At 49.4% G+C, this 57,671-nt stretch carries 48 protein-coding genes and 1 riboswitch (2 of these 49 only partly in view); of the genes, 7 read left to right on the top strand and 41 right to left on the bottom strand.

Annotation, left to right across the window (positions count from 1 at the left end; all coding sequences use genetic code 11):
* The 18 genes from L3D05_RS05185 to liaF all read right to left on the bottom strand — a co-directional run.
* Positions 1–130, bottom strand: partial view of a carbohydrate ABC transporter permease gene (locus L3D05_RS05185; RefSeq protein ID WP_239614949.1) — the beginning only. The gene continues 767 nt to the left of window position 1, outside the view; the window shows 130 of its 897 coding nt (coding positions 1–130); its start codon is at positions 128–130; its stop codon lies off the left edge, out of view.
* Between the two features lie 34 nt (positions 131–164).
* Positions 165–1,121: an ABC transporter permease gene (locus L3D05_RS05180; RefSeq protein ID WP_239614948.1), complete on the bottom strand. Its 957-nt coding sequence runs from the start codon at positions 1,119–1,121 to the stop codon at positions 165–167.
* 183 nt (positions 1,122–1,304) lie between these two features.
* Positions 1,305–2,729: a type I glutamate--ammonia ligase gene (glnA, locus tag L3D05_RS05175; protein ID WP_239614947.1), complete on the bottom strand. Its 1,425-nt coding sequence runs from the start codon at positions 2,727–2,729 to the stop codon at positions 1,305–1,307.
* Between the two features lie 448 nt (positions 2,730–3,177).
* Complete coding sequence (aroF, locus tag L3D05_RS05170) at positions 3,178–4,239, bottom strand: 3-deoxy-7-phosphoheptulonate synthase (protein WP_239614946.1); 1,062 nt, start codon at positions 4,237–4,239, stop codon at positions 3,178–3,180.
* A gap of 164 nt (positions 4,240–4,403) precedes the next feature.
* A complete protein-coding gene (locus L3D05_RS05165; RefSeq protein WP_239614945.1) occupies positions 4,404–5,267 on the bottom strand; it encodes a hypothetical protein in 864 nt (287 codons plus the stop codon).
* A gap of 36 nt (positions 5,268–5,303) precedes the next feature.
* Positions 5,304–6,215, bottom strand: a complete 912-nt coding sequence (locus tag L3D05_RS05160) for a TIGR03943 family putative permease subunit (RefSeq protein WP_239614944.1) — start codon at positions 6,213–6,215, stop codon at positions 5,304–5,306.
* 13 nt (positions 6,216–6,228) lie between these two features.
* The gene (locus tag L3D05_RS05155; protein WP_239614943.1) at positions 6,229–7,242 is read right to left on the bottom strand and encodes a permease; all 1,014 of its coding nucleotides are present in this window, start codon (positions 7,240–7,242) and stop codon (positions 6,229–6,231) included.
* Positions 7,243–7,258: 16 nt separating this feature from the next.
* Positions 7,259–8,476, bottom strand: coding sequence for a HupE/UreJ family protein (locus L3D05_RS05150; protein ID WP_239614942.1), 1,218 nt, complete (start codon positions 8,474–8,476; stop codon positions 7,259–7,261).
* Between the two features lie 88 nt (positions 8,477–8,564).
* Complete coding sequence (locus tag L3D05_RS05145; RefSeq protein WP_239614941.1) at positions 8,565–15,209, bottom strand: CehA/McbA family metallohydrolase; 6,645 nt, start codon at positions 15,207–15,209, stop codon at positions 8,565–8,567.
* 376 nt (positions 15,210–15,585) lie between these two features.
* On the bottom strand, positions 15,586–16,089 hold the full coding sequence (locus L3D05_RS05140) for a DUF2062 domain-containing protein (protein WP_239614940.1): 504 nt from the start codon (positions 16,087–16,089) through the stop codon (positions 15,586–15,588).
* 68 nt (positions 16,090–16,157) lie between these two features.
* Positions 16,158–17,117, bottom strand: a complete 960-nt coding sequence (locus L3D05_RS05135) for a 4-hydroxy-3-methylbut-2-enyl diphosphate reductase (protein ID WP_239614939.1) — start codon at positions 17,115–17,117, stop codon at positions 16,158–16,160.
* 171 nt (positions 17,118–17,288) lie between these two features.
* The gene (locus L3D05_RS05130) at positions 17,289–18,806 is read right to left on the bottom strand and encodes a sensor histidine kinase (protein ID WP_239614938.1); all 1,518 of its coding nucleotides are present in this window, start codon (positions 18,804–18,806) and stop codon (positions 17,289–17,291) included.
* Positions 18,807–18,808: 2 nt separating this feature from the next.
* Complete coding sequence (locus tag L3D05_RS05125) at positions 18,809–19,495, bottom strand: response regulator transcription factor (protein ID WP_239614937.1); 687 nt, start codon at positions 19,493–19,495, stop codon at positions 18,809–18,811.
* 93 nt (positions 19,496–19,588) lie between these two features.
* Entirely contained in the window at positions 19,589–21,094 is a 1,506-nt protein-coding gene (locus L3D05_RS05120) for a S1C family serine protease (RefSeq protein ID WP_239614936.1), read from the bottom strand.
* A gap of 176 nt (positions 21,095–21,270) precedes the next feature.
* Positions 21,271–21,684 carry a YugN family protein gene (locus L3D05_RS05115; RefSeq protein ID WP_239614935.1) on the bottom strand — a complete coding sequence of 138 codons (414 nt, stop codon included), beginning with the start codon at positions 21,682–21,684 and terminating at the stop codon, positions 21,271–21,273.
* 48 nt (positions 21,685–21,732) lie between these two features.
* Positions 21,733–22,407, bottom strand: coding sequence for a response regulator (locus tag L3D05_RS05110; protein ID WP_239614934.1), 675 nt, complete (start codon positions 22,405–22,407; stop codon positions 21,733–21,735).
* Between the two features lie 12 nt (positions 22,408–22,419).
* Positions 22,420–23,403 (bottom strand): sensor histidine kinase, encoded by a 984-nt coding sequence (locus L3D05_RS05105; RefSeq protein WP_239614933.1) that lies wholly within the window; start codon positions 23,401–23,403, stop codon positions 22,420–22,422.
* A gap of 34 nt (positions 23,404–23,437) precedes the next feature.
* Positions 23,438–24,451, bottom strand: a complete 1,014-nt coding sequence (gene liaF / locus L3D05_RS05100) for a cell wall-active antibiotics response protein LiaF (protein WP_239614932.1) — start codon at positions 24,449–24,451, stop codon at positions 23,438–23,440.
* A 247-nt stretch (positions 24,452–24,698) separates the two neighbouring features.
* Here liaF and L3D05_RS05095 point away from each other — a divergent pair, with 247 nt between their 5' ends.
* The gene (locus tag L3D05_RS05095; protein ID WP_239614931.1) at positions 24,699–25,976 is read left to right on the top strand and encodes an ammonium transporter; all 1,278 of its coding nucleotides are present in this window, start codon (positions 24,699–24,701) and stop codon (positions 25,974–25,976) included.
* 96 nt (positions 25,977–26,072) lie between these two features.
* Here the strand turns inward: L3D05_RS05095 and L3D05_RS05090 are convergent, their stop codons facing one another.
* From L3D05_RS05090 to L3D05_RS05070, 6 genes are all read right to left on the bottom strand, one after another.
* Complete coding sequence (locus L3D05_RS05090) at positions 26,073–26,414, bottom strand: hypothetical protein (protein WP_239614930.1); 342 nt, start codon at positions 26,412–26,414, stop codon at positions 26,073–26,075.
* Between the two features lie 112 nt (positions 26,415–26,526).
* Positions 26,527–27,972 carry a methyl-accepting chemotaxis protein gene (locus L3D05_RS05085; protein WP_239614929.1) on the bottom strand — a complete coding sequence of 482 codons (1,446 nt, stop codon included), beginning with the start codon at positions 27,970–27,972 and terminating at the stop codon, positions 26,527–26,529.
* Positions 27,973–28,143: 171 nt separating this feature from the next.
* Positions 28,144–28,275: a hypothetical protein gene (locus tag L3D05_RS26390; RefSeq protein ID WP_255807330.1), complete on the bottom strand. Its 132-nt coding sequence runs from the start codon at positions 28,273–28,275 to the stop codon at positions 28,144–28,146.
* Between the two features lie 45 nt (positions 28,276–28,320).
* Positions 28,321–28,842, bottom strand: a complete 522-nt coding sequence (locus L3D05_RS05080) for an RNA polymerase sigma factor (RefSeq protein WP_239614928.1) — start codon at positions 28,840–28,842, stop codon at positions 28,321–28,323.
* Between the two features lie 186 nt (positions 28,843–29,028).
* Entirely contained in the window at positions 29,029–30,969 is a 1,941-nt protein-coding gene (thrS, locus tag L3D05_RS05075; RefSeq protein WP_239614927.1) for a threonine--tRNA ligase, read from the bottom strand.
* A gap of 387 nt (positions 30,970–31,356) precedes the next feature.
* Complete coding sequence (locus L3D05_RS05070; RefSeq protein ID WP_239614926.1) at positions 31,357–32,250, bottom strand: putative sporulation protein YtxC; 894 nt, start codon at positions 32,248–32,250, stop codon at positions 31,357–31,359.
* Between the two features lie 219 nt (positions 32,251–32,469).
* On the opposite strand from L3D05_RS05070, the gene L3D05_RS05065 reads away from it, so the two are divergent.
* Entirely contained in the window at positions 32,470–33,471 is a 1,002-nt protein-coding gene (locus tag L3D05_RS05065; RefSeq protein WP_239614925.1) for a GGDEF domain-containing protein, read from the top strand.
* 61 nt (positions 33,472–33,532) lie between these two features.
* On the opposite strand, the gene mqnC is transcribed toward L3D05_RS05065, so the two are convergent.
* The 5 genes from mqnC to metA all read right to left on the bottom strand — a co-directional run bounded on the left by mqnC (position 33,533) and on the right by metA (position 39,569).
* Complete coding sequence (mqnC, locus tag L3D05_RS05060) at positions 33,533–34,669, bottom strand: cyclic dehypoxanthinyl futalosine synthase (protein ID WP_239614924.1); 1,137 nt, start codon at positions 34,667–34,669, stop codon at positions 33,533–33,535.
* Between the two features lie 81 nt (positions 34,670–34,750).
* The gene (locus L3D05_RS26670; protein ID WP_239614923.1) at positions 34,751–36,130 is read right to left on the bottom strand and encodes an EAL domain-containing protein; all 1,380 of its coding nucleotides are present in this window, start codon (positions 36,128–36,130) and stop codon (positions 34,751–34,753) included.
* Between the two features lie 137 nt (positions 36,131–36,267).
* A complete protein-coding gene (locus tag L3D05_RS05050) occupies positions 36,268–37,443 on the bottom strand; it encodes a MalY/PatB family protein (protein ID WP_239614922.1) in 1,176 nt (391 codons plus the stop codon).
* A gap of 24 nt (positions 37,444–37,467) precedes the next feature.
* Positions 37,468–38,625 (bottom strand): PLP-dependent transferase, encoded by a 1,158-nt coding sequence (locus tag L3D05_RS05045; protein WP_239614921.1) that lies wholly within the window; start codon positions 38,623–38,625, stop codon positions 37,468–37,470.
* 17 nt (positions 38,626–38,642) lie between these two features.
* Complete coding sequence (gene metA, locus L3D05_RS05040; RefSeq protein ID WP_239614920.1) at positions 38,643–39,569, bottom strand: homoserine O-acetyltransferase MetA; 927 nt, start codon at positions 39,567–39,569, stop codon at positions 38,643–38,645.
* Positions 39,570–39,657: 88 nt separating this feature from the next.
* A riboswitch (SAM riboswitch) is annotated at positions 39,658–39,771 on the bottom strand.
* Positions 39,772–40,126: 355 nt separating this feature from the next.
* Here metA and corA point away from each other — a divergent pair.
* The gene (corA, locus tag L3D05_RS05035; RefSeq protein ID WP_239614919.1) at positions 40,127–41,062 is read left to right on the top strand and encodes a magnesium/cobalt transporter CorA; all 936 of its coding nucleotides are present in this window, start codon (positions 40,127–40,129) and stop codon (positions 41,060–41,062) included.
* A 90-nt stretch (positions 41,063–41,152) separates the two neighbouring features.
* On the opposite strand, the gene L3D05_RS05030 is transcribed toward corA, so the two are convergent.
* Entirely contained in the window at positions 41,153–42,154 is a 1,002-nt protein-coding gene (locus L3D05_RS05030; RefSeq protein WP_239614918.1) for an HRDC domain-containing protein, read from the bottom strand.
* 226 nt (positions 42,155–42,380) lie between these two features.
* Between L3D05_RS05030 and L3D05_RS05025 the strand changes: the two genes are divergently transcribed.
* On the top strand, positions 42,381–42,677 hold the full coding sequence (locus L3D05_RS05025; RefSeq protein WP_239614917.1) for a DUF3055 domain-containing protein: 297 nt from the start codon (positions 42,381–42,383) through the stop codon (positions 42,675–42,677).
* A 59-nt stretch (positions 42,678–42,736) separates the two neighbouring features.
* A complete protein-coding gene (locus L3D05_RS05020; RefSeq protein ID WP_239614916.1) occupies positions 42,737–43,012 on the top strand; it encodes a hypothetical protein in 276 nt (91 codons plus the stop codon).
* Between the two features lie 130 nt (positions 43,013–43,142).
* Here L3D05_RS05020 and uxaC read toward each other — a convergent pair whose 3' ends face one another.
* Both uxaC and L3D05_RS05010 read right to left on the bottom strand, forming a co-directional pair.
* Entirely contained in the window at positions 43,143–44,549 is a 1,407-nt protein-coding gene (gene uxaC / locus L3D05_RS05015) for a glucuronate isomerase (protein ID WP_239614915.1), read from the bottom strand.
* Positions 44,550–44,566: 17 nt separating this feature from the next.
* A complete protein-coding gene (locus L3D05_RS05010) occupies positions 44,567–45,859 on the bottom strand; it encodes a Gfo/Idh/MocA family protein (protein ID WP_239614914.1) in 1,293 nt (430 codons plus the stop codon).
* 146 nt (positions 45,860–46,005) lie between these two features.
* Here L3D05_RS05010 and L3D05_RS05005 point away from each other — a divergent pair, with 146 nt between their 5' ends.
* Complete coding sequence (locus L3D05_RS05005; protein WP_239614913.1) at positions 46,006–46,878, top strand: AraC family transcriptional regulator; 873 nt, start codon at positions 46,006–46,008, stop codon at positions 46,876–46,878.
* Positions 46,879–47,011: 133 nt separating this feature from the next.
* Here the strand turns inward: L3D05_RS05005 and add are convergent, their stop codons facing one another.
* From add to L3D05_RS04960, 9 genes are read right to left on the bottom strand one after another with little or no spacing between them, the layout of a single operon-like run.
* The gene (gene add / locus L3D05_RS05000) at positions 47,012–48,034 is read right to left on the bottom strand and encodes an adenosine deaminase (RefSeq protein ID WP_239614912.1); all 1,023 of its coding nucleotides are present in this window, start codon (positions 48,032–48,034) and stop codon (positions 47,012–47,014) included.
* A 30-nt stretch (positions 48,035–48,064) separates the two neighbouring features.
* A complete protein-coding gene (gene ssuD, locus L3D05_RS04995) occupies positions 48,065–49,207 on the bottom strand; it encodes an FMNH2-dependent alkanesulfonate monooxygenase (RefSeq protein WP_239614911.1) in 1,143 nt (380 codons plus the stop codon).
* Positions 49,208–49,227: 20 nt separating this feature from the next.
* A complete protein-coding gene (locus L3D05_RS04990; protein ID WP_239614910.1) occupies positions 49,228–50,670 on the bottom strand; it encodes a 4-hydroxyphenylacetate 3-hydroxylase family protein in 1,443 nt (480 codons plus the stop codon).
* Between the two features lie 18 nt (positions 50,671–50,688).
* A complete protein-coding gene (locus tag L3D05_RS04985) occupies positions 50,689–52,059 on the bottom strand; it encodes an LLM class flavin-dependent oxidoreductase (RefSeq protein ID WP_239614909.1) in 1,371 nt (456 codons plus the stop codon).
* A 12-nt stretch (positions 52,060–52,071) separates the two neighbouring features.
* Complete coding sequence (locus tag L3D05_RS04980) at positions 52,072–53,439, bottom strand: LLM class flavin-dependent oxidoreductase (RefSeq protein ID WP_239614908.1); 1,368 nt, start codon at positions 53,437–53,439, stop codon at positions 52,072–52,074.
* Between the two features lie 4 nt (positions 53,440–53,443).
* On the bottom strand, positions 53,444–54,565 hold the full coding sequence (locus L3D05_RS04975; RefSeq protein ID WP_239614907.1) for an acyl-CoA dehydrogenase family protein: 1,122 nt from the start codon (positions 54,563–54,565) through the stop codon (positions 53,444–53,446).
* 30 nt (positions 54,566–54,595) lie between these two features.
* Positions 54,596–55,651 carry an ABC transporter substrate-binding protein gene (locus L3D05_RS04970; protein ID WP_239614906.1) on the bottom strand — a complete coding sequence of 352 codons (1,056 nt, stop codon included), beginning with the start codon at positions 55,649–55,651 and terminating at the stop codon, positions 54,596–54,598.
* Between the two features lie 35 nt (positions 55,652–55,686).
* Positions 55,687–56,487 carry an ABC transporter permease gene (locus L3D05_RS04965; protein ID WP_239614905.1) on the bottom strand — a complete coding sequence of 267 codons (801 nt, stop codon included), beginning with the start codon at positions 56,485–56,487 and terminating at the stop codon, positions 55,687–55,689.
* Positions 56,488–56,527: 40 nt separating this feature from the next.
* Entirely contained in the window at positions 56,528–57,280 is a 753-nt protein-coding gene (locus tag L3D05_RS04960; protein ID WP_239614904.1) for an ABC transporter ATP-binding protein, read from the bottom strand.
* A 251-nt stretch (positions 57,281–57,531) separates the two neighbouring features.
* On the opposite strand from L3D05_RS04960, the gene L3D05_RS04955 reads away from it, so the two are divergent.
* Positions 57,532–57,671 carry the start of a transposase gene (locus L3D05_RS04955; protein ID WP_239614903.1) on the top strand. The gene runs 445 nt beyond the window's last position, so only the first 140 of its 585 coding nucleotides appear in the window; its start codon is at positions 57,532–57,534; its stop codon lies off the right edge, out of view.

Raw genomic sequence — 57,671 nt, 5'->3', positions numbered from 1 at the left:
TATCCTTCCCTTCATTGAAGGAGATAACCAACGCATTCCAGAACGGATAGAAGGTCGAGAAGGCTAGCAGTATCAACAGGATATAAATAGTAATGATCATCGTACGATCGCCGAAACCAAGTCTTCTCATGGATGTCCACGCTTCCTTCCGCAAATTTGGCACTTTACCATAAGCTGTTTCCCGATCGACGACCCAAGTAGTTAGCCATAATTAACATTCCAACGCTTATGACGGCTTTGAATAATCCGATTGCCGTCGCATAAGCGTATCGTCCGTTCTGGATACCCGTTCGGTACACGTACGTATCCAATACGTCCGTAACTTCTCTCAATAGCGGATTGGCGCCCAGAAGCAAAATATCTTCGAAACCTGCATTTAATAGATTTCCCATAGCCAAAATCATGAAAATGATAACGACCGGCATGATGGAAGGTAATGTGATCAGGAACATCTGCTTAAACTTGCTTGCTCCATCCATCTCGGCTGCTTCGTACATATGGGGATCAACGCCGGCAATCGCCGCAAGGTAGACGATGGAGGCGAAACCGATGTCTTTCCACACGTTCGCAGTAATTAGGATTGTCCAGAAATATTCCGGAATGGAGAGAAAGTTGATCGGATCTTCGATCAGATTCGCCTTCTCGAGCGCAATATTAATACTGCCATTATCCGTAGCCAGCATCGAGCCAAAAAAGCCCGCAACGATAACCCAAGATAAGAAATAAGGAAGATAACTGACGGTTTGGACCAATCTTTTGAAAAACATATTTTTCACTTCGTTCAACATAAGCGCCAGCAAGATGGGAGCCGGAAAACCGATACAAAACTTCAACAGGCTCACGATCACCGTGTTGCGCATAACCCTTGAGAAATCGGGACTATGAAAGAACTGCTCGAAATACTTAAATCCAACCCAAGGACTATCCATAAACCCTTTAATAATGTTGTAATTCTTAAATGCCGTCAGAACCCCGTACATCGGAATGTAACTGAAGACGAAAATTACGAGCAGCGCCGGTATCACCATCAGTTGAATATCCCATTGCTTGAGGAACCGGACTAATGTGTTTTTCGTCTTTTTTTTCCGTACGACATCTTTGTTCAGCGTTAGCTGAGCCATACCCACCCCTCCTGCTGCCAATCCTTCATATCCCTTATTTTATAAGGTTGTAAGCGCTATTAAAATTTGCCTCATCAACTAAAAATGATACTTATCAAATGACTTTCGTTGATAAACGCAAAAAAACAGCCCTCCATCCAGAAGGATGAAAGGCTGTTTGTAGTTGATGATTTCGTCAATCGATTAGCAATCGAAGTAGAGGCCGTATTCATGCGGATGAATGCGGATCGCGACTGCTTTTGCTTCCGCGCGTTTCACGTTTACATAGTTCTCGATGAACTCTTTCGTGAATACGCCGCCTTCAGTCAAGAACTCGCAATCAGCTTCCAGAGCGTCAAGCGCTTCGTCCAATGTACCCGGAACGCTGCGAATTTCTTTCTTCTGCTCATCGGAAAGCTCGTAGATGTTCGTGTCGAAAGGTCCATAACCAAGAGCGGATGGATCTATTTTGCGTTTGATTCCGTCCAAACCTGCCATCAGCATAGCTGCGAATGCAAGATATGGGTTAGCCGTGGAATCCGGCGTACGGAACTCGATGCGGCAGCCTTTAGGTGTAACCGCTGCAACAGGGATACGAACCGCTGCGGAACGGTTGCCTTTGGAATAAACCAAGTTAACCGGTGCTTCGTAACCAGGAACCAGACGTTTGAACGAGTTCGTGGACGGGTTCGTGATCGCGATCAAAGCAGGAGCATGGTGGAGAATACCGCCGATGTAGTGCAACGCCATTTCGCTCAGGTTAGCATAAGCGCCTTTTTCGTAGAACAAAGGCTCGCTGCCGTTGAAAATGGACGAGTGAACGTGCATCCCGCTACCATTATCGCCGAACAGAGGTTTTGGCATGAATGTCGCAACTTTGCCGTATTGGCGAGCAACGTTATGCACGATATATTTGTATTTCATCAAGTTATCAGCAGTAGTCGTCAACGTATCGAAACGGAAGTTGATTTCCGCTTGGCCCGCAGTAGCTACCTCGTGGTGATGGCGCTCGATGCGAAGGCCTGCTTCTTGCATCTGGCGAACCATTTCGCTACGGATATCTTGTTGGGAATCGACAGGAGCAACCGGAACGTAGCCGCCTTTAACACCGATTTTGAAACCAAGGTTTCCGCCTTCTTCTTTACGGTTCGTGTTCCAAGCCGCTTCTTCGGAATCTACATAGAAGGAAGAAGAATTCATCGTGGATTCGTAGCGAACGTCGTCAAAGATGAAAAATTCGGATTCAGGAGCGAAGAATGCAGTCGTACCTACTCCTGTTGTTTGCAAATATTCTTCAGCCTTGTGCGCGATAGAGCGAGGATCACGCTCGTAACGTGCGCCATCAGGCGTATGGATGTTAGAAACGATGATTAATGTCGAATGCGCTGTGAAAGGATCCACATATGCTGTATTCGTGTCTGGCATCATAACCATATCGGATTCTTCGATACCACGGAAACCCGTGATGGAGGAACCGTCGAATGCTACCCCGTTAACGAACGTTTCCGCATCGACTTCGGTAGCTGGCAAAGTAATGTGATGAGCGCGACCTGCAAGGTCGATAAAACGGAAATCAACGAACTCGATGTTTTTTTCCTTGATCAAATCCAAAACTTGTTGTACTGACATTTTGAATTTCCTCCCCATTTCCGAACATTAAGTGTGTGAAACCGATCTATTGTTCAAGTTTTCACTGAACTTATGAAGTTATTATAAAACTCTCCTATTTGAGCGTCAATACTTATGTAAGGTATTTTTTGTGGTTGTGTCAGCATTGCTCACAACTTCAACAAAATTTCATAAATATTACCTGATCTTTTCCTCGCAATATCTCCCATCCCGTACGGACAGGGCATAATCCCCTTATAAAATTGTATGCGCTTTCGTTAAATCCCCTGTAAAACCTGACATGGATTATTCATTCCCCTCTATAGAGATCCTAGATTCAAACGGGATCGCCGATTGTACTTCTATATGCTTCTATAAGGAAAAAACGTCCAGATTCCGAACGAAACAAAAAAATCACATCGCAGCCGACGGAAACCCGTTCAGCATACGATGTGATGGTAGGAATCGTTTATTTAATCCAAGTTGCGAAAGCTTCTGCAGGCGCTTTCTCCGTATCGAATTTCTTGCCGAGAAGCGGCGCAAGCTGCTCCAACTCCTTGAGCAAGTTCGCGAATTGATCCGGGAAGAGAGATTGCACGCCATCTCCGGTCGCCGAGTTATCCGGATCTGTATGCATTTCGATAATAAGACCGTTCGCTCCAGCCGCCAACGAAGCTTTGGTCATCGTCTCGACCAGCTCGCGGCGCCCGGTCGCATGGCTTGGATCCGCAATGACCGGAAGATGCGACAATTGTTGGATAACCGGAATGGCCGTCAAATCGAACGTATTCCGCGTGTACGTTTCGAACGTACGAATTCCACGTTCGCATAACATTACGTTGGGATTACCGCCGGCTAGAATGTACTCTGCCGCATTTAACCACTCATCGTACGTCGCGCTGAAACCGCGCTTGAGCAATACCGGGTTTTTGATCGTGCCAAGCTTACGAAGCAGATCGAAGTTCTGCATGTTACGCGTACCCACCTGCATGATGTCCGCATATTCCGCGCATACGTCCACGAACTCCGGAGCCATGACTTCGGTTATCGTAAGCAGGCCATATTTGTCTCCCGCTTCCTTCATCCACTTCAGCCCTTCCACTCCGATCCCTTGGAAGCTATATGGACCCGTGCGCGGCTTGAACGCTCCTCCACGCAATACCTGTCCGCCGGCCGATTTCACTAGCCGAGCGATCTCGTCAATTTGTTCTGGCGTCTCTACCGCGCATGGTCCGCCCATGACGACCAGATTATCTCCGCCGATCTTAACGCCTTTCACTTCGATAATCGTATCGTCCGGATGGAAATCGCGGCTAGCGAGCTTATACGATTTCGAAATCTTGATTACGTTCTCTACGCCTTTCATCGAACGAATATGTTCGGCTAGCGTAGGCTCAGCTTTACCGATAATTCCGATGACGGTGCGGTCCGTTCCGCGCGACACATGCGTCTGGACACCGGATTGTTCAATATAACGGACGATTTCCGCAATGCGCTCGTCGGCAATTTGAGGGGAAGTAATTACGATCATGACATTCACTCTCCTGAATGATTTAACGCGTATACGCTTCAACGCTTATACGCTTTTAAGCACTAAAGTAAATATAGATGATAAAATGTCCATTGTCAACCCTGCTAACCGCCTTGGCAGCCCATTGTTCGTGGAGCATTTCAATCCCCGCTTTTACTGGAGTTTCATTCTACATGGAAAGTGCACACCGTATTTTCTCCGCCTATCTTAAATGAATAAGTTCCTGGTTTCGGATCATTAAACAAGAAGACGTTATCTCCCTGTTTCAACGAGGCCTCTACATTTAATTCGCTAGACACGAGCATTAGATTATCGCTTGCATTGGAAGCGACATGGAAGATCGCCTTTATCATGCCGCCTTCGTCGAACTCCGTGAGGGTAGGACTACAACCCGCTGCGCTAATATCGATTACCGCAACTTGAAGATCATTTTCCTCATCGTAGTGGGCTTGCTGCGTCAAAGGGTGACCAATCTGACCGACCGATACCGAGTTCCCCCATAACAAGATCGCGCCCGCAATTGCCGCCGTTCCAACTCCATAGAGGATGATGAACTTCGTGCCATGTTGAAAAGCGCTTTTTTTGCTCTGTATTTTGTTAATTCGATCGGCATTCGACTGCCATTCGATCGAACGCAACAGCAAGAAGACAAGGACGACATAGACGATGTCCGTTGCGAACACGACATCACTGGTCGAGAAAAACCTTACGCCAAATACGATACCGGCAAAGGCGCTTACGCTCCCGGATAGTATGGCATGCACCGAGAAGAGAATGCCAAATCTTTTTCCCGCAAAATACCCAAACGCCGCAACGACGGGAATAGCTATCGTAATGGCCTTAAGCTGACTGTATTCCAAGGTTTGCACCAATAAGATCCCCTGAGCCGCGCCAACCAATACCGTGACTAACGTCACATAAAATTTGCCTGACTTATCCGATAGTAGATTTTTCCGCCTATCCAGCATGAATAAAGAATACCCGCCGGTAAGCAAAATCATGATGAGACTACTTATATTCAATAGCATGGAACGACACCCCTTCATACGATATAGTCGATCAAGCTAAAGCCGATCTGCAAAATGCCAATCCGGATAGACGTAAGGTATTTTCGCTGGCGAAGCTGGCGCTACGCTTTCTATGTTGATTTTGATGACCTTCTGACCGCGATATTCGGCAATCCCGATCGTACCTGTAACGGTAATCCAAGAATCATCGGCATATTGCTGGGCGTCCGGCGATTCGGCAATGATTCCATAGGGAGAAATATCCGCAATACAATGGGTCATGGCCATTCTGCCGACAATGAACTGAGCGTCCGTTAACCCTTCTTCCCGGTATACGAATCCGGTAATCGTCAATTTCTTATCTTGAAAATTGTTAGCGAACGTATTTAACGCTTGCAGCTTCTCGATAAACCACTCGTCCGTCATTTCAATCGATTCCTGCTCGAATAACAACATGCCTAATTTCGCATAATCACGGTTGTACACGGTCGTCTTGAATCGTTCTTTCAGAGCCGGATCCTGATCTCCGTCGACTTCGACCAAATCCCCTTGCGAAGCTTTGCCGCTATATACCGCCCCTCCGAGGTTCATCCCTTTATTCTGCGCCAGTGAACCCGCAAGCGCGGAATTCGGCAAGAAAGCTCCTAACAAGAGAGGGAGGATAAAGACAAAATAGACCAACGAACTTCTCCAACCCGAACCCGGCAATGCGCTTTGATCGTGATCGTGATCGTGTCCGCACTCGCACTCAACAACCGTTCGTTTCATAGAAACGAATCCGATATAATATTGAAAACCCGTCGCCACGACAAGGAACGCAGCAGCCACCCAAGCATAGATCATCAGATGGGGAGCAATGTACAGCAGCATTTCACCCGAGAACAATAAATAAATCATAAGGCCGGCAAATCCAGTCAGAATAACCGCCTTCAATGCAATATGAAGCCATTCGGAATTTCTTCTGCCCATCGTTAAGCCCGCCTCATTTCAGAAAGGTATAATCCAGCGCTAAAGTCCCTACATAGACTAAAACAATGACGAAAGCGCTGAGCATGATGACGAACTTCGTTCTGAATACCGCCGACATCATTAGTACTCCCTTAAGGTTCAGCATCGGGCCGAAAACCATAAATGCAACAAGCGAACCTGGGGTAAACGTCGTAACGAAAGATTGCGCGACGAACGCATCCGAAGTTGAACAGAGTGACAATATAAACCCCAAGCCCATCATAAGGGCATTCGCGCTGCCTTGACCTTGTCCCAAGGCAACGAGATCGGCTTGAGAAACGAATGTTTGAAGCAAACCTACGAGGAATGCCCCGAAAATAATGAACTTGCCCATGTCGAAAAATTCGCTAATGGCATGTCCCATAACGGTTACAAGCTTATTGTCCCGATGATGATCATGCTCGTGGGAATGCGACGGTTCTTGGACTCTCATCTGATTCGCGCGCACGAATCGGTAGATGATCAAGCCGACTATGAGTGCGACGGCGAATGCCAACCCCATTCGTGCATATGCGATTTCTGGGCGCCCGCGAAATGCCGTCAGCGTAGACCAGAAAACGATAGGATTAACAATCGGACCTACTAAAATAAAAGTGATCGCAACGTACAACGGCATCCCTTTGTTGATCAACCTACGAATAGCCGGAACCATTCCGCATTCGCACAGAGGAAAAATAATGCCTAGCACGCTCGCGGCGATTATTCCTAAGATCGGGTTTTTCGGAATCATCCTTTTCATCAGCCGATCGGACACGAACACATGCAACAGCGCGGACGTGAATACTCCGATCCATAGAAAAGGCATCGTCTCCAGTACAATGCTAACAAAAACCGTTTTGAAAATGAGCAAATTCGGACTATCCAGTATCGTTCCAGGAGCGTAGTTGGATAAAATGTACATAGCAGCAATAAAGGCCAAACAAACAATTGCGAATAGGTTCGTATAGGATTTCCGAGGTTTGTCGCGGGTCGTCATTACGTTGGACATGGCTATCCCCTTCCCGTCACAGGCTACCCACTCGTTGGATGAGCCATATTGCCCCCATTAGAAGCGCTACGCCCGAGCCTGCAATAACCGCTTGCCTAGAATACTTATATCGATGAAGACGATAGAGCAACGGAACGAGCACCGCGACGATAATAAGCTGCACCAGCTCGATTCCTACATTAAAGCTGATTAGATCTACTGCGAGCTCGCTTCTGGGCAGCTCCATTCCCTTCAAAATATCCGCAAAACCCATGCCATGTATAAGTCCGAACAAGAAGGTAAGGACCCAACGATAGCTCACGCTCCGCCGTATCATATTATCAACCGCGACGAAACAGATGCTTAGGGCGATAAGCGGTTCTACGATCGACGGAGAAATATTGATCCAGCCTATAACGGTTAAAGAAAGCGTTACGCTATGCGCTACGGTGAACGCGGTAATCATCGCTGCATATTGTTTGAACGTCTGCCTGGCGATTAATAACGAAAATAGGAAAAGCAAATGATCGTACCCGCCCAGAATGTGGTTTATGCCTAATCTAAGAAATGAAAGCCAACCGGAAGTCACTTGCGTCGCATGCTCACCAGTGGAAGACTCCGATCGTTTCGTCGACTCTTCCGAGTCAGTTGCTCCCTCCGTTAGCGAGTGCTGCGTCAAATCCGGGTACAACGAGGAATATTCCTCGCCGGATAACGCAATCGCCCACGTACGATTATCCGCCGATAAAGCCGCAGTGCTCTTCTGCGGTCCATAATGAGCGGTCAATAGATTCACGTAATTCGTTTTCTTATCGTTCTTATATAATGTATCCATCAGGGAAAGCGAAAGATTATCTTCAACCGGTGGATAGACAGCTTTCAGAACGACTTCCGATTCGCCCCCGCGCCTTTCGAGAACCAGACTCTGTAGCTCCGTCCACGAACGGGATTCCCCGCCTATTGCGAGCGTTAAGTGATCCTGAAATATGGTCGCCAGCCGATCCTTGATCGCATCGAATTCCGCTTCATCATACATCCCGTTACGATCCAAGTCGCCTCCCGCAAGCTCGATCGCCGACAATTCGTCTACTGCGAAAGTCATCATCGTTATCGATTGGGTTAATTCAAGCGTCGTATAGCTTGCGCTGTATGCATGAGCCTCAGCCACGCGATTAGATGGCATTAACAGCATTAACAACAATGCGAATACTAGACTTGCGACGATTCGGCTAATGTGAGATTTCGAGTTATTCATGAATAGGCCTCCATGCTTGTCTTGTAAGAAGAGAGGGAGAGGGATGCCATTCTCGCGAACGGCGTCCCTCTATTGCAATCCTGATCTTCTATTGATTACCGATTAAGTTGTAGATGACTTGCGCCGCCTCGGCCCTGGACGTTATTCCGTGCGGAATGAATTGGGTCGGTGTTCGGCCGCGAATGAGTTTCAATTCGGCAGCGGCTTTAACCGAACTGGCTGCCCACGCAGATACACTGTTCATATCCGCGAAAGGCGTTCCGGAGTATTCGCCAAGCTTCTTCCCCTTCAACGCTTCGTAAGCCTTTATCGTCATCGTAACCATTTCCTCGCGCGTAATCGATCCGTTCGGATCGAATATCGTAGGGCTCTTCCCTTTAACGATGCCTGCTTGATAAGCCATAGAGATCGGCTTGGCATACCACTTGTCGGCGGACACGTCGGAGAATCCGATTGTGCCTTCCTTATTAAGCTTTAATGCGTTGACCAGCAGCGCCGTAAATTCCGCCCGCGTAATCGAACGATTAGGCTCGAACGTAGACGCGGTTGTTCCATTAATGATCTGTTTGACCGCGAGCTCTTGGATGACGTTGTATGCCCAATACTTGCTCGACAAATCGCGGAAAGATTTGGTCAATTCGAGCACGGCGTATTTACTGAAGTGGCTGATCTGCGCCACCATCTGGCCGTTGATATAATCCCCTCCGACAAATTCAAGTTTTCCACTGTCGGAAATATAGAATATACCGGCTAATTTCGGGTTAATCGATGGATCCACCTTCAGACGGATCGTAATCGGTTGGTCGAGCTGAGATAACTGAACAGTCTTACCGCTAGCGGAACTAACCGATAGGCTGAACTCGTACACATCACCTGAAACCTTGATTTTCGATTGCGTCGAGTTCTCCCCTTTAGCGATGAGTTCCCCTCTCTCTCGGGCGGAGATCGGACCCATTTTCAAGGAAATCGTTCTCGTTTTCATTTCATCCGCGGTCAACCGATTTTCCAGTTGTTTAATTAGAGCCGACGGAATTTCGAGAACCATGCGATCCGATCTCACTTCAAACGAATGGTTAGACAGCCATTCAGAAGTGTTCGCGGGCAATTTGATTTCTATCGTATCGTTTGGAATTGCAATGATCAGCGTACCGCTTCCGTTGTCCGCTACTTTATCCGGCGTAATCGTCACGATGCCCGGTTTGTCCGCCTCGTTGCCTGGAGTGTTGCCGCTATCGTTTCCGTTATTGTTGCCGTTATTGTTGCCGCCGGTATCCGTAGGATCACCGGTTGACGTTTTAGCTGGAACAAGAACTGGAATACCAATCGTAACGGCCTTGGTTCCGTCGGATGTTCTCGTAATCTCGAGCACGAGCGTCACCGTCGTCTCCGCGCTTGGCGGCGTAATCACGCCATTCGTCGCTATTACCGCCGTGTTGCTGGAGGTCTTGATCGCTAGGGTGTACCCCGAAGGCACAGCGGGCAGCGTTAAGCTAGTTGCATCTTTCAACGGCGCGGTTATCGCGACTATTCCCGCAGCAACGGAAGCCGCCGTTCGATTGTTAATATTTTTCATTTCCTTCGTATCCCGGACGCGGATTCGGTCGCCTTCGGCAAATTTACCCGATAGGCCGACAGCTTCCAACGTATCGCCGATTTGCAATTGCGGAACAGGACCGCTTTGATTCGCGATATATCCGTCTACAGATACAAGCACTTCGCCGGAACCATCATTAATCTTGTACGAATAATCGTCAGGAATCTCGACGACAGTTCCCGTCACTTTGACAAGCTGGCCTTGATAGGCTTCGGTAATGGAATCGCCCGTGCTTACCACTACAGGCTCCACCGGTGTTCCCGAGCTTATTTTCACGATACTATTCTCAAAATTGCCGAACTCGATTTCCTTATTATTCTCGAATGTCTTGATATGCCCATAAATACGTACCGTATCCCCGTAGTTTAAGGATCCTTCAGGAATCTCATTGAAGGCCATAATTCCTCCGGTTTCATCCTGCACATAGGCCGAATCGAAGAATACGCCTGCCGCAGTAGTCACTTTACCTTGAATAACGACCGACGTACCTTCCGGAAGCTTGCGCGCTTCGCCGATCTTAATGACTTTCGGTTCCAGATGAACTAACCAATTGATCGCATTCAAGGCAATAGGAACGTTGCCTTTCGGATTAAACGCCTGGTCCATTTGCTTGTCGTTAAAGATATTCATTCCCGAAACGATGATCCTTCCACCCTTGGTTCCTATCGTTTCGGAAGCGATCATGGGGATGACAGTCCCTCCGGTAACCCCTGTCAAAGCAGGCCCGGCCGGCGCTTTGGAAGTATGCACATTATAAGAATACGCGTCCGCGTTCACGGAACCAGTATTCTGGAAAGTCGATTCGTTGCCTCTGACAAGAATCGTGACGGAGCTTGTATCGGTAAGGGCGATTTTCCCTCCCGCGCCGTTATTCTTGGCAAGGCTAGCTCCGCTGTAATATTCAATTGTCGGAACAAAGTCGGTTAAGTTATTACTGACCGGTGTCGGATGTGCCCTTACGGAATAGTTCGACGTCAGAGGAGTAGACCAGAAATTCCCGTACGTCGTTTCGTCGAATATCCCGTCATTGTTTATGAGGATGCTAGACCCGATTCCCGATAATATTCCATTCATATTTTGGTTCGATCCGCTATTATTGCTTTTCTCCGCCAACAATAAGGATCCGCCGTCAGCAACGAATTTGTTGATCGCCTTAATTTCATCGACACTGTAAGCAGACGAAGGATGCGAGATATACAACACGGCTATATTGCTTAATACGCTATCGGAGATTAGCGCCGTGTTCTCTGATACGGTAAATCCCTCTTGCCTCATCATGGTCGTAAGAAGTTTCAAATTGTCTTTATAAGTACCTGCGTCTTTGGACGTGTTCTCGTTTTTCTTGGATGCATCGATCAGAATCGTCTTTCCAAGAGGGGCTTTAATAGTAAAGGCTTGTTTATATTCATTCACGCCTAAATCTTTGTCCGTTGAGGACAACACGACAACGATCTTATGCTCGCCGACGACCGGGCTTGCCCAGACAACCTTAGCCGTAGCAGACTGGCTAACCGAGAGAGACGGAATACTAGTGCTTCCAATGAAGTGGGCTGCATCCGCCTCGTCATAATAAAAGCTGGCCGTAATATTGTTCACGTCTACGGATCCAAGGTTGGTCACTCCCGCTTGCAAGTTAGCGGACAATCCGCCGATGATAGCCCCGTCAGCCGATGAAACGTCATTCACTTTGATCGCAACCGGTTCGGACGGCGACCAGATCGGCGATGAATAAATTCTGTCGCCGTCTTTTTGCGTAACCCGAACGACGAACCATTGCTGGCCTCCAACGACATTGACCTGCGGAGTCCAATTCGCATGCGTGATATCCGATGTTGGCGTATACGAATCGATTACTCTTCCGCCGTTCGTAAGCAACTCGATTTTCGAGATGTTATCATTGGAAACGGTTTTTATATAGCTGTATTTCGGATCTGACGCATTTTCCAGAACCGGATCGCTTACATCAATGCTGAACTTAAGATTTTTGCTATCTACGGTCGATCCCATATACCATCCATTCGCCGAAAAGTCCAGCTTGGCGTTCGGATCTTCCGTCATGTACACATGCATCTTCCGCATCGCTTCAAGCAATGAATTTTGCGTTAGGTCCTTAGAGACGATAACCGTACGTTGTTTGGTTTTCCCCCAAGTTGCATCGTGGTTGTCTTCGCCGTATGTCGGGGCGATATGCCAACCCAAATCCAGTGCGCCAAAAAACTTGTTTTCGGCATTCGCATAAGAATATTTGCCGGATCCATTCCCGACTTCAAGCATGGTGAAAAGCTTGTTCACGTTCTTATCAAAGGGAATAAAATTATCGAAAGCGTTAGCGGACATGGCAGGATGGTTGAACTGGGCTACGATGTTATCGTAAGTCAGCACCCATGCGTAATAATTTTTCAAAGTTTGGTATTTACCGCCGTCTTGCTTACGATCGATAAAATTAGACGTTCCGAACACGTTGGAATGTCCCCAAGTGGTCGAAGTCATCTCGAATGCCGGGAAAACAACGAAACTGCCGTTTTTCGTATATTGATCGGCAAGATTTTTCGTAAGCTGCCAATCCGAGCCCCCCGTCCTCTCAGGCATACCCTTATGGTCAACGGTATCCGTGCAGCCCGAGGCAGGACATGCATCGATATCATGAGAGTGATCAGAGAACGCAAACCAATCATAGCCATAATACTTTGCTGCCTTTAAAGCATCCTCCGGACTGCCGGCCGCATCGTGCGATATATTCGTATGATTATGAGTCGTGCCATAGTAATGGTTTCCGCCCGCAAATCGTTCCACTACATTAAAAGTCCATGTAAGTGTTCCAACATTCTGATGAACGCTACTGTCTTTTGCAGTTACTGTTACGACATAAGCTCCTAGAGGAAGATCAGCACCCGGCGTATAGGTCAGAATGCCGCCGGCAAATTTAGCCGAAGAAGTAATATCGACATCGTTAAGTTTCATTTGTATGGAAGAAGCATCAATACCGCTTGGATCATCGATTAAAATCATGATAACAGGACGGGGAGATTCTACGTTCGACTCGGGCTGATCCACTATAAACGTTGGTCCCTCAGTATCTTCTATGACTGAGACATGAAACGGACCCGCTTTTTGGGATTTGCTTCCGGCAATAGCTTCGATGTAATAATCGAAACCTCCTACCGGAACGCTAGCCGCCGGTACAGTTACGGAATAATGGGATTGATCCGACGCTGCCATGTTTATCTGCGTAAAGTCCACAGCACTCGATGCTTTATAGTTCAGCGTAACGGAAGCCGCGCCGCTTGCTATGGCTGTAAACTCGATATTTGTATCCTTATAGGCTTGTTGAAGCTGTTGATGGGTTAAAGAAAGTTCGGACACAATATCGTTCTTGTCTCTTGGAAATAACTGATATCCTGAAGTGTAAGGTGAAGTAGCATCGTATTGTCCGACAACACCCGTGAAAGAATAGGTTTTGTTTACTTCCAAATCCTTCGCGAGATCAATACCGGTTGCTTCCATGACACGCAGGATAATCGTTTTATTCGATTGGTCGACAATCGTGACGTTTTGATTCCCTGTCGCGGATGGGATATTCGTGACTTTACCCGTTAGAGTGACCAGCATGCCATCCAACGGTTCCGCGGTGGCGAAGCTGTTTAGATCCGCGATCGTGACTTCTTTAGGAAGCGGCAATGGATTTCCAACGCCCGTTCGTTCGACGGAAGTGGCCTCCAGCTCGATCAAACCGTTGTAGTGGATGACCTTTCCCGTAACTTTAATCTTATCGCCTCTTTCGATCGTTAAACCATGAACAAAACTGCCGAAAATATTTACGCCCGCAGTACCGTCTTGTATATAGAAGTTGCTATTTTGCGAGCCCAACTTCCCATTCTCGAACGTTACGACGCCCTCCACCGTGAACACTTGATTAAGTTTAGTAGGGACTCCGTTAGCATCCGTTCCTCGTAAGGCGATAATGGGAACGCTCGATTGCTTAACCGCTTGTATCGGTAAGCTTTCCAACATACGGCCATTGTTGGTGCTCGTTTGCTGGGTCACATATACGGAATCCGGTGCAGGGCTATTGATCGTGATCGAGAAATTGCCTGAACCGTTCGAAACTCCCTCTCCCAAATGTTGCGTCATGCCATTATCTTGGTACACTCGAACGGGTGCATTAACGTTTGCCGTTCCCATGAGCGTTCCTATCCCCGAGGAATCTACAGTGTAGCTTAATTGATTAGCCGCAATCGGAGCGCTCGGAACGGCCAGGTCGATTCTCACCGCATCGCTATTTAACTTTCCGGTCTCCGTCGCCATGACATAGACGGAAGGCAATGCGACCGGAGCATAGTTTATCTCGAAGGAGCCGTCGAGACTTGTCGTGTTCCCAAGACTATTTGCTCCCGGTATCGCAGGATCGTTATCATAAACCGCAACGACTACGCTCGCGGCAACCGAACCGACCAGACCGCTTACTTTCCCACTCGTATACTGAATTTTATTTCCCGCGGGTATTTTGGTTTGGGAATTCGACCCGGAATCTTTCACACCCGTGACCGAGATGTCGGATATTCTGCTATTCCCACCGGTTGCTGTTGTCGCCCCTCCGATAGAAGCCGTCGTATAATTCAACCATCTAATATAAACGTCAGGCTGATTATCTATCGCGGTTGGCAATGGAAGATTATTTACGGATTGCGCAAGGCTAGCGTCTTGTATAAATTCGCTATTATCCACATCCGTAAAAGTAGTACCGTCCAAACTGTATTGTATTTTGAAGTCCTTTGGACCTGTACTCGTACCATAATTTTTAGAGGATAGGCTAAGTTGTGAATATTCTTGCGTATTCAACTTTATTTGCCAATAGCCGTTGGCTGTATTCCAACCGTTCGTATAGATCGTTGCGTTGGCGCTTGCAAAAGTAAGTGTACGGGACCCGCTCACCGAAAAACTGCTAGTTCCAACGTTATTCAGGTTTCCGCTTGTTGCCGTTAAGGCTGTGGCGGATGAAAAAGTCCATCCTGCCACGACTTCGGACGTTCCGGCGTAGGCCTTCTTAAAGAAACCGCTTGGCATAACAATGGTGACAAGCATGAATAAGACCATCGCAAGACTCAACCATCTTTTATTCTTGTTTACATAACGATACACAAATCGCACCTCCAAATATTAAACCGATTTCCGCACGAACAATTTTTCAACTTAAAAGGAGCACGAAGAAAAAATGTTCACTTGAAAACACACATTGGTTCAAACTCAGAATAATGGACAACCTATGGGCTGTAAACACCGCCCCAACAGCCTTTTCCGATGGAAAAATAAGCCTGTTTACCTGATTGCACACGTTATTTAACACTCACGACGTTCATTTAACGCAGGGATGATATTACGTTAACTAAACAACAAGAATTTCGAATACTATTTTCCATTTTGTTAAAAATAAATTTAACAAACTTTCAAATAACTGAACAACAGAAAAAGACCATCCGCATGAGATGGTCTTTACGATTCTACCTATTACTTACAATTATTCAATGGCTGTTTTGTTTCCCGTATCAACTGCTTTTCTCAACTTGCGCTTATCCCTACGTTTGGCTTTATAAGCGTTGATGCTGGATTTAATCGGATAGTAACAGATCATTCCCAAGATGGCCCCGTCCACCATCCCGCCGACGATAAGCTTCAAGTTCGTGAGCAAGAGGTGGTTGAACCATTCCGGAACGACCGGGAGGTGGAAGCTCAGATGCTTCGGTAGAATCCATCCCCCTACTTTGGAGTTCGGATACATCATCGGAATGTATATCACTTTCCCGACGACGAAGCCGATTAATGCGGCCGGCAAATTCCCTCTTAGCAAATAGCACAGCGGAAAAATAAGCACGAATGCAAAACCAAATGTAGGCAAAGTAAACATCTCGATAGCCAGCCCGATCGCGAAACCCATCGCGACAATGGAAGCTCCGCCTTTTGCCCGGATCAACATCATATATTTATATTTAAGCCAACGCCGTATTTTTTGAATTCGATGCATGGTGATTCCCTCCATCGGAAAACGCAAGCAGTGTGGAAAACCTAAACCTAACTTTTCGAATTATCGCTTTAGTTGCTGACTCCCACTGCTCTTATCTTCACATTCGGCAACAACTTATTCGGATTGACGGTGCGTTCGATCGGCCAAGTACTCGAATCCGCGGAATCGAATTGCTCCAAATAGGCGATGACCTCTTTGGTCAATGCGGTCGGGGTCGAAGCTCCGGAAGTTACGGCCACTCGTTCAAGCCCTTGCAGCCACTCTTGCTTAATTTCGGATACGTCAGCGACGCGGTAAGCTGGAACGCCGGCGATTTCTTGCGAGACTTGCGCCAACCGATTAGAGTTGTTGCTGCGCGGATCACCGACCACGATGCACAGCTGGGCTTCCCCGGCTTGATCAGCCACCGCTTCTTGACGTACCTGCGTAGCCAAACAAATTTCGTTATGAATTTCCGCTGTAGGAAAAGCCGCAAGCAGCAGTGCCATAAGATGCTTAATATCCCACTGGGACATCGTCGTCTGGTTAGTTATAATAATCCGTTCCGTATGGAGCGTTAATTTCTGGATATCTTCTTCACGTTCGATAAGATGTACGTGACCGGGAGCAATACCGATTGCCCCTTCCGGCTCCGGATGGTTCTTCTTGCCGATATATATAACTTCGTACCCATCTCCAACCTTCTCCCGGATCAGATCATGGGTTTTGGTTACGTCGGGGCATGTGGCATCTACTAAGGTCAACCCTTTCTCCTTAGCTCTTCTGCGAACCTCAGGCGAAACTCCGTGTGCCGTAAAAATGACGGTGCCTTGCTCGATTTGCTCCAATATTTCCAACCGATCGTTCCCGTCTAGCGTAATAATTCCTTCCTCTTTGAACGCTTCCGTGACGTGGCTATTATGAACTATCATTCCCAATATATAGATCGGCCTTGGCAGATCCAAGTTACGCGCTGTTTGCAGCGCGAGAACCATCGCATCCACAACGCCATAACAATAACCTCTTGGGGAGATTTTCACGACTTCCATGATTAACGCCTGCTTTCTCGCCCATTATGCGGATTTCCCGCCTAGGAGTTCGATGGACGTAGCGACTCTCTTACTATTATAGCTTATTAGCGGTACCGGGAAAAGGCGACGAAACTAGACGAAGGCGACTGATGGATTCGCAATGAAATCCGTGCAGTCGCCTTCTAGCGATTATTCTTCTATTCGCTTCTCCTTAATTGCAGCAATTGGCATCCATAGCGTAAATACGGTACCTTCCCCATACTTCGTTCTCACCTCGAACTTGGCATGATGCATATCGGCTATCCACTTCGCGATAGACAGTCCGAGCCCCGTTCCCGACGTTTCGCCGCGGGACACGTCTACTCGGTAGAAGCGATCAAAGATATGCGGCACTTCTTCGGCATGAATGCCAATCCCGGTGTCCTCTACCGATAAACCCACGAATCCGTCGGTTTGCGTTGCATACAATCGAACGGTTCCCGAAGGTGTATATTTAAAGCCGTTCTCGATGAGAATAAACAACAATTGGAGCAAGTAATCACGATTGCCCCGAACTTCTACCCCGTCCAGCGCTTCCAAAGGTCCGACCGCCCATTCCGCTTTCCGCGGAAGAAACGCGGCACGACGGGAAGCTTCCTCCGCCAACGGCCGCAAGACGACGTTCTCCATCTCCATGACATAGCCAGCATCCGCTCTAGCTAATGACAACAAATCATTGACCAGCCCACTCATCCGGCGAGCTTCGTCGGCAATATCCCGAATCGATTCCAAGGACATCGTTTGTTTATCATCCGTAGAGAGCGCGAATTGTTCGTTGAGCCGTTCGAGTCCGTCGGTTGATAGATGACCATTCTGACCTTGCATGTCATTAGCCCATATTTTCTCCAACAGATCCACGTTGCCTCGAATCGTCGTTAGCGGAGTACGCAGTTCATGCGAGGCGTCGGAAACGAACCTTCTCTGCGCGGTATTGGAGTCCTCCAAATTTTTGTACGCCCGCTCAAGGCCGGATAACATCCCATTTAAAGTATCCGTTAAGCGCCCGATCTCGTCGTTCGGCGTTTCCCTCGGAATTCTCAAGCCTAGCTGCGATCCGCTCTGGATTCTCTCCGCCGCCTCCGTCACACGGTTTATCGGCATTAACGCTTTGCGGGACAAGAACATTCCAAGGAAAAAGGCCGCTATTACCCCTACGACTCCCGAAGCCCATAAAATATTTCTGAGTTGCGCAAGAAACTGTTGTTCCCGTCCCGTAAAAGCCCCGACTTGCAGTAAACCTACGATATTGTTATCGTATTTCAATGATTTCTCGAGGATGAGGAAAGGAGCGCCATTTACTTCCCTGGATATGAACCGGTAATCCTGACTTGCCTCGTCCTGCCTAGGAAAAGGAAAAGTAAGCTCATCTCTCCTCTGGCTGGCAAACATATTATCCGTCTTCTGATCAACCGTTCCCACGACAGTCTGAGTGTAGTTGACTAATTGGATATATATGCTATTGTAATCGATTCCGCGCGGAACAATTCCGCGAAGATTGATATTTGACGTTATAGTAACGTCGGTATTCGCAGCGATCCGTTTCATGTTATCCTTCAAATCGGACATCGTGTTCGTCTGAACGATGCTATAAATAATGACCCCGAACGCCACCAGCGCTACCGCAAGCAAGCCCGAATACCATAAAGTCAACCGAAGCCGGATGGACATGCTTAGTTTTCTCCCTTCAGGACGTATCCGGCGCCTCTCACGGTCTGAATCAGCCTCTTCTCCCCGTCTTCTTCCAGCTTCTGCCTTAGCATAGCCACATAGACCTCGAGAACGTTGGATTCCCCGCTGTAATCGTAGCCCCAGATTCGTTCCATTATGAGATCCCTGGATAATACTCTTTTCGGATTTTGCATGAACAGATGCAGCAAGTCGAATTCTTTGGCCGTCAGCTCGATTCTCCGATCTCCTCGAAGCGTCTCTCTGCCGTCGACATCAAGGAGCAGATCCTCGTAGCGAAAATATCCGTTCTCATCCGACTTTTCCGGCCGCCTCCGAAGGAGCGCGCGCACACGTGCCATGAGCTCCTCGAGAGCAAACGGCTTCACCAAATAATCATCCGCTCCCAAGTCGAGCCCTTTAACCCGATCCGTAACTTCGTCTTTAGCCGTAAGCAGCAGAATCGGAGATTCGATTCCCGCTTCCCTCAACCTTCTGCACACTTCCCAGCCGTCCATCCTCGGCATCATCACATCCAAGATTACGAGATCGACCTGACGCTGGCTTAACAGCCTTAAGCCTTCCGCGCCATCGGGAGCCGTCGAAATCTCATATCCCTCGAACGCTAAGCTGCGCCGCAGCAGGGCCGTAATTTTCTCATCGTCGTCTATGACTGCGATATGGGGTCTCATGGGGGCTCGTCCTCCTCTAACAAACAAGAGCGGGACAACCTCTTACCGGTTTCCCGCTCTTCATGGTCATATGATCACTATAGCTTTTCAGCCTTATTCTTGGGTATTGAATTCATTTTTATTGCCGATTTCGACCGTGATTTCGATTTTCTTATCTCCGCGGAGAACATCCAACTTCACTTTGTCTCCGACCGATTTTTTCTGAATGGCCGCGATCAAATTTTCTTTTGTCTTGAACGTCTGCCCATCCATGCCGGTGATCACGTCGTATTGACGTAAGTCAGCCTTATATGCAGGAGTGTTGAACATGACTTCCCTGACGAAAGATCCCGTCACGCTCTTATCGATACCCAACCGTTGAGCGATATCTTCCGACATATCCATAAGAGTCGCTCCGATGAAAGGTACCGGCTTCTGCGGAATCTTCGTATTGCTCTTCAGATTGTCGAGCACTTCCGTAATCGTGCTGGTCGGGATGGCAAACCCGATCCCTTGCGCTTGCGAGCTTACCGCTGTATTAATTCCGATGACTTCGCCTTGCAAGTTAAGCAGCGGACCGCCGGAATTGCCCGGGTTAATCGATGCATCGGTTTGCAGAAGATGTTGGTAGTTCCTAGTGCCCTTACTATCCGGAATGCTGATTTGCCGTTCATTGGAGCTCAGAACGCCGACCGTGATCGTGTGCTCGAATCCATAAGGATTCCCGATCGCCACTACCCAATCTCCCATGTTCAAGCTGCTGGAATCGCCTAGCTTCAACGTCGGGAAGCCATTGCCCTCGATTTTCAGCACAGCCAAGTCCAAATCGTAACTGGAACCGAGAAGTTTAGCCGTGTAAGGTTTCTCATGCCCCTCAATGGTAACTTTAATCTCGCTAGCGTCGGCAATTACGTGCTGATTAGTTAAAATATAACCCGTCGAGTCGAAAATAAATCCCGACCCCATTCCGCTAGGTTGCAGTTCGCCTTGTTTACTGCTGTCCCCGCCATTGTTGCCGCCTCCGAAATCATCTCCGAAAAACTGGCGGAAGAAATCGTCATTCAGCATACCGCCGCCGTTATTTTGCTGAGCGGCCGCATAAGTCTCGATCTTAACGACAGCCGGGGAGGATTGCTGAAAAATTTTGGCGATATTATTCGGTCGGACGACATCTTCGGAGTTACCCACGGAATTGCTTACAGGCTTAGCGCTGACCGCGGCATTCTGCGTTTGCGAAGTTCCTCCAAGCAAGTCGGAGGTGAACCAATTTTGCCGATCGGATGTGTACATCAATGCCCCGACCGCGACAACCCCTACTAAGAACGAAGCGAACATCGCGCGGAACGAAGTGCGTCTTGGAGGTTTGCCCCCCCAATCATTACGCGCCGGTCCGCCTGATACTGTAAACGGGCGATATTCTTTGGTCGCTGTCGGAGTGACATCCACCGTATTTGACTGTTCCGAGGGCTGAATCTCATTCGTGCTATATGCTTGATTAGGTCCGAAAGGTCCAAACGTATAAGGCTCGGACTCCCTGCGAACATCCGCGTAAGGATCGTCTCTCTTCTCGGGATCGTAAGTGAATCCTTGATCTTCTGGTTTTTTGTACTGATCGTCCATTTCGTTTTGCCTCCTCGCGCTGCATTCCGCTAGCGCCGATCTCATCTTCATAATCCTATATTAAACGCGTTTCCTTAAAACTATCTTAAACGCAAATGAAGACTAAGTAAAAGCCCATAAAAAAAACGATGTTCATGTACAAATAAAGAAACGGCACATGACGTGCCGTTCAAATTTCATGCCGGATATAAAGCTTCCACCTCTTGCAGTTTCCTTTTGGCTCGCTCGATCCAGTTCGACTCGATATCGGCATCCGCATCCACCGGATCGGAGAACTGATCCATAAGCGCCCCCAGCGCTCTTGGTTGAGCTTCCCGATCTAACCCTTCATTATAGACGTGCTTGAGAACGTAAGGCTGTCCAAACCGAATTTCCGTACTTGCCTCTTCCGCTTCGCTATCCAAGTTACCGGACGTGACCTCGAAAGGCAATCGCAGCCATACTTTGTTAGCGTCATCTAGAACACAATCAAAGGAACCATGATCGTATTCCCAATTGCCGCCTAAGCTGAATCCGTGCTTCAAGAGCGCATTTCTCGATACCGCATAGTCCTGCACCTGCGAAGTTAAGGATGAAGAAAGGGTATACACTGGGAAACCCCCTTTATTTTCTTAATAGAGTATCCCATTTCTTGTCCGTTATCCTTCTTTAACCCATCCTTTACGATGTGCATATATGGCAAGCTGCGTTCGATCTTCCAATTCGCATTTCATCAGAAGGTTGCTGACATGCGTTTTTACGGTTTTGATGCTAATATGCAGCTCATCGCTAATATCTTTATTATTCCGTCCTTCCGCTATCAAGAGCAGCACCTCGCGCTCCCTTTCCGTCAACCCTTCGACCTCATGGCTAGCCGAGCGTTTGCGGAGACCGCGGGTTAAAGCTTGAGAAACATCCGAGCTCATCACGGGCATATTCTTAATAGCCCCCTGCATCGCATAGATTAACTCTTCGGCCGATACGGTTTTCAGTACGTAACTGACGGCTCCCGCTTCTATGGCTTCAACGACCTTCTCGTCCTCCAAGAAACTAGTCAAGATGATGATTCTTAACTCTGGATAGCGATTAATTAAGGCGCGAGTCGTTTGAACCCCGTCCATATCCGGCATCATTAAATCCATCAGCACGATTTGCGGCAATTGATCTTGGTACTCTCCGCGCTCAAGCTTATCTATCGCGTCCTTACCGCCGCTTGCTTCCCCGATCACTTCGAACCTGGAATCCAGCATCAAATACGTTCGCAATCCCATCCGTACCATCTCGTGGTCATCCACGATGAGTACTTTCCATGGGGAGTTTGTTGCCTCCGTCATCTTCATCCGCTCCTATTCAAATTTCGGGAACCATACCCTCACGCGCGTACCCGAGCCCGGTTTTGTCACGATTTCCGCTTCCCCGCCAAGCTTCTGGGCGCGTTCGCGCATAGTAGACAACCCGTACGCACCCGATCTAACCTGATCATTCCTGAAGCCGGAACCGTCATCTTCAATAGATAAAGAAATTTGATGGTCGGTTTCTCCAAGGAACAGCCTCACGCTTTGCGCTTCCGCATGTTTAACTACGTTTGCCATCGCTTCTTGGATAATGAGAAACAATTGGTGTTCCTTAGCATCCGAGATGCGTGTATGTACTTGAATTTCCATCGTTCCTTGAACTCCATTTTGCCTGCAGTAGTCCGGAAACCAACGTCCCAAAGCTTCCTCAAGCGTCCTTCCCTGCAACTCCATCGGCCGTAATTGCGCAATTAATCCTCTCATTTGGCGCTGCGCGGAGGAAGACATCGCGATCAGTTGTTCCATGACTTTCTGCGCGTGCTCCCTATCCTTCTCAAGCAGCTTGGGCAAAGAAGAAGCCGACATATGAAGCGCGAACAATTGCTGGCTAACCGTGTCGTGCAAGTCTCGCGCTAGCCGTTTCCGCTCCTCCAACACCGCCGCTTCTTGAGCGGGTATGCCTTCCATAACCTCTCGTTCCCCCAGCTGCTGGAGAAGCTTCAGACGCCCTTCCAATTGTTGGATCAATCCGTTCATTTCACGGTAAACACCCGAGAAAGCATCTCCATCGACCTCGGGTAATCTCGTATTCCAGCTACCGGCCGTCACCTGCTTCATCGCCAGTTGCAACTGGTCTATCTTATGCTGCGTTCTTCTTCCCGTGCGATAGGTCACGACGATCTGCACGATCGCTAGAACGCCGGACCAGGTTAGCCAGGTTTCATAGCTCGGCACACGATCCGTATAGATAACAATCCCGAAATACAACACTGTCATCAAGACCATGGTCAATAGACCTGAGAAAAGGGAATTCATCCATTTGCTTGTCCTGACTCGTTTAACCATCGCTTTAGCCTACCTTCGTCACGCGAACATCACCGATAAAACTGTTTACGATGAGAACGATACGTTTATCGCAGTCGGTATAATTAGGCGTTTCCACGGACATTTGATTAAGCAAGCCGCCTCGTTTCTGATCAAGCACCTTCACATCCCCGATCAAGCAACTCGAAATGACTTTTAACCCTACGGTAAGGTCGTTAGGAACGAATACTTTAACGTCCCCTATAAAGGAAGAAACGTACACTCGCGTTTCGCCCATCGAGATTTGCGCTTTCGTTAAATCCAGCGTCGTATCCCCGATGAAGTGAGAAATATTCATCGGACGTAGCTCCCAGTAATCCGTACCGAAATGGGCATCCCCAATAAAGCGGCTGTGACTATCTTTGCAGGAACCGTGTCCTTCGTAATTTTTCCACCAATCCTTGAACTCCTGCTTTTGTTTCCAGCCATAATGCCGAGTATGATGACGGGAATCGAATTCGGATCCGTTATGATTCGATTGTTGGTAAGAATCGCGCCTGGAATCCTCACCGCCATGTGATTTCTTCGATAGATCGATGGGGTCGCGGTTTTCGAAATTATCCAACTCTTGCGGCGCGGGAGGCGGGCCCGGAGGCATTGGCGGAATCGGCGGATCAAAGGAATTCCAACGCTCACCCTTGTCTTGATGCTTGGATCGCGAAGATCGGTCGCCTTTGAAAATCAAGCTGATACCGAATAAAATAATCGCGATCGGCGCAAGAATCCGAATAAAATCGGAAAATCCCCAATGGAGCCAACCTAGGTTCCTCCCCAGAAAGTAACAGCCGATAAGGACGGTTATCGAGTTCCAGAGAAAACCGCCGCGATGCTGCAGCAACAACCCTTGCAAGCCGAACACAATTAATAACGCCGGCCAATAAGTAGATATGATGTAGCGGATATCCAACGAAACAAATCCGAGCTGATTTAGCAGAAAAACAACTCCGATCGTCACAATAACGATCCCCCATAATAACCTATGAGCTGTCGATGATTGCATAGCCCTGTCCTCCAATAGTTGCAAATCAAGATTTCTATATTCAGTATACCGAAACAAGCACATGCTACAATAGCGGCGCGGGTTGTAAGTTTATATCGGTCTGCAGACGGAGACACCCGAATCCAACTCTCTAATATGTCACTTAATATCACATTATTCGTTGACTTAGGTAACTCACCACTATATAATGAGTTCGAATTTCAACTTGTCATGTCAGATATTCATAAAGCTATTAGGAGTTGAAGCAATGGAGATAGATCAACTATCGAGAGGCCTAGATACCATTTGGGTCGTCTTGACCGCGGCGATGATTCTGTTGATGGAAGGCGGTTTCGCCCTCCTGGAAGCCGGCTTCGTACGCCAAAAAAATGCTGTTAGCATCATCATGAAGGTATTCGTAGATATCGCTTTCGGCGCTATCGTGTTCTACGCGATCGGGTTTGCCTTCATGCACGGGAAAGACGCAGGCGGATGGATCGGACTTTCCGGCTTCTTCATGGGAGGCGACCTAACACATCTCACGTTGAATATTTCCCATGACACCTTTTGGTTGTTCCAATGCGCCTTCGTTATCGCCGTCATCTCAATCGTATCCGGCGCTGTCGCCGAGCGAATTCATTTCCGCGCATACATTATTTATACGATTATTATGACTGGACTCATATACCCGATATCAGGCCATTGGATTTGGTCAAGCAACGGATGGTTAGCCAAATTGGGTATGATCGATTTCGCCGGTTCGGCAGCCATTCATGCGCTTGGAGGTTTCGCAGCGTTAGCAGCCGCCATCTTCATTGGGCCAAGAATCGGAAGATTCGGCGCTGACGGCAAAATCAATATCGTTCCCCCCTCTAATTTGCCCTTGGCATCCGTTGGCGCTTTTATTCTCTGGTTCGGGTGGTTCGGATTTAATTCCGGAAGCACGCTAAGCGCGACGAACGAGAGCATCGGCCATATCGCGGTAACCACGATGTTGGCGTCCGCAGCCGGTTGCGCCACTTGCATTCTATTTACGATGCTGCGCTATCGTAAAGCAGATCCCCCAATGGTCATTAATGGAGCATTAGCGGGTTTGGTCGGTATAACGGCAGGCTGCGCTTTCGTTTCGGATGCTGTAGCTATTCTCATCGGAGCGGTTTCGGGTATCGCCATGGTTCTAGGGAGCGAATGGCTCGAAAAACGTAAAGTGGATGATCCGGTCGGCGCTTTCGCGGTACACGGGATTAGCGGAAGCATAGGCACGCTTGCCGTAGGGCTATTCGCGATGCCGGGAACCGCCGCCCACTCCGGCTTATTTTATGGCGGCGGATGGAATTTGCTCGGGATTCAGGCGTTAGGTTTAATCACGGTTGCCATCTGGGGGTTCGGTTTAACGTGGATCGCGCTTAAGCTTATCCAACTATTCAAGCCAGTACGCGTATCGCGAGATGAGGAACTAATCGGACTTGATGTAAGCATCCATGGCGTACCCGCTTATAGCCAAGATCATGATTTCTTGGATGTCGAACAGCTTCGCCGGCCATGAGAAGGGTAACGTTTAGTCGAATTGGTTAACGAAAGAAAAAGGAAGGTTAAGCAGCAGCCGCTGCTTAACCTTCCTTTTGTCATTCCCATCAACCGCTCAAGGCATTAGATCAGATAAATCGGCAGGAACTTTCCCCAAGAGCATTTCTTCATAATTCGCCACTTCAAGACGGAGCAAACGAACTCTCTCCATTGGTTTCTTGACATAATGAATATATTCGAGCGCCAGATGATGGTCAGGTTTCTTGCCGGATAGCATACGGCGAAGCGTTGACATCGATCGGTACGCCTGCTCTTCCAGCCTCATTCTCCGCTCGTATCGTTCGACCATCTGTTCGATTTCAAATATTTCCTGCTCGCGCTTGCTAATCAATGCCTCCAGCAAGGAATGAACCTCTGCCGTTTTGCGGCGAGGCGCAGATCGAGCAGGAGTTGACATCGTCGGCTCCACCATGACAGATCACCTACCTAGTTCTCGTTAACTTTCATAACATTAACTATATCATACTGGATTTTTAGCTTTTTGAGAACCGCTTATAGCCATTTATTTGTCAGGAAACTACAATGTCGATACCGACAACTCCATAAGCAATCCCATCCATCCTCTTAAGCGGCATCGAAACCGTTAGGCACGGCTTTTTGGTAATCGCCGAAATATAAACCTCGGATACGAATGTTTCCCCATCCATCGCTTTCTTCCACCATTCGCGGCCCCTGGCGTTTAATAAACCCGCCTCGGGCTCTGAGTATACGAACGATCCGTCGCTTCGATTAGACCAGATTGCTTCCATCCCAACCGTGCGCTCCAACCAACTGCCCAGCACCTCGCGGTGACTCTCTTCCGCCATGCTCGCCAGCTCTGGATCATTAGCCAAAATTCGCAGCACATCCGTCCAACGCGCGGTATCCGCTGCAACCGCCCCCTCCCAAACCCGTCCTCCGGCTTGTTGGACGGCGGCGATTAATTCATCGGCCGATTCTTTAAGATCTTCCGAGACCCGTCCAAGATTATGGATCTCCGTTCTCTGGCGCTTATTCAAAGCCAACGTGTCATCGACGCTGCTCATAGTCAAACCTACCGATTCCACAACATCCTCCAGCAGCGAGTTTGTTGCAGACGTCCGATCGGCTTGTTCCACCGCGAACTGCAACGTTTTACCGACATGCCCATCTACATTCAAGAAAGAGTTAAAGATGACGTCCATTTTCTCGCGCGTTTTGTTCATTTCCGTCAATCCGAGACTGACGGATTGTTTTTCGCGCTCAACCGAGCTTACGACTTGGCGAATGCCGGCTTCTATATTCTGAACGATACCCGTAGACTTCTTAACAGCTTGTCCGCTTTGATCCGCTAGTTTCCTGATTTCCTGAGCCACGATCGAGAAACCTCGGCCGTTTTCTCCCGCATGGGCAGCTTCGATCGCCGCATTCAGCGCCAGTAACGAGGTTTGGGTCACGATCTCTTGAATCAGCTCGTTGATTTCCCCAATTTTAGAAGCTTGGGCAATCAGCGCGCTCACGCGTTCTTCCATCGTTCCGTGATTTTTAGACAAGTCGTTCATCACTTCATCCGTATGATTAAGAGAACGGCATACTTCCACGACTACGTCTTTGGTTTTCCGGCTTTGCGCGCTCAACTCCTCCGTCACACCGCGAATTTCCTGAGAAGCGGCGGACACTTCTTGCAAGGACGAGAACGCCTCTTCCAATCGAATCATAGCCGTTTTGCTATTCACGCGAAGCTTGTCCTCTTGCTCTGCGGTTCGGTCGGCGATCGCATCCAACTGACTCATGCTTGAATCCACTTCGGACACCGCCGCTTGAAGGCGATCTGAGATCACGACCGCTTCCTCTATCATTTTGCGGAGCGCTTCCGGCTTCGCTCCGTCGGACGAATCCTCCGCATGCGAGGCAACGTTTGTCTGATTCGGACGAGAAATTCGGATCTTGTTCGATTCCTTGCCATAACTCTTAATCCACCGTTGCCATTGCGCCATCTCTCATCACTCCGCACGCCGCTCTTAAAACCGCGTTAGTTTTTCTAACATTATATACCGAAAATCGACAAAAAGAAAGGGACCGCGAGGTCCCTTTCCACAAAAAATGTCATTTGATTGGTTTTTCTTCACAGAAACATAACATGAATCTAACGCATTTTCGCTATGGCTCTAGCGATCGGACGAATTTGATTTTTTCTGAGCAGCTTTATTCTGTGTGTTGTTGCTCACATTCGATTCCGACGCAAACTCCGCTTGGTAGGCATCGTTTTGACCAAGTTTTTGCTTTTTGTTCTTTGCCATTGTCTTCCTCACCTCCACGAATAGCATGGGCAGAGAGGATTTGGATTATGTATGTCGATCTTCGTTTTCTACTTGCGTCTTCAATCTCGCTTTGCCTCTATGAATTCTGGCTTTCACCGTACCGACCGGCAATTGCAAAGCCGTGGCAATCTCGGCATCCTTCAACCCATAATAAAACTTATACAGAAGCAGAGTTCTTGTAACCGGATCCAACTGTCCCAATAAATCGGAAAGCTCCATCATCGACACCGGATCAAAGACAGACTTCGTATCTGCGAGCTCATGCTCCGAATGATCGTAGATAAGCTCATGGCGCCTTGCCCGATTTGCATTCGAAGCCAGGTTATAGGCAATCGCCTTAGCCCAAGGGATGAGTTTATCTTTGTGGCGCAACGTGGATTGTTTCTCAAGGATACGCACCCAAGCTTCTTGGACAACGTCACCTGCATCGTTCTTGTGCCACAGCTTGTGTCGTACGACTTTCAACATCTGAGAATACAGCTCGCACAATACTTCATCTTCTGACCAGAACGCTTCCGGAAAATGAGAATCACGAAGGAAGTTCATGTATCCAGCCACTCCTAAACGGATGCATATTTGAAGTATTATCATTCTATCACAAACTCGATAAAAAGAGAATAATTACCATTTAATAGGAAATAAACGACACCATCTCATTATTTATTTCATTTCATATAAAAAGCCTATGAGCAGATCCGTTCAGATCTACACATAGGCCCAATCAATTACAACTTAGTCGATTCGTTTCGATGCGATTTCGCCCGTTATGCGCGCCACGAATTCATCGATAGCTTGAGTTCCTAAATCCCCTTCGCCACGGCGACGAACCGAAACGGTTCCGTTTAAGGACTCATTCTCGCCAATGACGAGCATGTAAGGAATTTTCTCCAGTTGAGCTTCGCGAATTTTGTATCCCAGCTTTTCATTACGCATATCCGACTCTACGCGAACGCCGGCCCGTTGAAGCTTCTCAGCTACTTCTTTAACATATGGCTCGTAAATCGGGTTAACCGGAATAAGCTTCGCTTGTACCGGGGTCAGCCATAGCGGCAATGCGCCCGCGAAATTTTCCAACAAGAACGCGGTCATACGTTCCATCGTGCTTATAATTCCCCGGTGAATAACGACCGGGCGATGTTTTTTGCCATCGTCGCCGACGTATTCCAATTGGAAACGTTCCGGCAACAACACATCAAGCTGCGCTGTCGATAGCGTTTCTTCTTTTCCTAACGCCGTCTTAATTTGCACGTCCAGCTTCGGCCCGTAGAACGCCGCTTCGCCTTCCGCTTCGAAGAACGGCAAATCGAGCTCTTCTACGACCTCGCGCAGCATCCGCTGCGAAGTTTCCCACATTTCATCGTCCGGCCAGTATTTCTCGGTATCCTTAGGATCCCGATAAGAAAGACGGAAGCGGTATTCCTTAATGCCGAAATCCTCGTACACTTGGCGAATCAGATTGACGACGCGAGTGAACTCTTCCTTAATCTGATCGAGACGGCAGAAAATATGGGCATCGTTTAACGTCATTGCGCGAACGCGATGCAATCCAGTTAGAGCTCCGGACATTTCATAGCGGTGCATGGTTCCTAACTCGGCGATGCGAACAGGAAGATCCCGATAACTGCGCATGTCGCTTTTGTATACCATCATGTGATGCGGGCAGTTCATCGGACGAAGCACTAATTCTTCATTGTCCAAGATCATCTTAGGGAACATGTCTTCTTGGTAATGCTCCCAATGCCCGGAAGTTTTATATAGCTCAACATTAGCGAGCACAGGGGTGTATACGTGAGTATAACCGAGTCTTTCCTCAAGATCGACGATATAACGTTCCAGAGTTTGACGCAGCTTCGCGCCGTACGGAAGCCATAGCGGTAACCCTTGGCCTACTTCTCGGGAGAACGTAAACATCTTCAAATCGCGCCCAAGCTTACGGTGGTCGCGTTTCTTAGCTTCTTCCAAGAAATGAAGATGTTCGTCCAGCTCAGCTTTCTTCGCGAACGCAGTGCCGTAAATCCGCTGCAGCATTTTGTTCTTGCTGTCTCCGCGCCAGTAAGCGCCAGCTACGCTAAGCAGCTTGAAGGATTTAATCCGGCCGGTCGATGGCAAGTGCGGACCGCGGCAGAGATCGAAAAACTCCCCTTGATCATAGATCGTGATGGCGACGCCCTCAGGTAAGTCGCGAATCAACTCAAGCTTAAGCGGATCGGCGATCTCTTCGAATATGCGCAGAGCCTCTTCACGGCTAACTTCCCGTCTGACGATCGGAAGGTTCTCCTTAACGATTTTGTCCATTTCTTTCTCGATAACCGCCAAATCTTCCGGGGTAATGGACTGTTCCATATCGATGTCGTAATAAAAGCCGTCTTCGATAACCGGCCCGATCCCAAGCTTTACATTGTCCGTTCCATATACGCGCTTAATCGCTTGCGCTAATAAGTGAGCGGTACTATGTCGCATAACCTCTAACCCGTCGGCATTGTCGAGAGTTACGATCTCCAACGCCACATCGTTCATGATAGGTGTATTCAAATCCACCACCTTACCATCTACTTTGCCAACGACAGCTACTTTCTTAAGTCCCGGGCTGATCGAGAACGCAACATCTTCGATCGTTACTCCGGCATCATAAGTCCGAACCGCGCCATCCGGTAATTTCACTTGAACTGACATTTCCAGTACCTCCTCATTAGGTTTATGGGAAACAAAAAAACACCTCGTCCCGAAAGGGACGGGTGCTCTGTATGCGGCCCGTGGTTCCACCCTCCATTAACCGACAAATGTATTACCGGTCCTCTGGCATGATATAACGGTCATGACCCGACGAAGAATACTAACGCCATCATTGGTGATCGCGAATTCATCCTCGCAGCTCGAAAGGGGTCAACGCCAGTTGGTATCGGAAGGAACTTGCAGCCTAGGTTCCTCTCTCTGATCCGTCCAGTTCGGGCGTCGCTGTCTTTTTCATCGCTTCTGAATGTGGATTGCTATCGAATATTATAACTATTTTATACAACACAAGTCAAGATCGCCACAGCTTATTCTCGGGCTTACACGATCTTAATGAGCCGGCAAATCCGGGTATAATGCAGCCCTATCGCCGAATATGCCTATAATGGTTCGGATGACCTGAGATTCCGGTTCGGGAGTATGGATGTACAGTTGACGGGGAGAAGCGGCCAGCAGACGGCTCACAACCCGGCTTTCTTCTTCCTGCTCTTCTTGTACCTCCTGAAATTTAAGGCTGGAGGAACCCGACATCTCTTCGACGGCGTCTTGCTCAAGAGGACGCATTTCCTCGTCCAGCAATCGAAACGCGTGCCCTCCCGAATGCAAAACATGCACGGTGGACGTTCGCGTCTCTTGCCACTCGACCATCGACTTAAGCAAAGTCATGAATTCCTGATACTGCCTCTCCATCATTCTCTCTTCGATTGCCGTTTCAGCCGCTTCCTGCACTTCCGCGCGATAGTCCCCTAATCTGAAGCGCAGAAATCCATCCAAATGAAGTCGTTCATGTTCTTCTAAGTAATGGGAGAACCGAGTAGCCAGCTTCTGTAGGCGACGTTCTCTGCCACGTCCCATCCACGCTTCCTCGATGTCCGGTTCGCCGTCCATTAAAGAAACGGCTTCCGCGATCAGAGCATCCATCTCCACTTCATCCTTGAATCCAAAGCGAATTTGGAACAAATCGCGAAGCAACGCAGGCTCCTGGTCCGATAATGTGTATTCCGCCAGCACTCGCCCCACTCTGTCGCAGTAGCTCTTCTTATTTTCCGGTGCGGGACCTATAGGGAATTGGCAGCGGATCATCCCGTCTTCCCGGGACAACTCCCACTCAACGCTATCCACCGGGTTTTCCGTCCCCACTAAAGTTCGGTTCAGCATGCCCGCAAGCCGCTCCATTGAAGGCTGATCGGTTCCGTGCTCCACAACGAATTGTACCCTCTTCAATTCCACACCTCCAACATCCAAGCTTGATACTTACTATATGGTGGCCCAAAAAGGGATATACGATGGGTTGTTAGTTATGGTATATTTTATGGAGTTTGATCGTGAAAGGAAGTCCTTATGTTGTCTTTTCCTTCTTTGGGAATTAATCAAGAACGTTGGAATCGTTTACTTCTTACAAGCTTCTGGTGTGTATTGGTGCTATCCGTCGCATTGGAGTGCATGTTCTTACAAATCACTAAAGTTCCGACAGAAGAGTTCGTCAGGCTTTACATTGTCAAGCCTACCCTCATTTTGATCGTGATTGTTATCCTTGCGGAGTCCAGTGTGCGGTTACTGAAGAAACATCATGATTATGTGCTGATTACATCCGCTACTTTAATCACCGTTACGATTACAAGCATTCATTCCTCTTTGGAGTATCTCCTTTTCTTTCTGTTTTTCCCCATCATGATCAGTATTTTTTATTTCCAATATAAGAAGCTGCTGTACGCCATTATAAATACGGGAATTGCCTTCTTCTCTTTGTATCTTCTAGATCCAGATATTCATGAGAGCATCTCATCCATTGGAGCCATTGCGATGGCTGGAATATTGTTCATCTATAGCGGTATTGCTTTCGGAGTATTGGCGCGTGGACGAGAAGCGTTCATGCACTTGCGCACATCGTACGAATCCAATCAGGAGTTGCTCGTTCGTACCATCCTTATGGACAAGCTTGCCAAAACCGACGCACTTACCGACACATACAACCATATGGCTTATCATGAATATAAGGATCATCTTGTAGAACAAGCCGACAATGGCGGGCTGTCTCTGCACCTTGCCATACTGGACATCGATAACTTCAAGAAAGTCAACGACACTTACGGCCATAAAGCGGGAGACGAAGTGCTCCAGAAAGTCGCTTCCATCGCCCGGTCGAAAACAGGTAGCAACGATTTCGTCGCTCGGTACGGCGGCGAGGAATTCGTTATTCTGTTTACCGAAAAAAGCTTTCAAGAGGTGCACGACTTGGTAGAGGATATTCGCAGCTCCATCGCCTCCACCCATCACGATGCCCTTAATGGGCTGAATGTGACCGTCAGCATCGGACTCAACCCCTATTCCCCCGGAATGGGCAAAGAAGAACTCTTTCTAAGAGCGGATTCAGCGCTATACGAAGCGAAGCATTCCGGCAAAAACAGAACCGTAGTCGCCTCTCCTCGTCTCGCAGAGGTGTGAAACAACCGACAAAAAGCTCCGTCTCAAGTTTGAGACGGAGCTTTTTTTGTCTGGCATTCCATTAATTTTGCATGATGTAATCTCTCGCAACGGTATCGTTCTCGTGGTATACCTTGATCGTATTATATTTCGTATCGCGCTGCACGGGAATTTTGCCGCATTCGCGAATGAGCTTAAGAATAAGTTCGATGTTAACCTTGTGAGTGGTTCCCGCCGCCGAAACGACGTTCTCCTCGATCATTGTGCTGCCGAAATCGTTACAACCGTAAGAGAGCGATAACTTGCCGACTTCAGGTCCCATCGTAACCCATGAAGATTGGAAATTATCGATATTATCAAGGGCGATCCGGCTGATCGCCAATGTTTTCAAATATTCTTGGGGAGTCGCTTTCTCCCGCTTCATGTTCGTGTTCTCCGGTTGGAATGTCCACGGAATGAATGCCAAGAATCCTTTGGACGGATAGTTATTGTTCAAGCATTCATCTTGAGCTTCGCGAACGCGCAACAGATGCAACGCTCTCTCTTCCATCGACTCGCCAAAGCCGATAACCATCGTTGCTGTCGTATTCATTCCGATCTTGTGCGCCGTTGTCATCACTTCCATCCAATCTTGCCAAGATCCTTTCAACCGGCTAATTTTTTTACGGGTCCGATCATCCAAAATTTCCGCGCCGCCGCCGGGCAACGAATCAAGCCCTGCTTCATGAAGCTGGCGCACGACGTCTTCGATTGGAATATTGCCGGCGACAACCTGCATCTTGCGAATCTCGGCCGGCGAGAAAGAGTGCATCGTAATCTCGGGAAATTGCTGCTTGATTTTGCGAAGTAAATCCAAATAATAACTAAAAGGCAGATCCGGATTCGTTCCGCCTTGCATGAGGATTTCAGTACCGCCAACATCCATCGTTTCCTGAATTTTCTGCAAGATGATTTCATCCGGCAGTACATAGCCTTCCTTAGAGCCTGGCGCGCGGTAAAAAGCACAAAATCTGCAATACACGTCACACACGTTCGTATAATTTACATTCCGTCCAACAACGAACGTCGTAATGGGCTCGGGATGTTTCCTTAACATGAGCTGGTTCGCCACATGCCCCATCTTCTCTATCTCATCGCTCTCGTATAGAGTTACGATATCTTCAAGCTGCAGTCGTTTTCCTTGCAATGCACCATCCAAAATCCGGTCCACTGGATTCATTGTTCGGACCCTCCTTCTTACGGGACTAGAGTACTTTTGATCGCTTATCCCATCCTAACATAAAAACACCGTGGTAGTCACCTAAGAGGCGACCATACCACGGCGATGTTGAATTCGGACTTTAGTTTCCTTAAACATGTCCCTCTCGTGTTCGTGCAGCAGTACATTGGGCCTTGCAAAATAAAAACCTTGCCCCATGTCGACGTCAAGCTTGAAGAGCATATCCGCTTCTTCTTCGCTCTCAACGCCTTCGGCTACGATTTCGCATTTAATCTCTCGGGCCGCTGTTACGATCGCGCGAAGCAGAGATTCCTTGATTGCGATCCGATCCACGTGGCGGATGACCGATCGATCAATCTTAATCAGTTCAGGGACAAGCTCCCCGATCCATTGTAAGCTGGAATATCCGGAACCCGCATCGTCTACGGCGAAGCGGAAACCTTGTAAGCGGTAGGTACGCAAAATATCGAGCATCGCATCTAAATTCGTGATCTGATGGCGTTCCGTAATTTCAAAATAAACTTGCTGCGGACTGAGCGAAGGATGCTGCTTCAAGCACTGCAACACATGGGATAAAAACAAGGGGTGAGATAAGGTTATGGCCGTTACGTTAAGAAATACGGGCTCCTTAATATTTCTATCCGAGATTTCCTCTAGCGCTCTCTTAACGACGAGAAACTCTAATCGGCTTAACAAGCGCGTTTGCGCGGCGAATTGAAACAATTCGTCGGGCAAATGCAAGACGCTACCCACGGGTCCCCTGGTTAAAATTTCCCAGCCATGTACGTCGCCGCTCGTTAAATTCATGATCGGTTGCGCCAAAACGGAGATCGATCCTTCATTAATCACTTGCTCCATTTGCCTGCGTAAATTTTCCATCTGAGGCGTGAGAACTCCGGTTGCGAGCGCTAACGCGGATTGATAACTCTCGAATAGCAAACGTTCCGTCCTAAGATGAGGGTTATCCGAATGAATCGGTACGGATGCCGTCACTACCCGCATGCTATTTCTCCAGTCCGGCTGGTTGCCGGCTAGCCCTATCTCGAGCTCGTTGCGAATCTTATCCAAACTCGCCTTAAGTTCTATAGGAACTAACCGTTCCTGTTCCTTCTCCGAGCGTTTACGCCCTTCTAGCAGTAGCACGAAATCCATTTTATCGAACTGATCGATCGCAATGACTTTATTCTCACCGAACGTGATCATAACGGACAAACGCAAATGCCTGCGACCGCACTCCTGCAGCCCACTCCAGACTTCTTCCGGGACTTCCTGCTGCAATTGGGAGAATTCCAAACGAAACAAGATCAGGTAACATTCCTTCCTTTGCTTCATGCGCTTGTCCAACAAAGAAACGATTGGACGTCGCATCGTGAAGTCGGGAGGGAAATATTTCAGGGAGCGATCCGGGAGCATCATCTTGCTGATTAGCGTAAATCGGTCGACCAACGTTCGGAAATTCACGTCCTATCATCCTTGTCTAGGGTTGAGTTGGAATTATTGTAGCATGTTTCCGATTACCAGAATAGACAATTTTACCAAAAATCCGCAAGAATTCTGAATATTCTTGCGGATTTTTGTCTTTATTTGTCTTATTCTGTCTAAGATTCGGAATTTACCGCAGCTTCGAATTTTTCCAAAGCCTCTACAAGCAAAGAACGAGGACAAGCGAGATTAATTCTTAAATATCCGGCACCTTGCTTACCGAATACGGAACCCTCGGAGAACGCGACACCCGCCTTATTGAACATGAGTTCCTTCAGCTCCTGCGGTTTCTCGGAAATAGCCGTGCAATCCACCCACGCCAAGTAAGTGCCTTCCGGTTTAATTACCTTGACCTGCGGCAAGCGCTTCTCCGCAAATTCTACAAGCGCTTTAAGGTTGCCTTCCAAATACTCGAGCAGTTGGTCTAACCATTCTTCACCGTGCGTATAGCTGCTCTCGATTGCCGTTAAGCCGAAGTAGCTCTCCATATGGATAGATAATGTTTTAAGCAATGCATTGTATTTGCGCCGTATTTCCTCGTTCGGAATAATGACGGAAGCCGCTTGCAACCCCGCAAGGTTGAAGGTTTTGCTCGGTGCAATACAGGTGACGGAGTGATTCGCGAGCGTCTCCGACAGCGAAGCATACGGAATATGCTTGTACCCTGAAAAGACAAGATCGTGATGAATTTCGTCCGCGACAACGAGCACATTGTATTTCGAGCAAATGTCACCGATGCGTTCGAGTTCTTCCTTCTTCCAGACTCTACCGCCTGGATTATGCGGAGAGCACAATAGCAACATTTTCGCACCCGCGCTCGCTTGCTGTTCCAATAGCTCGAAATCGATCGTATACTGGCCATCCTTCAAAATCAGAGCGTTGTCGACCACGGTACGGCCATTCATTTTGATGACATCATAGAAAGGATAATACACCGGCGATTGCAATATTATGCCGTCTCCCGGCTCCGTGAACGCTAGTACCATAAGGCTCAGAGCGGGCACTACGCCTGGGCTGGAACTAATCCAATCCTGCTTGATCGTCCATCCATGCCGCTTCGCCAGCCAACCGACGATTGCGTCGTAGAACGAATGCGTTCGTACCGAGTAACCATAAATCCCATGCTCGGCTCTGCGCGTTATCGCTTCTACGACTTCCTTGGGCGCTTCGAAATCCATATCCGCAACCCACAACGGCAATATGTCCGCTCGACCGAACAGTTTTTCGGATTGATCCCATTTGTACGAAGCCGTACCTGTTCGATCGATTCTCTTGTCGAAATCGTATTTCATCGCTGCTTTTCCCTCCGGTCTGGTTTACCCGTCGATTTCTCTCTCTGCCGCTTCGATCGCTTGCTTAAGGTCGTTCATAATATCGTCGACATGCTCGATCCCCACGGAGAAACGCAGTAATCGATCGTCAACCCCGATCGCACGGCGAATTTCTTCTGGAATGTCTGCATGAGTCTGTACCGCAGGATAAGTCATCAACGATTCCGCTCCGCCCAAGCTTTCCGCGAACGCGATCAGCTTAATATGACGAAGGATCGGCTCAATCGTCCGGGCATCCTTCATCTTGAACGAGAAAATTCCCGTGTTACCCGAGGATTGCGAGTTCTGTATATCATGCCCCGGATGGTGAGGTAACGCGGGGTAATAAACTTCATCTACGGAAGGATGGATTTTGAGCCACGCGGCAAGTCGCGTTGCGTTGTATTGATGGCGTTCCATACGAAGCGCCAATGTTTTCATCCCTCTCATCAACAGCCACGAATCTTGCGGTCCAAGCACGGCGCCGATTGAATTGTGCAGGAAAGCGACATCTGCGGACAGCTTCTCGCCTTTCGTCACGATAAGCCCTGCAAGCACATCGTTATGGCCGCCCAAATATTTCGTCGCGCTGTGGATGACGATATCCGCGCCCAACTCGATCGGACGTTGGAAGAAAGGCGTTAACAGCGTGTTATCGACGATCGTCAACAAGCCTTTTTGTTTCGCCCATTGGGCTACTTTTGCAATATCCGTTACCATCATGAGCGGATTCGTCGGCGTTTCAATCAGAATAGCTTTCGTATTCGGCTTTCTGTGCGACTCCAATGCGTCAAGGTCGTTCGTATCGATATAAGAAGCCGTCACGCCAAAACGGGACATGACTTGCTCTAATAGACGGTATGTACCGCCATATAAGTCCAACGAAACGAGAAGGTGGTCCCCCTGGCTGAACAAGGCGAAAATGACTTGCAGTGCAGCCATCCCCGAGCTTGTTGCGAACCCTGCATCACCGCTCTCCAGATCGGCAGCGGCGGCTTCCAAGACCGCTCTTGTCGGACTCTTGGATCGCGAATAATCGAATCCGGTACTTTGACCTAGACGAGGATGGCGGAAGGCAGTCGACTGATAGATCGGAAAGCTGACCGCTCCGGTTTGCGGATCATTGATGGAACCGATTTGGGCTAAACGGCTTTCAATATTCATTGTGTAAAATTTCCTCCCTAACGATTGGTATTCGCTTTGCCAAGTTCAAAAGGAGTTGCTTGGTAGACGTAATAATTTAACCAGTTGGAGAACAGCAGATTAGCATGCGCCCGCCACGTCGAAACCGGGAATTTCGCGGGATCGTCGTTCGGGAAATAATTTTTGGGTACGTCTATTCGCAGCCCTTTCGCCTTATCGCGGTCGTATTCCCACTTCAACGATTGGGGATCGTATTCGGAGTGACCGGTGACGAATATTTGCTTTCCATCGGTTGAAGCCGCGATATATACACCGGAATCCTCGGACTCCGACCAGATTTCCAAGCCCTCAACCTTCTCGATATCCGATCTAAGCACCTCTGTATGGCGGGATTGCGGCACGTAAAACATCTCGTCGAATCCCCTTAGCAGTTGAACGTTAGGCTTGGATATTCCATGAGGATATACGCCGAACATTTTCTCCGCCAATGGATATTTGGGCACTCCGAAATGGTGATACAATCCCGCTTGCGCTCCCCAACAAATGTGCAAAGTCGAGGTGACGTTGCTGACGGTCCAATCCATGATTTCCTTCAATTCGTCCCAGTAGTTCACATCTTCGAAGGGAAGATGCTCGACGGGAGCTCCGGTAATAATAAATCCATCGTATTGCTCGTCTTTAATATCGTCGAACGTTTTATAGAAACTCTCCAAATGCTCGGCGGAAGTGTTCTTGGAAAGATGTGTCTTCGGATGCAGCAATACCGCCTCCAATTGAAGCGGAGTATTGCCGATCAGGCGAAGGAGCTGAGTTTCCGTCGTTTCCTTCGTCGGCATTAAATTTAAGATCGCAATCCGCAGAGGGCGAATATCCTGGTGGTATGCGACGCTTTCATCCATTACGAAAATGTTCTCTCCAGCCAGTACTTCCTTAGCGGGCAGATTGTCCGGTACTTTGATCGGCATGTTCATTCCTCCTGTAGGCAACAATTTATGCAAATAAAAAAACGACCCCAAATGAGATAGGGTCGTGTAGCAGTTCGTACGCGCGCCCCTCTCATCTGTCAGAAACGATAACGTTTCCGCAAGATTTAGCACCGTGCGTCTAATAACTACGTCGGTTGCCGGGCTTCATAGGGCTAGTCCCTCCGCCTGCTCTTGATAAGATGGCAAAATCTATTCGGTTGTCGGGAAAACTATCCTTAATGTACCCGAAATTCGGGGGTCAGTCAAGATGGCTTCCCCCCATGCGGCATCAAGTTATTTTCTCCTTGAAAGGTTCGGGGGGTGAGGATTATACTTAACACGTCAATAACGAACAATCGACATCATTTTATGACCATAAAGGGGGGAGTCGGACATGGAAGGCGATACACCCAGGCCCAACGGCAATCGCTTAATTAACGCAGGATGGTATTCCGCATCGGGAGCTCTTTCTTTGTCCGGCTTCCTCGGCTAAGATTTCTCTTACAGTGGAGAGCGTCCTGCATGAACCTGAACGGACATGCAAAGGAGCGAATCCCATGAAAATAAGACTTGTTAATAATGGCATTTTTACCCCAATCGAAAGCATCAACGATACGCTGATCCCACCGAGCAACGGCTTCTACTGGATTGACGCGGACGTTGACGACCTTATCGTCCTTCAACCTCTATTCGGCCTTCACGACCTCGCCGTGGAAGACTGTTTAACGGAAGAAGAACAGCGGCCTAAATTGGAAATTTATGAGAACCAATACTTTCTAGTTATCAATAGCATCCGCTTCGATGATGAGGAAATTTTCCTGCGCGCCTTGAACATTTTCCTTGGGCGACATTATTTAATTACGGTGACCCGCCAAAGGATTAATGAGCTTCGCAGCGTTAAACCGATCTTGTGGGAGCAAGAGGTTGACTCCTCCGATCGTTTCCTCTACCACCTTGTCGATATCGTCGTAGACAATTATATTTCGGTCGGCGACCGAATCGAAGCTCGGATCGAAAGTCTTGAGGAGGATATCCTCATGCATACGAAAAAATCGCATCTGACCGAGATCATCGGACTTCGAAGCGAAATTTTATGGCTCAAAAAAGTGCTGGGTCCACAACGCGAGCTGATTGCGACTTTGAACAAAAAAGATTTGCGGCTGATCGATAATGAGCTTCAGAAATATTTCGGCGACATTCACGAGAATGCGGTCAAAATTTATGAAACGTTCGAAACGTACCGGGATCTCATGGGCAACTTACGAGAAGCCTATCAGTCCAGCCTTGCCAATCGCGCGAACGAAATCATGCGCGTATTTACGGCACTTACTACGATCTTCATGCCCTTAACGTTCATTACAGGAATTTACGGAATGAATTTCGATTATATTCCAGGCATGCATTACAGCTTCGGTTCGGTTGTATTGATCGGCTGTATGGCTGTTATCGGCATTGGCATGTTTTACTTCTTCCGCAAGAAAGATTGGTTGTGATCGCGTGTATAGAGGGGTGTATTTTCTCGGGAGGGCGGCTATTATTCCCTCCCCGAAAATACACCCCTTTTATGTTTACCAGGTTAGTTGTTAGACCGCGCTTTGTTTAACTCTACGGTGCCGAATCCGCATCATTCGCAATTTCTCGTACTGCCTCTCAACTTCCTCTTCATTCGAGCCGCTACTCTCGCCATAAACTTGTTGCAGCAACGGTTTCAAATAGCGATCTCCCAATTGTTCAATAGCCGCCTTAATCTGAAGGGATTCTTCCGGCGGCAACTCCAGCAATTCCATATCGACGACGGGGAGAACGTCGTAACCTTCCTCATCCAACCGTTCGATTCTTTCCAGCAGCTTGCGTCTAGAACAGTTCAATTCCCCTTCCAGCTGAACCAGCGTCCGGCCTTCCCGGATTCCGTTCAGCAAGGACCGCTTCTCCTTCACTGCAGACAAGGCTTTGCCGTATTTCTCTTCCTTCATCTGGAACATCCACGTGGATAGCTGCGCCTCGCTGACGGCCAAGGAAACCCACTCTTGCAACGGATACGCATGGTTTCTTTCGATCCCCTTCAGCAGCTCGACGATCTCGGCGCCATATCTTTCGGTTTTGACTTTACCGAAGCCCGGTATTTGTCCCAGCTCCTCCAACGTTTGCGGTAAATAGACCGCCAGCATCTGTAGCTCCCTATTCGTCGCGATAAGGTACGCCGACTTCTTCTCTTCTAACGACTTGGCCCTTCTCCACTTGCGCAGCCCTGCCGCTGTTTCCTCGGCGTCTTGAGAATCCGCATAACATTGAAGGAGCTGGGGTAGCGCCGGACTCCGTTCCCAGAATGGCGTATCCTCCAGCATTCCATCCAGCAACGGCCTAAAGCCTATCTTCAATTTACTTGCAACCCCGTGGCGAAACGCGGCTAACAGCTCCTCCCAGCTCATTCCTTCATACCATAATTCCTCAACCTCCGACGACTCGATCTCGATCGCTCGCCAGCCTGCGCTCCAGATTCCTTGGAGCTCTCCGATGAATACTTGCGCCCTTTCCTCTGTTGGGCCTGTCGCCCGCGCGAATTGGTTCAAAAACACGACCTGCATTCCGATTCCTCCTAGGCCGCACGATGCGGCGGTTTATGGCGTTCAAGCAGCAATGCCGGCCTAGGAAACGCGCAAAAAAAAGCACCTCCCGCCGATCGGCGGTGAGGTGCTTCCTCACTCCTGCAAACATGAACAGCTTCAGATTATCAAAATTATCCAGGTTAGGCAATACCTCATCGATCATTTATAATGGGGATAGCAGCGACATCAAGGAGGACTTATTCGAATGAATATGAAGGATTTCGATTTTTTATCGGATTCGACCGAACAAACTACGACCCGTTTCGTCACTTTCGTGACGCCTAGCCTGAAACGATTTGACCTTGCGATCTTATCGACAAACCGATTTTACGGCAAGAAGATTGTAACCGATATGATGTTCGGCCGCAGCGCCGTTCTTGGTCCTGACGATCTCGAAGAGGAAGGCGTACTGGAGTCGGTGTTTCGGATCAACGAGGAAGAAGCTTTGGAACTGGCCCAATTTCTAACGCTAGTCCTTGGCGCTGTTAACTTTACCGATTAGAATTCGGAAATTACGGACAGGATAACGGGAAATCCACATCACCCATGGGAGGTTTCCGAATGTTTCCGTTCCGCTCCGAGAAAAAACAACTAACGACCGACCTTGCAACGGTTGAATCCCAACGTAACGGCTTGATCCCGGAGGAGTTTCCAGAGGGGCCATACGGGTCCGTCTTTATCGCGGAGGTGCTGGATAAGAGCGAGCCGTTACGCGAAGATCAACGAGCTCTAAGCGCATTCAATTATGAGAACCGAGAGCTTCATGCAGGGTTAGAGCGAGGCTATCCCGGTGACCACGATATCCCAAGCGAGGGCGATGAGATCGGTTTAGTATAGCTGTTAAAAAGGCAACCTTTAGGTCGGATGACTTAAAGGCTGCCTTTTTCAAATGTATCAGTATATAAGCATCCAGCGATATATGCCGGGTTTCTAAAAGCCGGATCTACCTATGATTATCTATCTACAATTAGAAATCAAAATAATTTTTTGCATTGCGGTAGCAAATATCTTCCACCATGCCGCCAAGAAGCTCTAGATCATGAGGCACTTCGCCTTCAACGACCCATTCCCCGATCATGTTGCACAGAATTCTGCGGAAGTATTCGTGCCGCGGAAAGGAAAGGAAACTACGGGAATCCGTAAGCATGCCAACAAAGCGGCTAAGCAGGCCAAGATTGGCAAGCGCGTTCATCTGCTCCAGCATCCCGTCTTTCGTATCGTTAAACCACCATGCGGAGCCCAACTGAATTTTTCCTGGCGTCTTGCCGTCTTGGAAGCTGCCCATTACCGTGCCCAGCACGTAATAATCCTTAGGATTCAGGGAATAAAGAATCGTTTGAGGCAGCGAGCCTTTGCCTTCGATCCCGTCTAGCAACTTCATAAGCGGGTAAGCCAGTTGTCCGTCATGAATGGAATCGTACCCTGTATCCGGTCCTAACTGATCAAACATTCGGCTATTATTGTTCCGGGAAGCGTGGATGTGAAGTTGCATCGTCCATCCGCGAATCGCGTACTGTTCTCCGAGATGAATCAGCGTATACGTTTTGTGCTTCTGCTCTTCCTCTAAGGTGAGCGTCTGCCCGTTCAACGCTTTGGCGAAAATAGCGGACACTTCTTCCAGCGACGCTTCCGCGTAATAAACTTGATCAAGCGCGTGATCGGAAACTTTGCAACCGACGTTGGCGAAATGCTCAATACGACTGTTAATAGCCGTTAAGAATTGTTCGTAGCTAGTAATGGGCAAGTTTGCTACTTGCTCTAGTTTGCGTACCCATGGAATAAACGTATTGCGGCGCATTTCCAGTCCTTTGTCCGGACGAAAAGAAGGAAGCACCAAGCAATCGAAATCGGAAAGCTCTTTGATGCCTTCATGGTACTCCAGCGTGTCCGTAGGATCATCGGTCGTACAAATTACTCGTACCTGCTGTTCCCGAATCAGCTTTCTGACCGAGAAACCGTTCGATTGCAATATCGCGTTCGCTTTCGCCCAGATCAGAGGCCCGTTCTTCTCGTTAATCGTCTCTTCAATGCCGAAGTACCGGCGCAGTTCCAAATGGGACCAATGATATAACGGATTGCCGACGGTCGTCGGAACCGTCTTTACCCAAGCCATGAACCGGTCATAGTCGCTTACGCCTGGACCTCCGGTTATGAGCGATTCGGGTATTCCGTTCGCTCTCATCGCCCGCCATTTATAGTGATCGCCGTACAGCCAGATTTCCGCCAAATTCCCAAAGCGTTTGTCCTCATAAATTTCCTGCGGATTCAAATGGCAATGATAGTCTATGATTGGCTGGCGCGCTGCATAATCATGATACAACCGTTCCGAAACCTCGTTCCGAAGCAAAAAGTTATCATCCATGAAAGCTTTCACTACACTATCCCGCTCCTTCAGTGAAATTTGACGAGTTCGTCTACGGACACGGCTTGGCCTGTCCGAATGGATCGGTTAGCCGCGATTCCCGTAAGAATGGATCTTGCTCCGTCGATGTGGTTCGCAGCCCGCTTGAAGCGATCCTCTACCGGCGTGCCGAAAATATCGTTGAGCAACACGGGATCTCCGCCACCGTGTCCGCCTATGCCTTCTTCTACTTCCACCTCGTAAGGTGCTGCGAACATAGGGAATACCGTAATGGATTTATCCTTCAGCGCGCCCTCTTGCGATTTCTCTCCACCGGAATTGACGTAAGATTGCTCAACGACCGTCATCTCGATCCGGCCTTTTGTTCCATTGAAAGCAATCCGGTAGCCCTCCCATGGAAGATACGCATTCAAGGAATAAGTCATGATGGCATTATTCTTGTATTTTACCATGACACCCATCGTGTCTTCGATATTGATTCCATCGCCGAATACGCTCTGATCCCGGCGGTAACCGTCTTCGTGCTCGGCATCCAAGTAAAGCCCCTTCAAATTCTCGTTCTCGTCCATATGGAGCGCGAACGGATCGTCCTTGGCATTCGGAGTACCCGTCGCCCGGTCGTAAAATTTCGTTACTCCCCGCTGCTCCGCGTTTTCTTTGCCGTAGAACAGTAAATCTCCGAAAGCGAATACCGTCTCAGGCTCAGAGCCGATCCAGAAGTTGACAAGATCGAAATGATGCGTCGATTTGTGCACGAGCAGACCGCCGCTGTTTCTTTTGTCCCGATGCCATCTCCGGAAATAATCCGCTCCGTGTTGCGTATTCAGCAACCATTCGAAGTGGACGGATGTCACTTTGCCGATCGTGCCGTCTTCGATTAGCTCTCTGGCTTTCGTGTGATGAGGCGCATAACGGTAGTTAAACGTCACGCGTACGTTGCGCCCGGTACGTTCGACCGCGTCCAAGATTTCCTGGCATTTCTTCTCGTCCACCGTCATCGGCTTCTCGGTAACGACGTCGCATCCGAGTTCCATCGCCCGAATGATGTACGTGTGATGGGTACGGTCCACGCTCGTGACGATTACGGCATCCGGACGTTCCTTCGCGATCATCTCTTCGAACTGTTCTGCTTTGTACGTATTTACTTTATGATAGCCGTATTTATCGCTTAATTGCCGGTTAGCGTAATTCATGCGAGTTTGGTTCGTATCGCAGAATGCCAGAAGCTCGGAAGTTTCGCTGAACGAAGTCGCGATTGCCTGATAGAAAAATTCTGCTCTTCCACCTGCACCAACTAGGACGTACTTTTTCTTCATGCTCATTATGCTCACCCTTTTGCGATTAGTAGAATTTCTATAAGGTAAATTTATCGCAAACGAGCATATTATTCTCCGTATTTTCTGCTCAAAATCCCAAAAACCCCGCATATCTTGCTATAATCAAAAGAAGTGAAAGGAGTAGAACAACAATGGAGCTGCCGCTAACGATGATTCACGGAACTTATTCTGACCCCTTATATATCGAATACGTAAGGAGATCAGCCCCATACAGCATGTCTAGCAATCACTTTCATCCCTATTATGAGATCTATTATCTCCTTTCCGGATCCCGCATCTATTTCGTCAAAGACTCGACTTATCGGGTATCCGCAGGCGACCTGGTCTTCATCGATAAGAACGAAGTTCATAAAACGCTTCTCGACGTCGAACCCGCGCATGAGAGAATCGTCATCCATATTGACGACCGGTTCGTCCGTGACGTACTCAAGCAGCATGATTCCTTGTTGCTCGCTCCATTCCAGCAGCAGAGCCCGATCGTCAGCCTGCCCGAGGAAAGCCGTCGCCGATTAGATCAATCCATCATGCATTTGCTAGCCGAGCTGCGCGACAAACCGATGGGATACGATATTTCCCTGCAACAATCCGTTATACAGCTGCTCCTTGTTTCTTCACGTCATGTCGCCGCCAATCGACTGCCAGAACCTATATACGTTTCCCCCTTGCACCGTAAAATTTCGGAGGTCGTACGTTACTTAAACGCGAATTACGGAGAACAAATCCGCGTTAAGGAGCTATCGGAGCGATTTTTCATTAGCCCTTATTACATGAGCCGCGCATTCAAGGAAATTACGGGGTTTACTCTGATCGATTACTTAAACCTTACGCGGATTAAAGAAGCGCAGAGATTGCTTAGGGAAAGCAATCTCTCCATCACTTCCGTAGCCGCGCAAGTCGGCTTCGATAACTTCTCCCACTTCGGCAAAACGTTCAAAAAAATAACCCGATCTTCGGCTCGGGAATACCGCAACAATATAAAATCAAGTTCAAGTATGAACGATTAGGCTCCCGTTCGCTTTACTGGCGTTCCCCAATATTCGCCTCCATTTGATCGTTATTCCGCATTTAATAAAAGACAAAGGGCAGTCCCGCAAGGTCTAATGACTTGACCTGTTGGGACTGCCTATTTCGTTAAGCCTATTTTTCGGAATTTTCCAATCCTAAATAATAATCTAGCTCTAGGTGCAATTCCCGTTTCCTGACCTCGTCGCAGAAAGCCGCATCGATCGTGCGGCGCGTTGTAGCCACGGCATCTTCACGTGACCAACCGCATAGTGAAGCAACCTTCGCCCACTCGCTTGTCAGCGTAATGCCGAGCAGTTCCGGATCGTCGGTATTAACCGTCACGCGGACTCCCGATTCCAATAGCTTGCGAAGAGGGTGCAGCTCAATCGACGGATACAGCAGCACCAAATTCGAGGTTAAGCACACGTTAAGCACGATCTCCTCGCGTGCTAGCCGCGCAAGCAACTTCGGGTCTTCTGCCGCCCTTACGCCATGATCGATGCGATTAACGCGCAACAGGTCCAGGGCGTCCCATACCCCTTCGGGACCGGACGATTCTCCCGCGTGAGCCGTCGTTGCGATTCCAGCTCCTCTCGCCTTAGCGAACGCATGAGCGAACCTAGGTCCGGTTCTCCCCGCGGCTTGCTCGTTCCCGTCGATAGACAAGCCGACGATACGCGGATTTCGGTTCGCGATCATCCAATCGACAAGACCTTCGGCGGCATCGCTACTCTGCGTTCGCAGCAAGGACAAAAGTAGTCTGCAATCGGTTAACCCTTCGTCTGCCGCGCGTTCGAAGCCTGCGATCAACCCTTCGCTTAGTCGGTCTAACGTCCAATGGCGACTCCAGTGGGTCGGATTCACGATCACTTCCGCATAAGAGACGCGTTGCTCCGACAACCTCCGGGCAAACTCGTATGCGATTGATTCTAAATCATCATTGGAGCGAATCAAACCGCAAATCCAATCGAGAAACTCCAGGAAGGATTTCAAGCCGTCGAATTCATACAGCTTCTCTACGGGTCCGGGGAGATCCTCTCCGTATTTACTCGCAAGGGTTAGCAACATAGCCGTCGGAATCGAACCCTCGAGATGGATATGCAATTCCACCTTCGGCAAGTTCGCTAGCCAATCCTCGTCTATATCGGCTGCCATAGTTAAAATCCTCCCGGGTTACCGTCTGCCTCAACGGGCATTCACTTTTGGAATCTCGTTGTTGGCGATCATCTCGCCGAACGGGCTAATGTACGAATTGCCCGCCCTTTTCTCTTGTTTCTCTTTCAGAGGCAGCAACGGGAATAGCAGCTCCGCCGTCCGATAAGCTTCCTCCAAGTGCGGATAACCGGATAAAATGAACGTTTCGATCCCGATATCCGCATAAGCTTTCATCCGGTCCGCGACGGTCTGAGGGTCGCCGACTAGCGCGGTTCCCGCGCCGCCGCGCACTAGCCCAACTCCGGCCCATAGATTAGGGCTGATCTCGAGATTTTCCCGGCTTCCCCCATGCAGATTCATCATTCTTCGCTGGCCGACCGAGTCGAAACGATCCAATATTTTCTGGGCGCTGGCGATCGAATTATCGTCCAAGTAGCTAATGAGTTCATCCGCAGCTTTCCAAGCGTCTTCCTCCTTCTCTCGGACGATGACATGCAGCCGGATTCCAAATCGTACCGTTCTGCCTTGTTCGGCAGCCAGTTTGCGAACGACTTCGATCTTCTCGGCTACCTGTTCGGGCGGCTCTCCCCATGACAGGTAGACGTCGATATGGTTGGCCGCTACTTTATGGCCCGCATCCGAAGAACCGCCGAAGTATAGGGGGGGATAAGGTTGTTGAATCGGCGGGTACAGCACTTTGCCGCCTTTAATCCGAATATGCTCGCCGTCGAGATCGATCTCTTCGCCTTGAAGCGCTTTGCGCCAAACGGTTAGGAATTCGTCCGTCATCTCATACCGGGCATCGTGGTCGAGATGTAGGCCTTCGCCCGCAAGCTCTACCGGATCCCCGCCGGTCACGACGTTGATCAGCAATCTTCCGCCGGATATCCGGTCGAACGTCGAAGCCATTCTTGCCGCGATCGTCGGCGACATAAGCCCCGGACGTACCGCAACGAGAAACTTAAGCCTCTGGGTCATCGGAATCAATGCGGAGGCCGCAATCCAAGGATCTTCGCACGATTTGCCCGTCGGCAGAAGCACGCCTCCGTATCCAAGGCTATCCGCCGCCTTGGCGATCTGGGTCATGTAATCGAAATCAACCGCGCGCGCGCCGTGCCCCGTCCCTAAATATTTGCCGTCGCCGTGCGTGGGAATAAACCAGAATACTTCCATGTCCTGCACTCCTCCCTATGTTAGCGCGATTGTCGCAGAAGCTTCCATATCGGATCGACTAAAGCCGACTTGTCGCTGCTTAAATACTGATTGGCGAAGCTCCTTACCGGATCCCCGGCATAGAATCGTTCATATAGTTCGTGCCTGGAACCCAACTGGCTACCCAACAGATCCCACGCCAGCTTGAACAGCTGCACCTTATTTTCCGCGTTAATGGATACCCCTTCGAAATAGAGATTAAGCAGATCGCTTAACGGTCCGTCGAACTGGCTCATTTTCGCGGGAGTTTGGACGAATCCACCCGCGCCGACTTGCTGCAAAATTTCGATCGCCCGAGGATACAGCTTCGTTCCAATACTTCTCGCCGTATCGATATAGGAAGCCTCGGGCAGCCACATTCCCGTGGCCGGATCCACCTTGGCCTGCGCCTCGGAGGCGATGACGAGCGCCTTCATCGTATCGATCTGCGTGATGAGCTCGCCTAATTTCTCCTGAACGTGCAAGAAGCCGTTGACTCCTATCGCATCCGCCACAGCAAAAGTGACTCCCGTAACGAACTCTAGCTTCGCGACGAAACGAACGATCGTCTGATGGAACGCGAGCGTATTGGAAGAAACGTGCGATCTTAACTTCCAAACCGCATCCGCATCCCCATTAATTAGCACGCGTTCCCAAGGCACGAGCACCTCGTCGAACAGGAGTACCGCGTCCATCTCGTCATACCGCGCGCTTAGCGGGTGATCCTGGACGCCCACCTCCGCGAAAGACTCCCTGCAGACGATATGCAATCCTTTCGAGCCTGCGGGTACGATAATGGCATGCGCGTGCTTGCTATGCCGAACATCTACCTTATTGAACGAGAAGATCAAAAAATCATTCGTATAAGGGGCACCTGTCGCGATCATTTTAGCTCCGCTTAAGACGATGCCCTCGCTCGTCTCCTTGACGACGTGCAAATATCTTTCCGCGATTCTCTGATCGTCTAATCCTTTGGACCTGTCGATCTGCGGATCCAATAACGAAGTCGTCAGAAACAGATCCTTGTCTCTCGCTTCTTGATAATAAGCCGATATTTTCGATTCCAGCTGCGAATCCAGCTTTCCGAGCTGTTTGCGGGAGCCGTACCACCCCGTCACTAGAGAGCGGGCATAGTCGGACAACCGGCTCATGACTCCGTTCGTTTCTTTCGCCCAATAGGAGAACGCATGACTTCTCCTTGCCAGATCCTCCGCGCTATAGGGAACCAGAAACGAACTATGCGCGTACTTGTCGCTCCCGGTCACGGGATACCCGACGTGATCCCTAACTTTGCTATCGTCCAAAAAATCGAACAACCGGCTAATCGTATTCAGCGTTCCCGTGAATGCCGGGTGAGACGGAAGGTCGCTCACTTTATCATTATCGAGCCATACGCTGCGGCCGTCGTTCAAGCTATCCAGGAATCGGTTTCCTCTGGAGGACATATCCCTATCACTCCTTTATCAATTACGGCGTCGGAACGCCGCGCCGGGATGCCTATCCGGGAGACGGCTATCCCCAGGACCGAATAGCTTCTCGCGCATCGTTCCTTTCTCGTACTCCGTCTTGTACAATCCCCGTTCCTGCAAAATCGGAACGACGAGATCGATGATGTCTTCCAAGCTGCCCGGAGTAATGAGATGGGCCAGATTAAACCCGTCGATTCCCGTACGCTCGACCCATTGCTGCATTTGGTCGGCGACTTCTTCGCCCGAACCGAATAGCAATGCGCTTCTTCCCCCGATCTTCGTGATTTCGTCCACGACTTCGCCGACGTTCATCTTTTTCTCCGACATCGTCGTGAACCGGGCAACCGCTGCTTGGCCATGATCGGAAGCATAGTAGGACAAGTAATCGGAACGATCGTATTTGGACAGATCGATTCCGCTAAATCCTCCGTATAGCACTTGAGGAGCTTCATCGCTGCGGATAGCCGTATATTCTCGGAACTTCTCTTCCGCTTCCGCCCGGGTACGCCCCACGATCGAGTTAATCGCCATGAACACCTTTACGTCTTCCGGCTTACGCCCGTATGAGACCGCTTTGGCCCGAATATCGTCCACGTAAAATTTCAAGCTCTCGAAGTTGTGCGCATCGATGAACACGCATTCCGCGTGTTTCGCCGCGAATTCCCTTCCTCTCGCCGACGTCCCCGCCTGATAGAGAACAGGGGTACGCTGAGGAGACGGTTCGCTTAAATGCGGACCCGGAATGTTGTAATATTTGCCTTGATGGTTAATCTCGTGGACTTTGGCGGGATCGGTATAGATGCCTCGCGCCGCGTCGCGAATGACGGCATCGTCCTCCCAACTGGCTTCCCATAGCTTGTAGACGACTTCGAGATATTCATCCGCGACTTCGTATCTTTCATCATGGGTAACCATGCGGTCTAACCCGAAGTTTAATGCCGCGCTTGGCAAAAAAGAGGTGACGATATTCCAGCCCACGCGTCCTCCCGTCAGATGATCTAACGTCGACATTCGCCGAGCGTGCGCGTATGGCGGCTCGTACGTTGTCGGTATCGTGACCGCGAAGCTGAGATGCTCCGTCGCATAAGCCATCGTCGGAATGATCAAGGACGGATCGTTAACCGGCGCTTGAACCGCATCCCTTAACGCCGCGTCGCGATTGCCGCCGAATATATCATAGAAGCCGAGCACGTCCGCCAAGAACAAGGCATCGAATTTCCCCCGTTCCAGCAATTTCGCCAATTCGACCCAATAGTTCAAATCTTTATAGCGATGACGCTGATTCGCCGGATGCTTCCACAGTCCGTGAGCGCTATGCATGGCGGTATTCATGTCGAAAGCGTTCAGCAATATTTTTTTCCCCATCGTCGCATTCCCTCACTTGTATCGGTAACCGGCGCCCGGATGCCGCTCGGTCAACCGGCTTTGCCCGGCTCCGAACAGCTTCTCGCGCATCGTACCTGGTTCATATTGCGTTTTGTATACCCCGCGCTCCTGCAAGATCGGAACGACTCCGTCAATGACTTCCTTCAAGCTGCCCGGCGTGACGAGATGGCCGAGATTAAACCCGTCGATTCCCGTTTTCTCCATCCACGTCTGCATCTGATCCGCTACCTGCTCGGCCGAGCCAGTTAGAACGACCGCTCTGCCTCCGATTTTCTTGACCGACTCGATGACTTCTCCGTACGTCATCTCTTTCGGAGACATCTTCGTATAGCGGGCCAGCACGGTTTGCCCGTGATCGGTAGACTGGTAGGTCAAGATTTGATTCGGATCACCTTTAGACAGGTCAATGCCCGAGTACCCTCCGTAGATCGCTTGCGGGCCTTCCTCACTGCTTAGCGCAGTCAGTTCGCGGAACTTCTCTTCCGCTTCCTTGGCCGTCGTTCCCACGATTGTGCTTAATGCCATGAACACTTTGATGTCGTCGGGATGCCGCCCGTAAGCAACGGCCTGCGCCCGAATATCGTCGACGTAAAACTTCATGCTTTCATAGGAATGGCCGTCGATGAAGACGCATTCCGCGTGTTTTGCCGCAAATGCCCTCCCCCTTGGGGAAGCGCCGGCTTGATACAAGACGGGCGTCCGTTGCGGCGACGGTTCGCTCAAATGCGGACCGGGTATGCGAAAATGCTTGCCTTCATGATGAATCTCATGAACCTTGGACGGGTCCGTGTAAATTCCGTTAACGGCATCCCGAACAACCGCATCGTCTTCCCAGCTTCCTTCCCACAGCTTGTAGACGACTTCCAAATACTCGTCCGCGATATCGTAGCGCTCGTCATGTCCGATCATCCGATTCAGCCCGAAGTTGCGCGCTGCGCTCGGCAGGAAGGAAGTGACCACGTTCCAACCGATCCGGCCGTTCGTCAGATGATCCAGCGTCGTCATTCGCCTGGCATGGGCGTAGGGCTGCTCATAGGTTGTCGGAACCGTGACGGCAAAGCTTAAATGTTTCGTCGAGTAAGCCATTGTCGGGATGATGAGCGAAGGATCGTTGATCGGCGCCTGGATCGCGTCCCGAAGAGCCGCGTCCCTGCTCCCCCGGTAAATATCGTAAAAGCCGTACACATCCGCTAGGAACAACGCGTCGAACAAACCGCGTTCCAGCAATTGCGCCATCTCGGCCCAATATTTCAAATCTTTATACCGGTATCTCTCGCTTTCCGGATGCTTCCACAAGCCGTGCGAATTGTGCATGGCCGCGTTCACGTCGAAAGCGTTCAGTCTGATTTGTTTGGCCATAAGATTACCCTTGCTCCCGTACGTTCAGCTCGTTCTTGCCGACGAACAATTTGCATAGCTCGCTGGAGTAGGCCATCAGCCCGCCCGCTTGCGCGTCGCGCAAATGCCTCTCGAACGGTAGAGCCCGCGTGAACGCAAGGCCTCCCCCAACGCGAAGACCAAGATCCGCGGCGTCTTTGCCGATTTGGTTAGCCAATATTTTGGCTTCCATCGACACGACGATCGTTTGCTCGGATCCGGCATCCGCCAAATCCAGCAGATGCTCCGCCAACAGCTTAGCCGCCTTTAGCCTGACATGAATCTCGGCCGTTTCGTATTGAATCCATTGCACGTGGGACAATGGCTTGCCATCCGAAAGTTTCTTCCCTTGGGCTTGCGCTATCAGCGCATCGTATGCCGATTGGGCAATCCCTAGAGACAGCCAAGGGAGACCGAGAGCGATCAGATTCTGGCGGGTGGAAGCGACTTGGCCGAAGCGATTGTCGGCTCTCAGCCTCGTCTCGTTAAACCCGATCAGTTGGCTCCTCGTGCCTCGCATGCCTAACGCATCCCATATTTCGTGAATCTCGACCGTCTCGTCGCGCTCTACGCCGAAAAATGCGGGAGCGCCGTCGATGCTTACGTTAATTAGAAAAAAGTCAGCCCACTCCGAGCCGGATACGAACCTTTTGGCTCCGTCCAAGCTCCAGTCCCCGTCTCCGAGAGGCGTCGCCTCTTGAACGGGATTAAGGAACAGGTTCCCGGATGAAGGCTCGCTTAACGCATTCGCGAACCGTTTGCCTTGCTTCCATTGATGCAAATAATAATCCGATTTCTCGGGATTGGATAACGTAATGAGAGATTCCGCAGCGGAAGTGTTCATCAGCCATACGCAAGCCGTTGACGGGCATCCTCGCGCGATTTCAAAGACGATACGCCCGAACGTCGCGTACGAGATGCCCGCTCCGCCCTTCTCTTCCTGCAATATCGCCGTATCCAAGCCCCGCTCGAACAATAAACGCAGGTTATCCTTGGGCAGCTCTGCCTTTCTGTCCGTCTCGGCCGCCGATAGGGCAAACCGCGCCGACAACTCAACTGCCAGATCTATCCAGTATTGTTCCTTCGTTCTCGAAGTCAGGGTACTCATGAGCTCTCTTCCCTCCGTCATGCTTCCTCGTTATTTAGGCAAATACTCCGTAGTGAACGCTTCGTTCACGTCGACGTCTTTTTTGAGCAGGCCGACTTCGAGCAGTTGTTTCTTGTTTTCTTCCCAACGGGATTCCTTCATGACGCCGAAGCCTTCCGTTGCCGCGTCTCCGCCGGTTACGTAAGGTTTGTAGGCAATCGCCTGTTCGTTCATCGCCGCTACCGGGAGATCCTTGTTATCTTCGTTGATGCGTACATTGATTTCCTCGGCATGGTCGAAGTAATAGGCCCAGCCCTTCTTAACCGCTCTTAAATAGGCTTTAACGATTTCCGGGTTATTCTTCAGGAAGCTTTCCGAAGTAATGATCGTAATCTCGTAAGGATCGTAACCGGATTCGGACAATAAGAACGGCTCCGCCTCTATTCCTTGCTCTTTCAAAGTAATCGGCTCCGATGTCGCGAATCCGTGCAGGAGCGACGTCTTATCCGCTAAGAACCGTACGAGCGTACCGTCCGTCACTTGCTCTTTCAACTTCAGATTGTATTTCTTCTTCACGTACTCGTACGCCGGAACTCCCGGAACGAAGAACGCCGTACGGCCGTTCAAGTCTTCGAAAGTTTTAATATTCTGGTCCTTGTGGAAAATAAGCGCCTGCGGCGAGCTTTGCAGCACTCCCGCCACGGCGACGATCGGAAGGCCCTCTTCGCGGTTTTGCAATACCGTATCGGCTTTCGCGAATCCGAAATCCGCGTTTCCGGTCGCGACGATTTGTCTGCCGTTCACCTTAGGACCTCCGGATTTGATCGTGACGTCTAAGCCTTCTTCGGCGAAGTAACCTTTCACTAGAGCGGCATAATCGCCACCGTATTCCGGCTCGGCGAACCAGCCCAATTGAACGGTAACTTTGCGTAGCTCTTTAGCAGCTTCCTGTGAAGCGGATTCCGATGGGGACGCTGCTTCCGAAGGCTTCGAAGACTCGGATGCCGTCGCGGCCGCGTTATTCGATGCCTTGTTATTGCCGCATCCGGCTAAGACAACGACAGCCAATATAATCATTAAGAGGAATTTAATCGGAGTTTTCTTCATTTCTCATCTATCCTTTCGAATGGGGGTTATTTAGGTTAATCGATATCCGTCCTCAGCTCCGATTCGTGCCAGGAGCCGAGTAATTTACGGGAAAGAAAACTTACAAGCTGGTAGAACGCGATGCCGAGAAGCGATGCCATGAGGCCGCAAGCGAATAAATAGGGCGTCTGAATACGCATCGCCGCATAAGTGATCGCGTATCCGAGGCCTCCCTGACCGCCGCCGACGCCGGCGACGTACTCACCGACGATCGCGCCGATGACGCATAGAGAACAGGAGATTTTCAACCCTCCTACAATGTAGGGAAGAGCAGCCGGAATACGCAGCTTCCACATCGTCTGCCATTTCGACGCGTTATACAGATGGAATAAGTTTTTAAGGTTCTGATCCGTCGAGTTCAATCCGATCAAGGTGTTGGATAACATCGGACAGAATCCGATCAGGAATGCGATGATCACGATAGAGCGCAATCCGGCATCGAACCAAATAACGATTATGGGAGCCACCGCTACGATCGGAATCGTCTGCAAAATAATCGCGTACGGGTAGATGCTTCTCTCTATCATTTTGGAGCTTGCCAGCAGGATTGCGCCTAGAACGCCACCGATGACCGAGAAAAGGAAGCCGAGAATCGTTTCGAGCGTCGTCGTATAGACCGAGCCTAGCAAGCTTCTCCAATTGGAGCCGACCGCTTCGACGATATCCGACGGTTTGGGTAGCAGGTACGCCGGTATGCCGGCCTGACTAACGATGAGTTGCCATAAGCCGACGATAAGCACGAACGCGGCTATCGGAGGCAGCAAGCGGCTCAAGCTGCCGCTTCTAAGAGCGCTCATAGAGTTAGCCTCCTTTCGTTCGTAAAGTGTTTCGAGACGATCAATGTCTTAACGATTCGTTAACAAGGCTGACGTATCGGCTGAAATCCGGATGCTCGCGAAACCTCTCCCCGCGCGGATACGGAATGTCGATCGGGATCTCGGCGGAAATACGGCCCGGACGAGGTGTCATCACCATAATCCGATTGGACAAGTACACCGCTTCGAACGCATTGTGCGTGACGAACAGGATCGTCATTCGTTCCGTTTGCTGCCAAATCGTCAGCAATTCTTCTTGCAGCGTCTGTCTCGTAATTTCATCCAGAGCGCCGAACGGTTCATCCATGAATAGAATCCGAGGTTTAGCGACTAACGCCCGAGCGATCGATACGCGCATCTTCATTCCGCCGGATAGCTCTCGCGGCAGCGCCTTCGCGTAATCTTGCAAACCTACCAGCTGCAATACCCGCTCCGCTTCTTCAAGCTGCTGTTTACGGGGCTGCTTCCTAAGCTGCAGGGGCAACGCGATATTATCTCTAACGGAAACCCATGGCAGCAGCGTCGCTTCTTGGAACACGCAAGAGATCGAATTGCTTCTTCTCGCTTGTTCCGGCGTGCCTCCCAGAATTTCGATTTCACCCGAAGTTGGGCTCGATAACCCCGCCGACATTCGGAATATCGTTGATTTGCCGCAACCGGACGGTCCAACGAACGAAACGAATTGTCCTTCATGAATCCTTAAATCCGCTTCTTGGACGGCTACCGTTCCGTTTCGGTACGTTTTCGAAACTTTCTTCAGTCCAAGAACTTCCACTTTCGCACCACCCCTTGCCGACTACTGCGTTCTATACAATCAAGAGACTTCCAGTTTGTCTGGTCAGTGTTACGTCCATAAGCGATTCACGCTCGCCTCAGGATATTAGGAATCTTAATCCACTTAATTCCTATGTGTCAAGTAGGATTAATGCTTGAAATTCCCTTCTGCATGCACTAATATGAGGATAAAATCAGACTCGCGCTTCAATCTTCATTTGAAATTTGGACCAAGGAAAGGAAGATATAAATATGGCGACGACTACCCGCAGAAGATTCACGCCTCATCAGAAAGCGCTCATTATATCCCGACTTCTTGGGGAACAAATCACCATCTCCGAACTGGCGGAAGAGCATCGCATCCACCCTATTGTCCTAACCAGATGGAGGAA

The sequence above is a fragment of the Cohnella mopanensis genome, assembly GCF_022352055.1.
Classification (GTDB): domain Bacteria; phylum Bacillota; class Bacilli; order Paenibacillales; family Paenibacillaceae; genus Cohnella; species Cohnella mopanensis.
This window is presented reverse-complemented; position numbering and strand designations above follow the sequence as displayed.

What these genes read in the sequence shown, in the direction of transcription:
- L3D05_RS05180 (WP_239614948.1), bottom strand. Translation starts at nt 1,121, where the DNA reads ATGGCTCAGCTAACGCTGAACAAAGATGTCGTACGGAAAAAAAAGACG.
- glnA (WP_239614947.1), bottom strand. Translation starts at nt 2,729, where the DNA reads ATGTCAGTACAACAAGTTTTGGATTTGATCAAGGAAAAAAACATCGAG.
- aroF (WP_239614946.1), bottom strand. Translation starts at nt 4,239, where the DNA reads ATGATCGTAATTACTTCCCCTCAAATTGCCGACGAGCGCATTGCGGAA.
- L3D05_RS05165 (WP_239614945.1), bottom strand. Translation starts at nt 5,267, where the DNA reads ATGCTATTGAATATAAGTAGTCTCATCATGATTTTGCTTACCGGCGGG.
- L3D05_RS05160 (WP_239614944.1), bottom strand. Translation starts at nt 6,215, where the DNA reads ATGGGCAGAAGAAATTCCGAATGGCTTCATATTGCATTGAAGGCGGTT.
- L3D05_RS05155 (WP_239614943.1), bottom strand. Translation starts at nt 7,242, where the DNA reads ATGTCCAACGTAATGACGACCCGCGACAAACCTCGGAAATCCTATACG.
- L3D05_RS05150 (WP_239614942.1), bottom strand. Translation starts at nt 8,476, where the DNA reads ATGAATAACTCGAAATCTCACATTAGCCGAATCGTCGCAAGTCTAGTA.
- L3D05_RS05140 (WP_239614940.1), bottom strand. Translation starts at nt 16,089, where the DNA reads ATGCATCGAATTCAAAAAATACGGCGTTGGCTTAAATATAAATATATG.
- L3D05_RS05135 (WP_239614939.1), bottom strand. Translation starts at nt 17,117, where the DNA reads ATGGAAGTCGTGAAAATCTCCCCAAGAGGTTATTGTTATGGCGTTGTG.
- L3D05_RS05130 (WP_239614938.1), bottom strand. Translation starts at nt 18,806, where the DNA reads ATGTCCATCCGGCTTCGGTTGACTTTATGGTATTCGGGCTTGCTTGCG.
- L3D05_RS05125 (WP_239614937.1), bottom strand. Translation starts at nt 19,495, where the DNA reads ATGAGACCCCATATCGCAGTCATAGACGACGATGAGAAAATTACGGCC.
- L3D05_RS05120 (WP_239614936.1), bottom strand. Translation starts at nt 21,094, where the DNA reads ATGGACGATCAGTACAAAAAACCAGAAGATCAAGGATTCACTTACGAT.
- L3D05_RS05110 (WP_239614934.1), bottom strand. Translation starts at nt 22,407, where the DNA reads ATGACGGAGGCAACAAACTCCCCATGGAAAGTACTCATCGTGGATGAC.
- L3D05_RS05105 (WP_239614933.1), bottom strand. Translation starts at nt 23,403, where the DNA reads ATGAATTCCCTTTTCTCAGGTCTATTGACCATGGTCTTGATGACAGTG.
- liaF (WP_239614932.1), bottom strand. Translation starts at nt 24,451, where the DNA reads ATGCAATCATCGACAGCTCATAGGTTATTATGGGGGATCGTTATTGTG.
- L3D05_RS05095 (WP_239614931.1), top strand. Translation starts at nt 24,699, where the DNA reads ATGGAGATAGATCAACTATCGAGAGGCCTAGATACCATTTGGGTCGTC.
- L3D05_RS05090 (WP_239614930.1), bottom strand. Translation starts at nt 26,414, where the DNA reads ATGTCAACTCCTGCTCGATCTGCGCCTCGCCGCAAAACGGCAGAGGTT.
- L3D05_RS05085 (WP_239614929.1), bottom strand. Translation starts at nt 27,972, where the DNA reads ATGGCGCAATGGCAACGGTGGATTAAGAGTTATGGCAAGGAATCGAAC.
- L3D05_RS26390 (WP_255807330.1), bottom strand. Translation starts at nt 28,275, where the DNA reads ATGGCAAAGAACAAAAAGCAAAAACTTGGTCAAAACGATGCCTACCAA.
- L3D05_RS05080 (WP_239614928.1), bottom strand. Translation starts at nt 28,842, where the DNA reads ATGAACTTCCTTCGTGATTCTCATTTTCCGGAAGCGTTCTGGTCAGAA.
- thrS (WP_239614927.1), bottom strand. Translation starts at nt 30,969, where the DNA reads ATGTCAGTTCAAGTGAAATTACCGGATGGCGCGGTTCGGACTTATGAT.
- L3D05_RS05065 (WP_239614925.1), top strand. Translation starts at nt 32,470, where the DNA reads ATGTTCTTACAAATCACTAAAGTTCCGACAGAAGAGTTCGTCAGGCTT.
- mqnC (WP_239614924.1), bottom strand. Translation starts at nt 34,669, where the DNA reads ATGAATCCAGTGGACCGGATTTTGGATGGTGCATTGCAAGGAAAACGA.
- L3D05_RS05050 (WP_239614922.1), bottom strand. Translation starts at nt 37,443, where the DNA reads ATGAAATACGATTTCGACAAGAGAATCGATCGAACAGGTACGGCTTCG.
- L3D05_RS05045 (WP_239614921.1), bottom strand. Translation starts at nt 38,625, where the DNA reads ATGAATATTGAAAGCCGTTTAGCCCAAATCGGTTCCATCAATGATCCG.
- metA (WP_239614920.1), bottom strand. Translation starts at nt 39,569, where the DNA reads ATGCCGATCAAAGTACCGGACAATCTGCCCGCTAAGGAAGTACTGGCT.
- corA (WP_239614919.1), top strand. Translation starts at nt 40,127, where the DNA reads ATGAAAATAAGACTTGTTAATAATGGCATTTTTACCCCAATCGAAAGC.
- L3D05_RS05030 (WP_239614918.1), bottom strand. Translation starts at nt 42,154, where the DNA reads ATGCAGGTCGTGTTTTTGAACCAATTCGCGCGGGCGACAGGCCCAACA.
- L3D05_RS05025 (WP_239614917.1), top strand. Translation starts at nt 42,381, where the DNA reads ATGAATATGAAGGATTTCGATTTTTTATCGGATTCGACCGAACAAACT.
- L3D05_RS05020 (WP_239614916.1), top strand. Translation starts at nt 42,737, where the DNA reads ATGTTTCCGTTCCGCTCCGAGAAAAAACAACTAACGACCGACCTTGCA.
- L3D05_RS05010 (WP_239614914.1), bottom strand. Translation starts at nt 45,859, where the DNA reads ATGAGCATGAAGAAAAAGTACGTCCTAGTTGGTGCAGGTGGAAGAGCA.
- L3D05_RS05005 (WP_239614913.1), top strand. Translation starts at nt 46,006, where the DNA reads ATGGAGCTGCCGCTAACGATGATTCACGGAACTTATTCTGACCCCTTA.
- add (WP_239614912.1), bottom strand. Translation starts at nt 48,034, where the DNA reads ATGGCAGCCGATATAGACGAGGATTGGCTAGCGAACTTGCCGAAGGTG.
- ssuD (WP_239614911.1), bottom strand. Translation starts at nt 49,207, where the DNA reads ATGGAAGTATTCTGGTTTATTCCCACGCACGGCGACGGCAAATATTTA.
- L3D05_RS04990 (WP_239614910.1), bottom strand. Translation starts at nt 50,670, where the DNA reads ATGTCCTCCAGAGGAAACCGATTCCTGGATAGCTTGAACGACGGCCGC.
- L3D05_RS04985 (WP_239614909.1), bottom strand. Translation starts at nt 52,059, where the DNA reads ATGGGGAAAAAAATATTGCTGAACGCTTTCGACATGAATACCGCCATG.
- L3D05_RS04980 (WP_239614908.1), bottom strand. Translation starts at nt 53,439, where the DNA reads ATGGCCAAACAAATCAGACTGAACGCTTTCGACGTGAACGCGGCCATG.
- L3D05_RS04975 (WP_239614907.1), bottom strand. Translation starts at nt 54,565, where the DNA reads ATGAGTACCCTGACTTCGAGAACGAAGGAACAATACTGGATAGATCTG.
- L3D05_RS04970 (WP_239614906.1), bottom strand. Translation starts at nt 55,651, where the DNA reads ATGAAGAAAACTCCGATTAAATTCCTCTTAATGATTATATTGGCTGTC.
- L3D05_RS04965 (WP_239614905.1), bottom strand. Translation starts at nt 56,487, where the DNA reads ATGAGCGCTCTTAGAAGCGGCAGCTTGAGCCGCTTGCTGCCTCCGATA.